The sequence below is a fragment of the Rhizobium sp. CG4 genome (genome assembly GCF_023701965.1).
GTDB lineage: Bacteria > Pseudomonadota > Alphaproteobacteria > Rhizobiales > Rhizobiaceae > Agrobacterium.
The window spans coordinates 1-56,819 of sequence record NZ_JABAEG010000010.1; the positions used below are offsets into that span (position 1 = coordinate 1).

The following is a 56,819-nucleotide window of genomic DNA, read 5'->3' on the forward strand; positions in this document are numbered from 1 at the left end:
GCGGCCCATTATGAGGACGGTCGATGAGACCAACTCCCGTTCGGGCGCACGACCGCATGCTCCTCGGGGTGGCCACCTCGGGGAGCATCCAACTTCTCAAGCATTAAAGCATAAATCGGACAGACAATTCCTGTGCCCGTCACAGGAATCCAGGCCAGCCCAAGTCCTTGGGCTGAAAGACCTTCTTCCGTCGCGCAGATTCATGAAAACCGGGCAGGGCGGGGCATGCCAAACAGCAAATAAAAACCCCGGCCAATCGACAAGGCCGGGGTTACACCTGCTCAAACATCACACCTAAAAACCTCTCACAATATACAGCGCGTCACTAGCATTTGTTATGGATGATAAACAACTACAGTTTTGCGAAGTGGTTAAACAACAAGGTTAAGTCGCCGAACCCAAAATTACGGTGATCAGATACATTCCGTCATTCCAAATTTAGAGCGCAACACAACGCAATGTGGCATGAATGATACTTACAGGAAATTTTCAAAAGCGTATTTTGTATAATGAATATTCGTCAGATATCTATGTGCTGCTAACAATTCAGCGGACATGAAGTAAACATCTCCGTTTCTACTGATTGGTCGCGTGAAGAATAGTGAATTTCTACATGCGAAAGCAGGAAATTTCGAGCATTGTTGCAGGTTGAACTGACGTAACCATCCTTGGCATTGGGAACTTTGAAATGGTGAAGCATCTCGTTACGGCATTTCTCTTCACAGGCACTGCTCTTTTCTCAATTGATATCGCGTACGCTGCAGACGGAAATGGTTACGACATCCTCCCCACGCTGGGAGGCAACGGTTCCGGCGCATTCTCGATCAGTTCCGACGGATCAGTTGTGGTTGGAAATTCAAATATCTCGGGCGGAGGTTACTTTGCCACGCGCTGGGATCTTAACGCAGGTACGCTACAAAACCTGGGGCCACTGAATGGTGGACCGTCTTCCTCTGCCACTGGTGTGAGTAGCGACGGCCAAGTGGTCGTTGGATTCGCGGGCAACGGAAGTGCAGGGGATATTACACAGGCCTTTCGGTGGACGAAGGCCACCAATACGATGGTTAGTCTTGGCGCTCTGCCCGGTGGCACCTTTTCAGTTGCCTATGGCGTAAATGCCGACGGATCAGTGGTGGTCGGCTATTCGGTTATCGCTGGTTTGGGCACGCGGCATGCGTTTCGTTGGACTGAAGATACTAACACGATGTTCGACCTTGGTGTGCTGAATAACGGATCGTCGTCTGTCGCTCACGCAGTAAGCGCCGACGGCTCTGTTATCGTTGGTGATGCTGAGGACGGTAACGCAGGCGGTAATGAGCGCGCTTTCCGCTGGGATTCGACTTCGGGTACAATGACGAGCCTTGGCACGCTAGTTGGTGACCAGCTGTCATATGCAAGAGGCGTAAACGCCGACGGTTCTGTTGTGGTGGGATGGTCGGTTGGCATCGACGCGCTAGAACGTGCCTACCGCTGGACACAGGCATCAAACATGATGGTCGATCTTAACCCGTTGAATCCGGGTCTAGCGTCAAGAGCTTTTGCTGTTAACGCGGACGGATCGGTGGTCGTCGGTGAAGCAGCAATAAGCAACGTTGGCACTCGTGCTTTTCGTTGGACTGAAGATACTGGACTGATCTCTATTGAAGACTGGTTGCGAGCCGCCGGCGTCCCAGTTGCCTCTGATTTCACATTAGTTGCTGAGGGGGTAAGCGCTGATGGCAATGTTGTGGTTGGGGTCACGCAAAACAATTCTGCCTTCATCGCCCGCGTATCCTCAGTCGGCTCCGGCGTCATTGACGTCAACGAGTTTTACGCCTCACTTGCCAACAAACCTTCCGCCAATGTCGGCCTCAACTATGCAGGCACCATTCTAAATGGCGCGCATGGCGAACCGATGCGCAACCTGCTGGAGGCCGGCCAGCAATCCCTCTGGGTCACCTCTGACATTGGTTATGACAATGGCTCCGCAAGTGATGGCGCATTTGGCGTGGCTGATTTCGGTTACGGCCTTGGTCTGGAAGGCGGCGGCACGGCACGTTTTGCCTTTGGCGGTCTTTACACCGATCAGGATATCGATGCCGGTGGCAACTTCATCAACAAGGGTTTTTATCTCGCGCCGGAACTCACGCTGCCGGTTGCAGGCAATCTCTACGCCACCATTGGCGGCTATTACGCGCCGGGCAAATTGACGGTTAACAGAGGTTATCTCAATGGCGGGGTCATGGATTATTCGATGGGCGAAGCCGACATTGATACATGGGCTGCCAAACTGCGCCTGGACTGGTTGAATGCTGCGACCATCAACGACTGGAACCTGACGCCCTATGCCAGCCTGACTTACGCCCATTCAAAGCTCGATGCCTACAGTGAGACCGGCGGTGGTTTCCCGGCCAGTTTTGATGCGGTGAAAGACCATAGCACCGTTATTCGTGCCGGTGTGGATGGCGTGCACAGGTTGGACAACAACATTCGCTTGCTGGCGCGGGCCGAAGCGGCCTACCGGTTTGAAGATGAAACTGCTGCCACCAGCGGCACCATCACCGGCCTGTCCGGCTTCAATTTCGCTGGCCAGAACACCAACCAGTTCTGGCTGCGTGGTGGTTTGGGCGCGGAAATGGATGTGGCCGGCGGCACAGCCTCGCTCAATGTCAATGTCACCACGCAGGGCGATGACCCAACCGTGTGGATACGCTCCGGCTGGAAAGTGACGTTCTGAACTTCGGGTCCTGCAGCAAGGCGGGTGATGTCGGCGCCAGTCCCTTGGAGCGAATAGCCGGCGGCGGCATTTTTGTGCCGATTGTAAACAGAATGGCGCTTGCAACGGCCATGCCGGCAAACAGCAGGAACATGGCCGGGCCACCCAGCATGCCTAGAAGCGCACCGCCCAGTGTTGGCCCGACAAAATTGCCGACAGTGGAAAAGGAATGCGCGCCGAAATAACTGCCTCTGTTGCGGTCGTTGGAAATGCCGTCCACCAGCATGTATTCCGATGGCACCACCAGAATTTCGCCAATCGTGAAGATGACGATCGAAATGGCAAAGGCCCAGAATTCACCCGATAGCAGATATCCGATTTCTCCGGCGCAAAAGAACATGCAGCCGATGACGAGTGCACGAAGCGCGCCGGTGCGTTCAATGAACCGGCGGGCAAAGGGATTACCAACAAGCACCACAACACCATTGATGGACAGCATATAGGCAAAGATCTCGACCCCGCCTTCAAAATTCGCCGCAAGATAGGGCGCTAGCGTTGCCGAAAACTGCCCGTAAACGGCAATCAGCAACGTGCCGCCACCAATAAAAAATGCCAGCCGCGGATCGCGCGCAGCAGTTTTTACCGTCTCGAACAGCGAGATCGATGCGGTCTGCTGATCGGTCCTTGACGCGGTCATGACAGGTGTCTTGTAGAGGTGCAGCGCCAGCGCAAACAGCGCATACATTGCCCCGGCAATTACGAACAGAAATGTCGAGGCTGCACCGGCGGCAATACCGATCAGCGGGCCAACCGCCCAGCCGACATTGGCGGCCGTGTACCGCCAGGAGAAATATTTCAGCCGTTGCGGCTCGGGGCAGGCATCGCTCATCATGGCGCGGGAAATCGGCTCATAAACCGCAACCGCAACAGCGCCGCCAATCTGCGCCACACAAAAGGCCAGCACCGTTTCTGCCGTGCCCATGCCCACCAGCGCCAGCGCCATTGAAATGAGGGTAATGGTCATGATGGTCTTGCGCCCGACCTTGTCGGACATTGCCCCGGCAAACGGTGCCGTCAATGCGCCAACCAACGGGCCGGCACCCAGAATGGCACCGATGACGGCCGGGCCAAGCCCAAAGGATTGTTGCAGCTTGATGGCGAGAAACGACAGCGTCATGGCGCGCGCCACCGCCACCAGACCGGAACCGGCAATCAGAAACAGAATATAGTTGCGTTGGTGGTTGCTCATCTGAAGCCCGGTCTTGCCCTGTATGTCCTGGATATCAGCAAGTTGAGGCGGCAGTCATTCGCCCCATTGCTGTTGGCGTCATGAATACAGGGTTTTGGCAAAGCCGCAATCGGTGCTTTTCGCCGCTCTGTCTGACATGAAAAACAACACGGACATGGGGTGAGATTGCTGCTACCTATGCCCCGCATGTTTCCCCAAAATGAGGCCCGTGATGACAATTCGAAACATCTGCGTTTACGGTGCAGGCGCGCTGGGTGGCGCGTTTGCCGCAACCATTGCCAACACAATCGGTGATCAGGTCAAGGTTACGGTCATTGCCCGTGGCGCGCAGCTTGCCGCGATAAAAGCCAAAGGCCTGACGATTGAAAAGGCTGGCGTCGAGACAGTCACGGCACGGGTTGATGCCACGGATAATCCCTTTGAATTGCCGCCGCAGGACCTTGTCATCACCGGCCTCAAGGGCCATCAACTGGCGGATGCCGCCAAGGGCATTGCAGCGCTGCTGCATGAAAAGACCCGCGTCATCAACATTCTGAACGGCATTCCATGGTGGTATTTCCATGGCGATGAGCACAGCCGCTTTGCAGAACGGCAACTGCCGGAACTGGACCCGGACGGGCAGTTGTGGAGCCTTGTTGGCCCGCAGCGGGTCATCGGTTGCGTGGCCTATCAGGGTGCGGAAGTCATTGAGCCCGGCACAACGCGGCTGTCCGGCAATGGCCGGTTTTTCCTTGGTGAACCATCCGGTGACATGTCTGCTGATCTGAATGATATTTCGGCCTTGCTGACATCGGCCGGTCTCAACATTCTGCCAACGGCAAGAATTCGCGATGAGATCTGGCTGAAGCTGACCAACAACGCCGCCTTTAACCCGATCAGCGCTTTGACCCGCTCGCGTATGGACGCCATCATGGCCAATCCACACACCGCAGCGCAGGTACGCAATGTCATGGGCGAAACCAAAAATGTGGGCGAAGCATTTGGCGCGACGTTTGCAAAAAGCCTTGATGAATTGGTCGACCGACCCGGCGGTTATGACCCGGTGCGCACATCGATGTTGCAGGATTGTCTGGCCGGAAAACAGCTGGAAATCATGCCGCTGACCGGCATGGTGGTGACGCTGGGCAAGCTGGCCGGTGTGCCAACACCGACCTGCGAAACCATTCTGGCGCTGACCTTGCAGCTAGATCAGGCAAACCGCGACGGGCAGGGCTGATCGCCCCTCGTTAGAACAAGACAAGAGCGGCCATCAGCGTGACGGATGCCGCTCTTGCGCCCTGTTTCAGACACATGCAGGCGTGTTGGTCCGCTCATCGCCTTCGCTGTTTTGAAGCTTTTTACCCCAGTCCCGCATGGTGATGAGAATGGGCGCAAGCGATACACCAAGCGGCGTCAGCTCATATTCCACCTTTGGCGGCACTTCGGGAAAGACCGTGCGCTTGATCACGCCATCGGCTTCCAGCTCTCGCAACTGCAACGTCAACATGCGCGGCGTGGCCGCGGACACAAGCCGGCATAGCGCGTTGAAGCGCAGCTTGCCCTCCAGCAGGTGAAACAGGATGACCGGTTTCCAGATGCCGCCGATAACGGACAGCGTGGCCTCGACAGCGCAGCCGGTGCGATCGGCCCGGCGACGTGTTCTTTTCAGGGGGGTACTATCATTCATGATACTACATGCTCAATTTGTACGTACTTCATGGATAGGATCTATATGCCTATGTTGAGGTCCTGAAAAGGAGATACCTCACATGCAACACTACATATTGACCGGAAACGAAACCCCACGCCTCAAGCTGACCTCGGGCGCACAACGCCAGCCTTTCAGAGGCGAGGTCGCCGTTGATCTGCGCGCCGCGTCGCTCAATTACCGTGACCTGATCGTTGCCAAAAATGCCAAGGACAATGTGCCGCTGTCGGATGGCGCCGGCGTTATTTCCGCCGTGGGTGAGGGCGTTGAGGGCTGGAAGGTCGGTGACCGTGTGGTGATTGGTTTCATGCCCGGTTGGGTGGATGGCCCGATCACTCCGGCCAAACAGGCAACCAGCCTTGGCGGCCAAAGCATGAATGGCGTGCTGACGGAGCAGATCGTGGTGCCGGCCGACAGCATTGTGCGCATTCCAGACACCATGACGTTTGAGGAAGCATCCACGCTGCCCTGCGCTGGCGTTACCGCATTTGCCGCGCTGTTTGAACGCCGGCCAATCCAGCCGGGTGAAACGGTGCTGTTGCTTGGCACCGGTGGCGTTTCGATCTTTGCGCTGCAACTGGCCAAACAGGCCGGTGCCCGCGTCATCATCACCTCCAGCTCCGATGAAAAGCTGGCGCGTGCCCGTGCGCTGGGTGCCGACGCGGTCATCAATTACAACACCACACCAGAGTGGCAGAACGAGGTCTTGAAACTGACCGATGGTATCGGCGCAGATCTGACGGTGGACGTGGGAGGCCCGGCGACACTGAACAAAACCCTTGCCGCCACCCGTTTTGACGGTCGCATTTCGCTCATGGGCGTGCTGACCGGCTTTGATGGCCACATTGATACGGCCGTCATCCTGTCAAAACGCATCACCTTGCAGGGCATTTATGTCGGCTCGGTTGCAATGCTGGCAGCGCTGGTCAAAACCGGCATCAAGCCGCAGGTTGATCAGGTCTTCCCGTTCAGCGAGGCGGAAGCCGCCTATGACGCGCTGCGTGACGCAGGCCACTTCGGCAAGCTGGTCATCAAGATCGGCTGAATTTTTTAAGGGTGCGGGGAGCAAGCTCTCCGCACCTTATTCTGATGACCGTCAGGTCAGCGGCGTCATCACGGCCTTCTGGTAGGCTGGCCGTGCGCAAAGGCGCTCATACCATGCCGCCAGATTTTTAAGGTCCGGCCGCTCGATGGGCAGCGAGAACCAGGCATAGGCCATACAGCCCAAGGGAATATCGCCAATGCCAAGGTGTTCACCGGAGAGATAAGGTGTCTCGCCAAGTGCCTTGTCGGCCACCGCCAGCAGCTGCGCGCACTGCTCCTGAGCGCGTTTCAGCTCGTCCTCGTTGCGCTGTTCCGGCGTGTAGCGCACCAGGTTCCAGAACAGGTCGCGAAACGGCGCGGCAAGGCTGAATGATGTCCAATCCATCCACTTGTCAGCGGCAGCCCAGCTGGCGGCATCAGCGGCCGCAAACGGCTCGCGGCCATATTGCCGGGCGAGATAACGCACAATGGCGTTGGATTCCCACAGCACCAGATCACCGTCTTCCAGGCACGGCACACGACCATTGGGGTTCATCGCCAGATACGCGGCATCATTGACCACGCCATATGCGCCACCGGCATTGATTTGTTCATAGCTTACGCCAACTTCCTCGGCGGCCCAAAGCACCTTGCGGACATTGGTTGAATTGATACGGCCCCAAATTTTCACGTCATCTACCTTCATTTCAAGCTGCAAAATCCCTTAAGGGATCGCACTGTTATTAGTCTGATTTGCGCGACATTCCACCATGGAAACGATGGCAAAACGCCAGATGTGTGTCGCACGACCGCGTGACAAGCAATTCTTCTCCGCTTATTTTCGAGGCGACGCGGAACGTATTGGCAGTAACGGAATTCAACTGTCGTTTCATCAATGGGAGCGCCCGTGAACAACGCAATTATCTATCTGATTGGCCACTACGGGGTCGGCAAATATACCATCGGCAAGGAAATCACCGCCGCAACCGGCGCAAAGCTGTTTGACAATCATCTCGCCAACAATGTGGTGTTTTCGCTGGTTGGCGTGGAGGGCGCCAAGACCATACCGGAGCGTATCTGGAACCTGATCGGCGTCATCCGCGAACAGGCTTTTCTGGCGATCGAGGAATTTACCGCACCCGATGCCAGCTTTGTGCTGACCAATTGTCTGATTGAGGGAAACCCGCGTGACAGGGCATATTTCGACCGGGCGCTGGCGTTGTCGCAAAAACGCGGCAGTGTGTTTGTGCCGGTGATACTGGCGGCCTCTGATGAGGTTCACGCAACCCGTGTTCCCTCACCAGACCGCGCCGAGCGGTTTAAAATGACCGATGTCGCAGCCGCCAACAAAAAGCGCATGGAATATCGCCTGCTGGATATCGACCACCCCAACCGCATTGATCTCGATACATCCTCCATCCCGTCGCGCGAGGCGGCACAGATCATTATCGATCACACGATAAGGCGCGCAGAAAGCGGCCGTTGAAGACATCAGGCAAACATGCATTGAAAGCTTGTTTTTCGGGCCCAGACGCACTACTCGCGCAGGTTCTTGATGCATGCAATATCACGCCCCCTGTAGAGAGCGCCCACCGGCATGCATGAAAACGGACAAAGGAATGTTGATGTCTTTCACGGTTGAAAAAACAATTCCCGCTGCGCGCATGCGCCAGTTCCATCAGATGGTTGAGCGCTGGCTTGCCGAAGGTCCGATCAAACTTGCGACCAATGCCACCATTTCAGCCATGGACAATGCCGGCCTGCCCAAGGAAGAACAGGCTGCGATCATCGAAGACCGCGACATCATCATGAAGCACAATATGCGCCTTGGTGTTATCAGCGAGGTCTTCGCGCCCGCCATCGAAAAAGTGGTGACGATGACCCGCTCCGGCACGCAAGCGCAGGATGAGATTGCGCGATTGATTGTAACCGCCATTGGCATCCGCCAGGCCGATGACAGTGAACTGATCACCTTCACCTTTGCCACGCAAGATGAGGCGGATGCCTTCGACAAATCCGTCTGAGGCATCGCAACCGCCGCACCTGTTTTAAGGCCGTTGCAGCCTTGTCTTGTCCGGTTATAGTGCCCCCGGTTTTGTGATTGCCAACAGAGCAATGACCGGGGGGACGTGATGAAAAAAAATATCCTTATTGTCGGCGGCAGTTCAGGTGTCGGGCTGGAACTGGCCCGGCATTATGTCAGCGAAGGGCATAATGTCTGCGTCACCGGCCGCACCGAACCTGACCTGCCGGATGCGCACTTTTTTCCGCTGCCGATCACCGCATCAGCGCCTGATCTGACTGAGGGCATCGACCGTCTGGTTGCGTCTTTTACTGGTATCAACACGCTTGTTTACGCTGCCGGTTTTCTGCAGCGCGGCGCCATCGACACGCTGGATGATGACGCGCTGCTGACCATGACCAATGTCGGCCTTGTCGCGCCGATGATGCTGGCCGCACGGCTAAAACCTCTGGCACCAACGCCGCTGAAACTGATGTTGATTACCTCAAGTTCCGGTTATACGCCCCGGCCACAGGAACCGGCTTACGCCGCAACCAAGGCCGGTTTGGCCATGCTTGGCGCCTCGCTGGTGCGCGATCCCGGCATTGGCAAGGTGCTGGTGGTGGCTCCCTTAGGCATCCAGACACCGTTCTGGAAGCATACCGGCGAAGACACCAGCACCATGCTGGAACCGCGCTGGACAGCGCAGCAGATCGTCGATCTCTCCGGCGGTGCCTTCAAATACAAATATGCAAAAATCCTGCGCAACCCGGCACGGGTTGAGGTGGTGGAAAAGCTCAACAATGATTTTAAATCAATGGATTGAAATGGCGATCACGTGACCAGTGGCATGATCTCGACCGCATCACCGGGAAAGACGGTGAGATGCGGATTGTCATGGAACAGTTGCGCCGCAGCCTCGGCGGTGTCAGCCTCCACAACCAGATAACCGCAGATCGTGTTGCTGGCCGGGGCAATACCATCACGGTCGATGCGGGTGGTTTTTCCGACCATGCCGCCGTGATCGACAATGGCGGCGGAGATTTTATCCTCCCACGGTCCCCATTGTTTAAGGCCTTCAGCATTGATGGCATCCTGCTCGGCCTGCGGCAGGTTTCGGAACGCCGCAAAGTCTTCGTGCTTCATGGTGTAGAGTGCAAGAAATCGGGGCATCATCGCCTCCCTGATGTCAGACGATCGCCAGCCTACATCTGGTGCGCGCAAAAGTATCTGGCAATTTTCGTGGAGAGGTCGGGGCAGGGCGTTTAACTACGCGCCAGCACCGCTCAGATCTTGCCGCCCATCCACAGGATGGTCATCACAAAACCGCCAATTGCCATGGTCGATGAAACAATCGTTGCCACGACAAGAAAGACGAGCCTGAGCGGCGGAATGTGGCGCGAGACTTCCAACTGGTAATTGCTGCGGATCGTGTCGGGATTATCGCAGGAAATGCTGATGTCACCGGGTGCTGCGCATTCGAAGGAACCGAGCGGCATGGCCTGTTTGCCGCTCATGTCGGTGCGTTTGACCTGAAAAAGTCCCCGTCGATAGGACCGGTAAGGCAGCAGCTTTCCCTCAGGCGATGTTGAAATGGTGAACCGGGCCGAGAAATGCGACGTGCCGGCAAAAAAGGTCAAAGGCGGTATCAAGACATTGATCACGTAACGCCCTTGCTTCGGTATGGTCAGCTGGAATGGTTCCGCACGTGCCGCAAACCGAACCCGGAAGCGGGGAAAGATAATCCGGCCGAGCATGATGATGCACCGCACCAGCAGATAGATGCCAAGAAGCATGGCCGCGGGGGCAAAAAGATAAGAAGACACAGCTGGCAAGGTGATGATCAATCCCTGAAAACATTCTCTGAAAACAATGATTTCACACATTAATTGACGGATCGCCTCTAATGCAATCACACCTATTGGCGGTTGGTAAAAAATCTGCTCATAATTGCGTGGCACCGGTTGCGACATTGTCTGAGGGGGGCGTTGATGAACCATGTCTGGATTGCCGTGATCATTTTCGGGTGTCTGTCGACAGCATCCATTGGTGCAATGCTGCTGTCTCCGAAGATGCACCAGCGGCATCGCGATGACGAAACCAGTGCGGTGGTGCGGCTCATCGCCAACATCTTCGTGGTCATGTCATCGCTCGTGTTCGGCCTGATGATAAACTCGGCCAAAAACACCTATGAGAGCATAGACGATAACCTGCATGCCTTCTCCACCAACGTCATTCTTCTCGACAGATCACTAAGAACCTACGGGTTGGCGGGCAAGGAAACGCGCGACAGGATCCGCGACTATCTGCAACACGCGATCAACAACCCAGCCAGGGCCGACATGGCCATGCCTGACAATGCAGGCCGTGCGCTTGACGCGGTTGGAGACGCGCTGCTTTCCATCGAACCCAAGGATCAATTCCATCAAACCCTGCTGCTGGACATCCGCCAGCAATATCGCCGGGTGGTTGAACAGCGTTGGGGCATCGTTGAAAATGCCGAGGGCGCCATTCCACGCCCGCTGATTGCGCTGGTCGCGGCATGGCTCACCCTTATCTTTGCCAGTTTCGGATACCGGGCACCCGCCAATGCGGTGGTGGTCACGTCATTTATTGTGGGCGCCGGCCTCATCGCCACCGCATTTCATCTGGTGCTGGATATGGACATTCCATTCCAGGGCGTCATCCAGATTTCGGACACACCGCTGCGCCGCGCCCTTGCGGAAGTGGGCAGTTGAGGCAAGGGGTTTGTTGCGCAATTTCTGAATCCGAAACTGTTGTCTTACTTCATGTTTTCGGGTCGTGCGAGTGACAGAAGGTGGTACAAATTTCGCATGTCGGATTCTTCAGTTACAACATTGAGAACATCGCGCCTTGGAGCCGCCTCTACATGCGAGGCTTGTGGTGCAAATTCGTTGCTGTCGTTCAACTGGCACCATGCCATTAAGCGGGGGACAGCAGATGGGCTGAACCACGTCGCGACGTTCAGAGAATGGCAGACATTACGGCGTGGACAACTCTTTCGCTGTGGCGTGTGCGAAGAGGTCTGGTATCTGGACGCAGGTCCAGGCAATCTGACGCATGTCCAACCCGAGCGGCTGCCACTTGTGCTGGCATGGAATGAGAATGCCATCACGCTGTCGGCTGCAAATTTGGCGATAGTGGACAGCATCGGGCCCACTCCACCAGATGTGTATGGCAACGGCCGCGAAAGACGCGTCACACCCTGTCAGGTCACAACGCATGCCGGCGAGCGCTTTGACAAGGCCATGATCTGTGTTCAGGCCGATGCGCCTGTGGCCAGCCACATTAATTTCCGTCTTGGCAGCGAGATTGCCGACGTGAAAGAAAGTCCCTTTGCGCTGCCGCGCCCGGTTCGCGAGGCCAGTAGCCGTGCGTACGAAATACGCATGGGCTATTCACCAACGCTTATCGAAATGCCCGACGGTACCAAATTCATCATGAACGGCATGACCAGTTTCATGGCATTACCTGGATACGAAGCCTCGCAAGCGCGCCTTGCAAGCGGCGGTGATATGTCGCTCGAAGCTGCGCCTCGGTTCGTGGAAACACCTGATGATGTCGTCTATTTCATCATGGATGGCAATCCGGACTGGAGCGCAGACATGCATTCTGACGGGCCAGTCACATCACAGCCACCCAAAACGGTCCCATCAGTCAGAAAGACGTGGTGGCAAAGGATAACAGGCTGCTTGGTGTGATACACCGCTGCGCCGCGCCCTTGCGGAAGTGGGCAGTTGAGGCAGAGCAGTTGCCAGGCACTGGCGGCACATGACCCGCCTTCATCAGACATTTTGGGTGAATGAGGATTGAGGCAAGGGGCCGGGTGATGCATTCCGCCTGACCAAACCAGCACGCAACGTTAATTGTTGTGGGCATATAAGGTGGCAGGAATGCCGGTTTTCTGGGGAAAATTGCGTCGCAGAGGCATCTCACTCACGCATTGAAATGTTTTGTAACCCAATATGAGTTTCCAATTCGCGCGAATTTGGGCATCACGTCACCAAGAAATGCAATCTGACGCCAAGACTCGAATCAAGAATGTTAGAAAAAATGAAAAATTCGTCCTCTCCCAGCCAGCTTCCTCACAACAAGCTCTTTAAAAGCGGCGACGTCTTCGTTCTTTTCGGAGAACTTTTTGGACGTGGTTACGCCACGGGATTGATTGATGAAGCCCGCAAGGCCGGCATGAAAATCGTTGGCATCACCGTTGGACGCCGCAACGAAGACAATTCGCTGCGCCCGCTGGATGCCGAAGAACTGGCCGCTGCCGAAGAAAGACTGGGCGGCAAGATTATCAACATCCCGCTGATGGCAGGTTTTGATCTCGATGCGCCCGAAGGTGGCAAGACCCCGACAGACCTTCTGTCCGGCATGACCATTGGCAGCTGGGAACAGGACAAGCTGGACTGGGATTATGTCAAGCAGTGTCATGAGGTTGGTACCAAGCGCTTCACCGATGCGCTGGAAAAGGTCATGGCCGAGCTGGATGGCATGATCGGGCAGGGGCAGAACGTGTTCTTTGCTCACACCATGGCCGGTGGCATTCCTAAGGCCAAGGTGTTCCTGGTTCTGGCAAACCGTATCTACAAGGGCACCGGTGCCCGTCACATGTCATCGCAGGCGCTGCTTGAGAGCGATCTCGGCAAGCTGATCCTGAAGAACTTCGATGCCGTGTCGGCCGATACATTTGGCCACCTGATCGAATTCAGCGCTGCCATTCGCCAGCGCGTTGAAGCTGCAGGCAACCAGGTTCGTTACACGGCCTATGGTTACCACGGCGCTGAAATCCTGATTGATGGTCAGTACCGCTGGCAGACCTACACCAACTATACGCAGGGTTATGCCAAGATGCGGCTGGAAGGCATTGCGGAAAAGGCATGGGACAACGGCATCAAGGCCACTGTCTATAACTGCCCGGAAATCCGCACCAATTCCTCTGACGTGTTCACCGGTATCGAACTGCCGTTGATCCCGCTGCTGTCTGCCTTGAAAAAAGAAGGCGGCGCAGAATGGGCAGACGAACAGTGGAACACCTGCCAGGCGCTGTTGGTGGACAATGTTACGCTGGATGACGTGATGGACAAGATCCACACCATGCAGGCCAGCGACGTGATGACGCCGTTCTACAATTTCTCTGCATGGCCAATGCCAAACAGCCAGGCACAGGCGGATCTGACCATCAGCACCTCGCATGAAATTTCGCAGATGCACCGCGATGGCAAGGCGCTGATCAGCGACCATCTCAGCACGCTGGTGGTGGAAGCAACCGGACAGTTGATTTTCCGCTCGTCCACCGCACCAACCGGTCCGGTGCAGTGGCTGAACCACGATATCGTGGCCAAGCAGCTGAACGCGACGCATGCGCGCGCTGAAAGCACGGCTGCACTGCGCCAGTCTGCTTGATAGAGCCTTCGGCTTGATCAGCCTTTATTGTCAGTAGATTTGCTGGCAGTTTTTTAAACCCCTGATGACCGCCGTAAATTGGCCGTCACAGGGGTTTTCTTTTGCGTGCTCACGCCAGCCTAAACGGTGGCGGGCATGTCAGCGAACACCGGCCGTTGCATCCGGCGCATCAAGCGGGTGTTCAGCCGCCACCAGCTGGGCGGCGCGGGCGTCGTTTTTCTTCTTCTGGTTTTGGTCGTGGTGCCAGTTGATGGAGTAGTACAGGCCAATGCCGACCACCCACCTCAATATTTCCAGGCCGTCACTTGCTGCATGACGGGGTGTCGGCGACAAAAAAACACGTCGCAGACAACAAACCCGTCGCAGATGATCACACGCGAAAAGGCTGTGGGGGTCAGCTCTCGCGCGCCTTCAGGCGTCGCCGGTCACGCTCAACAGTTTCCGCACCCATTTCGGTCAGGCGGAATTGTCGTTTCTGAAATTCCCCGCGAATTTCCACATAACCCTGCTCTTGCGCCTCATAAAGCGTCTTGAGGCTCGAACCTTTTGGGGGTGCCTGCCAACCCGTGCCAACAGCACTGTGCAGCAATACCATGATCTTCATCATGTCAGCTCTCCATTGTCGCGGCAGATCAGTCACCCGATCATCCGTTTTCTTGCATTTAAAGCTGCTGGTATCCGCTAGGCATCCGGCTGGTCAAGCTTTATGAATACACGCAAGGTATCGCTTGGGAGGTTCAATGGCTGTTCTGACAGATATCCTGATTGCCCCAACACAAGATGCACCGGCAATTATTGCCAACTGGCCCGGCGCGAAAAACTGGCCGGGCTTGCAAACCACAGGGCTAGACGCGCTGGTGCTGTCAGACCTTGCTGAAGCGCTCGGCCAATCGGCGCTGGCCATCGCCATTGAAGAGCTTGATCCGCATTCCTTTAAGGACGAGGCAAACGGACCATGGCTTTACGTGCTGCCCAACGACCTGCGCGACCACCTTGCCAACCTTAAAGCAGATGACCTCGGCCCCATCGCCAGAACCTGGTCTCAGCAGGAAGAGGCAATGGCGCGCGGCATGACGGAAGAAGACGCCGCACGCCTGCTGTTACAAATCCAGTCCCTTGCCACCACCGCCCGAGACGACCAGAAGCCAATGCTGCTTTGGGTTTCGTTGTAGAAACATTTCCAGCTGCTACTCTGCAAATTTTGGCTAATATCGTCTGTTGAGCGTCAGGATATCATCATCGATTACTTGACTGCACTCATTAGCCTACCTCAAATATGTGTTCCGCAAAGACCATTCACTTGGAGCCGAGAAATGCGTCAGATTGAAGTGGATCAGGATATGCGTGGTCTCGCTTTTGATTTTTTCTATTGGTTCTCCCGGTTTGAGTTTGCGTTGAAGGAAAGACGCTACCTAAAAAGCAAACGTATCGGTGCAGCTGCCGAGCCCGACTGGGGCACGTTCGTGAATGCGCATTATACCGCTTACATCGCATCGACGTCAGCGCTGGCTCTTATCGCGGAAAATCCGAAGCGCCAAGTTGTTGGTGACGCAGAGCTTTATTTCGAAGATTTGGATCTTCATAAAAAAGCTAGTGATCTCCACAAGGTTGTGCTTTGCGCTAAGACCGTGCGGAACAATCTTTTCCATGGCGGTAAACACGATTATGACCACTGGGACGATCCGGTGCGCACGCGTCGTTTGCTCGAACTGACGATCGTTGTGCTGGCTGAGTTGGCTGAACTGGGTGATTTCGGTGGTGATTATAACCGATTTTATTGAATGACGTTGAGGTGATGCGCACATCAAAGCTTCGAAAGCGGCCTACAACAGCATAAAATGAGACGCCTGACACAACGCGCAGTAACGTTCGACGGTACTGCGAAGTTGCTGGCCCTCCTTAACTAGGTCGCGCTCTTTCCTGTGGGGGCTTATCGACGATAGGTTACAACGATTTATTCTTCTGCTACCTGTGATTTACATACGGGGTTGAGGAACGCGTTCTATGAATGACGTGCATTTTTCGGTTAATACACGACTGACAAGACTTCTGGGAGAAACTTATCGATCGAGCGAAGCAGCCCTGAAGGAACTGGTCGATAACGCATGGGATGCCGACGCTAAAAATGTCTGGGTCACATTGCCGACACCTATGTCGTCTGATCCGATTATCGTTCGCGACGACGGTTCGGGAATGACTTCTCTGGAAATGAGAACCGAGTACCTGAATATCGCTAGCGATAAGCGGGCACGCACTGGCGAACGTACGCCTGAGCTCAAGCGCAAGGTCAAGGGGCGTAAGGGCATCGGCAAGTTCGCAGGTTTATCATTGGCAAGCCGAATGTATGTTTCAGCGGTCGCCCGAGGGAAGAAATGCAGCCTGACTATAGACAAGCTCGTCTTGGCCGAGAACGAGAATGACCTAGAAGCAGTGCCTCTACCGTTTATTGAGGAAGATGCAGGCGAATCTCGTGCGGGCACGACAATCAGTCTGTCCGACCTTGATAGCCGCCTGAACTTCCCTACGCCTGATCGTTTTCGCGAAATCCTCGTGCACGAATATGGCCGGGAGGATTCCTTCAAGGTATTTGTAAATGACGTGCAGTTGTCAGTTGAAGATGTGCCGGGAGTAATAAGGGAAGTCGAAAGCACGCTCACAGATATCGGCACAGTTCGTTTGAAGTTCACCGTTGCAGACGGCAAGAAAGCGCCGAAATCACCCGGCATCGTACTGAAGGTGGACGGGAAGGTCGTCGGGAAACCGATGATGTTTGGTCTCGACGATGACGAGGAAATTCCCGCCAAGCTTTTAAAACGGGTCTACGGAGAGGTAGAACTCGACGGTAACGACCATTTCGTAACCGCCGATTGGGGAGGCGTGATTGAGAACAGTAAGTCGTTCCAGGAAATTCAAGCGCATGTGAAATCTTTCGTCAAAGAAGGACTTAAGGAGAGTCACTCTCGCGACATGAGTCTTCAGTTAGCTCGATTGAAAAAGCAGTTGGATGCCAGGCTGAAAGACCTACCAGAACACCGCCGCCGTTACGCGGAGGAAGCCTTGCAAAGGATTCTGCAGCGGTTCTATCGAGAATCTGAAGAGCGCATCGCGACAATTGCAGAGGTTGCGCTCGACGCCATGGAGCATGACGCATATTGGGCCGTACTCGACAAGATAAAGGCCACCGATCGCAAAGATGTCAGCTCCTTTGCTTCGGCGCTTGAAGATTTTGGTCTGGTAGAGCTCTCTGTGATCGCAGATCAGGCGACCAGACGGATGAGTTTTCTGAACTACCTTGAAGAGCTTATCAACAACGAAGCGACCTTAGAGAAAGACGTTCACAAGGCCTTCGAGACGAATTTGTGGCTTCTTGGTCGCCAATACGCTCTGATGTCATCGAACTCCACACTGAGACGCCTCATCGCCAACCATAGTGATAAGAAATTTACGGGTGAGCGAGCATCGAAGCGGCCTGATCTTCTATTGTCTCAAGATTTAGCTGACAGCTATCTGTTGATTGAGTTCAAGCGCCCCAGCCATGCGATTTCACGAGAAGACATTGCTCAAGCCGAGCAATATCGCGATGACCTGTCAGGTACAATCACATCTAGCAGCCCATTGAAGATCTTGATGATCGGTAAAGGTTTTGCGCCTTCCATGGATAAAAGATATGGGACCGACCTGACGACTATCAGCTCCTACGCAAGCGTACTTTCTTCCGCTCGCACGGAGCTGGAATGGCTGATGTCATCCCTTTCACGTCATTAGATTCATCAACCCGCAACAACCCGGCTGGCCGGGGCCATTCCGGAGGGGTACGGCCAACACTGGCCGGGGCCATTCAGGCGTTTTGCTGGCCCCCAGGATGTTGTCTCCATGTCGTGACATAGATCGTCTGCCGTGTCGTTGATGGGGCTGCCGTGAAAGTCACGCACCCGCCATCAACCAATTGGACCACAGTTCACACGGTTGCATATGGCGCATCGCAACCCACAGGCCCGACCTATTCCGACGCGCACCACCGGTACTGCTCGTTGAAATCAAGACTTTCGTTTTCGCGTTTCAACAGGAATTCCTGTCTGTTTCGAATGTCCATTGTGGTCTTGTATTCCGTAACGGTCGTCGGAAGAATGCTCCACGCGCGGTGGTAATAGGAGCAGCTTTCGTTAAACTGATAGATGTTTCCGGAACTGGTCACGTTGCTGAAGGTACACGTGGTCTTGTTGCTCTTGGCGCTCGCCCCATCATAGATGAACAGCATGGTGCCTTTCGGGTCGTCGCAGGCATGGCTTGATTGCACGTAGCGTCCCTTGTCGATTGGCAGAAGGTCTTGAGCAAAAAGCGGGGTGGAAAAGGCGCCGACGAACATTGGCAGGGCGAGGGGCGATACCAGGTTCTTGAAATGCATTCTTTCAGTCTTTCGTGGGAATTGGGATCAACTGTTGCGTCGATGTGTGACCTTGTGCAGATCGGCGGCTGAACCCTGTTGATTTCAGGCTCCTTGTTGGCCTTTTCACGAGTGCCAGTGAAATCAAAGGCTTGAGTTAACCCGATTACGAAAATTTGCCAGATACATCAATGTTTGAATCCACAATCACACCATCTTGTGAGCAGTCTGGCGGGCTTGTCGTCTCCAAAGGCTGACCACATCAAAGCCCATCACCACCGCGCATCATCCACCCGCAGCAACCCGGCAGGCCGTGGCCATTTAGGCGGTTTGCCATCAACACTGGCCGGGAATTTCAGCCGTTTTGCTGGCCCCCAGGATGTTGTTTCCATGTCGTGACATAGGTCATCTGCCGTGTCGCTGATGGGGCTGCCGTGAAAATCACGCACCCCGCTATCCACCAACAGGCCCGCCGTCCGGGCAAGGGAAAGCCGGGCCGACAATCTGTCGCCCGTCAACTGGCAGTGGCGCAATGCGCGTAGAACGGCCGCTGCCATCAGATATCCTGTCGCGTGGTCCAGCGCCTGCACGGGCAGGGGCACCGGTTTTGTGTCCTTTGCCCGTCGCATGCCCTCATGTGAGATGCCGCAGCTCATCTGCACCAGACTGTCGAAGCCGCGCCGCTCTTTCCACGCGCCACCCCAGCCATAGGCATTCAGACTGACCTCAATCAGGCCGGGCGACAGGCGTTGCCGTGTCTCGGCGTCGTAACCAAGCCTGTCGAGCGCGCCGGGGCGGTAGCCGTGAACAAGCACATCGGCCTGCGCAATCAGCCTTTCAAAAATCTGGCGGTCGCTGACCACATGCAGGTCCAGACCGGCGCGGCGTTTGCCCAGCGTCACCTCGGGTTCCAGCGCCGGCTCATGCCAGTTGGGCGGATCAAGCCTCAAAACATCCGCACCAAAACCCGCCAGAAAACGTGTTGCCACAGGTCCCGCCAGGATGCGGGTGAGATCCAGCACGCGGCGGCCGCGCAGACCTGTCAGTTTGCGCCCGTAACCAGACTGATGCCAGGCAATCAGCGGTTCGCTGCGCACCTGTTGCCCCTGCGGGTGGTTTGCCCATTCGGCAAGACTGTGCATGGCGGCGGCTGCACCACCTTCATCGACAACCGCGTCTTCCAGATCGTCCTTTTTCCAGTCGGCTATCACCTTTGTCAGCCGTGCCTTGTCGGCATCGCAGTTCAGCACCCGCAACGCCGCCGCGCGGTGATGCTGGGCATTGGTATGCAGGCGTATCCAGCCGTCTGCGGTCTGGTAATCTCCCGCCAACGGGTCCCAGGCCGATGGCAGGCTCCAGCCTGATGGGCGAAGCGTCATGCCAAACCACAACAGGCATAAGCGGCGGTCGATTGAAATTTCCCGCGCGCCCAGCAAGGCGGCCAGCTCACGCGTTGCGGCCGTCACCGCCGCCTCGGCCATGTCAGACACCCGAAAGCAGGCGTAAAGCTCGCCGCTGCCGCGTTGCACGACCTTGATATCGTCGGCCAAATCCAGGCCCAGCGCTTCGTTGATTTGCCGGTTGAAATCATCAGCCATTTTGCATCTCCTTCACATGGTCAGCAGATGGTGCCGCGCAATTGACACGCCGTAAATCTTGATCAACATAATCAATATGAAAAAATCAGACTGGATCGACGCCGCAACAGCTTGCGACATGTTGGGGGTCAAACCGCAAACCCTCTATGCCTATGTCAGTCGTGGTCTTTTGCGCGCCGAGGCCGATGCGCAGGATGCCCGCCACAGTCTCTACAAACAGTCTGATGTCGAGGATCTGGCCCGGCTGCGCCGCAGGCCACGGGCGAGGGCCGAGATTGCTGAACATGCAATCCGCTGGGGAGAGCCGGTTCTCACGACCTCGCTGACGGAAGTGCGTGACGGCATGTTGTGGCTGCGGGGCAAATCAATTGCCGACTGTGCCGAACACCTGACAGTTGAAGGTGTCGCCGCCCATCTCTGGGCTGTTGAACCAACCGACTTCGTCAGCGGTTATGCGCCTGATCCGTCCGCTGGGCCTGATGCCGCGCTGGGCCCACTTGGCAGGGCGTTGCAAGCACTCGCTCATGAGGTGCCGCAAGCCGCTGATCTTGATGACAGTGCGGCCAACACCATTGCGCGTCATGGCGGCCGGTTGGTGTCCATCGTTACCAATGCGCTTTTGGGTGTTGAGGCCACCGGGCCGATCCATCACCGGCTGGGGCAGGCATGGGGTGTCGATGCAGCGGGGCTGGACAATCTGCGCTGCGCGCTGGTGTTGTTGAGTGATCATGAGCTGAACCCATCCACTTTCGCGGTGCGGGTTGCAGCCTCAACGGGAGCAAGCCTGCCCGCCGCTCTGCTTTGCGGCCTCGCAACCCTCAGTGGCCCGCGCCATGGCGGCGTCGCATCGCTGGCACGGCGTGCATTACAGGCCGCCTTGCGTGGCAAAACCCAGGACTTTCTGGCGCAACATGCCAACCAGCCACCCTACAGCTACGGCTTTGGGCATCCGCTTTATCCGGATGGTGATCCGCGGGCGCGGATCATTCTCAATCGCCTGGCGGAAAATGGCGCGGTGGTCAGCGCCATAACATCACTGTCGGATCAGTTGGGCCTGCCACCCAATATCGATGCGGCACTGGCGGCCTTAAGCGCGGCGCAGAACCTGCCCGACACGGCCGCCTTTACAATTTTTGCCACCGGCCGGTTGGTTGGCTGGGTTGCCCACGCCATGGAACAACAGGAAAGCGGCGAAATCATCCGCCCGCGTGCCCGCTACCGCGAAAAACCGTGACGATGACGAGTGTGCGGGTTGGTCGTTGTCTTAAACCGCATAAACATACCGATAGGCCGCCCAACCGGCCAAGGCCGACACTGCAAGCCAGATCAACACGATGGCGACAAGCCCCGCACGGCTGCTGGGCCTGTTTTGCTGTAACGCGGCGCGCTGCCTGAAATCCGTCATCAAATCGGGCGGTATCATGCGAATAGCCAACAGAATGCCAACTGGCACGATCAGCAGATCATCAAGATAACCGAGTACCGGAATAAAGTCTGGAATGAGATCAATGGGCGACAGCGCGTAAGCGGCAACCGCACCGGCAACCAGTTTCGCGGCCATTGGCGTTTTCGGGTCGCGCGCTGCGATCCAAAGCGCCATGACGTCACGCTTGATGGCGCGTGCCCATTGTTTCACAGAACCGATCCACCCGGCCATGGCCTCGTCTCCAACCTCAGCATTCGTCCGCGCATCGATAGGGTATAGATTGCTCTAAGCTTTTCAATTGATGAGAAAATCAGTTGACGGATGCGGCGCATTGACGATGTTTGTCTTGTTATCGCCCAGAGACATGTCGGAGCCATGGTGGAAACTCAACGTTTGATCTTACGCCCATCCCGCAGGGCAGACATTGCAGAACTGTTTGAATTTCTTGGAGACCCGGTGGCCATGCAACATACCCACAGCGATAAAACGCTGCGGGAGTGCCAGCGGCGCGTGATGGTTCACGAGTGGCGAAGACGCCGGGATGGCTGTGCGCCCTGGGTGGTGGTGCGCCGCGAAGATGGGCGCATCATCGGCTGGGGTGGCCTGTACGAAGATCCGTTCGACCCCGGCTGGAATTTCGAAGTGGGATATTACTTTCGCCCTGATGTTTGGGGCAAGGGTTATGCGTCCGAACTTGTCGGCGCAGCACTCGCCGTTGCCGATAAGCAGCTTGAACTTGCCGAGGTCTGGGCGATGGCCCATCCGGACAACGGCGGCTCGCAAAGGGTGTTGCAGAAGGCGGGTTTTGTGTTTGCGCGCCACCTTCCAGAACGCAACCGCCTTTTGTTCCGAAGACAGCGCCCAGTCTCCTGACGGTGACAATGAACGGGTGAGAGCAGGGTGCCGCTCCATCCGTGGTTTTATCGCCACTGCTGTTTATTCGCGACGCTCATCAATCCAGGCGCGGGTCTGCGCAAGAACCTCATCCGACAGTTCCGGGTCATTGACCGCTCTGGCCAGAATAACGGCACCCACCATTGCTGCCCAACTGCCAATCGCGGCGCGGCGGGTCTCGGTTGAACCAGCGGTTTTAAGCGCCTGCTCAATGCGCGTGATCTGGGCGCGCAAACCATCGGTCATCGCGGCCTGTGCCTCCGGTGTCTGGTGACGAATGGCGGCGGCCAAACCGGCTGTCGGGCATCCTCGTCCGGGGTTGTCGCGGTGACGTGGCGACAGATACGAACCAACGAAATCATTAAAGCCGCCGCCGGCAACACTGTCTGCACCCAGGGCGTGGCTGATCGTTTGGGCCACCAGATCATCCTTTGAACTGAAGTGGCCATAAAAACCGCCATGGGTCAGGCCAGCGGCCTTCATCACCTCGGCAACGCTGACCGCATCAAACCCCTTGTCCTTAAACAGCTGGTTGGCGACCTCAAGAATACGGCCTCTGTTTTGCGCCATCTGTTCCCGGCTGACCTTCATGTTCAAAATTCTCCGCAACGACAGTTGACTTTTACATGATGGTTATCATATTTAAATTCAATCATGACAACCATCATGAATATAAGATCGATGTGAGAAAAGAGCAATCCAATGAGCGAAATTCCTGCAGTTCTGATAACGGGTGCCTCAACCGGCATTGGCGCAACCTATGCCGAACGCTTCGCACGGCGCGGACATGATCTTGTGCTGGTGGCCAGAGACGTGGCCCGCATGGAGGCGCTATCAAGCCACCTGCGCCAGGAAACCGGCGTCAAGATTGATATCATCAAGGCCGATTTGACCCAGACGTCGGATCTGGCACAGGTCGAGACCAGATTGCGGGACGACGCGCGCATCGGCATTCTCGTCAACAATGCCGGCATGGCGGTCGGCGGTGCCTTTATCGAACAAAGCGCCGATGACCTGACCAGGCTGATGGCACTCAACACCACCGCACTGGTGCGGCTTGCCAACGCCATCGCACCGCGTCTTGCGCAGGCTGGTGAGGGGTCCATTATCAATATCGGCTCGGTGGTCGGCCTCGCACCAGAATTTAACATGACGGTTTATGGCGCGACCAAGGCTTTCGTGCTGTTCCTGTCGCAGGGGTTGCAGCAGGAACTTGGGCCCAAGGGTGTTTACGTTCAGGCCGTGCTTCCCGCCGCAACCCGCACGGAAATCTGGGACCATGTTGGCGCTGACGTCAACAGCATGAGCAATGTCATGGAAGTGGGCGATCTGGTGGATGCGGCTCTGGTTGGTTTTGACCGTCGCGAACCGGTAACAATCCCGCCGCTGCATGATTTGGGCCTGTGGGAGGCCCTTGATGGCGCACGCAAGGCGATGGTCCCCAACCTCGGAAACGCCGTTCCAGCCGAACGATATCGCCCCGTCGCCTAAATATCTCCAGTAAGTGACACCGCCCTCTCTCTGCAACGAGAAGAGGGCGGTTTTGTCCTTTATTGCCAGGACATTGAGACGGGTTTGCCATCTTTAAGGCTGATGACAACCGGGTCAGCTTGCCGTTGCCGTCAGTGGTTTTAAAGCTGACCACCCGGCCGTTGGAAGAAATGCAGATATTCGATGACTGGCCGGAATTGCCGACGCAGGTTGCGCCAAAACCTCCGCATCCTCTCGCCGCAGGTAGCTCTTGACAAATCTGAGGTACGTACCTCATTCTGCATCAAGTCTCTGGGAGGAGGGAACGATGCAACACGGTTCTGCCATCATAAGTGAAGAGCAATTGCGGGCACTCTATCCGCCGACACATGCGCTTGCGGTTCAAAAACTTCAGCCAGCGCTTGGTGTACACGCGCAGGAATTCATCCGCCGGTCACCATTTGTTTGTCTGGGCACGCAGAATTTGGATGGCCGGGCCGATGTCAGCCCCCGTGGCGACCCGGCTGGCTTCGTGAAAATCCTCGACAATCAAACATTGGCAATACCCGATCGTCCGGGAAACAATCGGTTGGACAGCCTGTCAAACATCATCGCCAACCCGGCCGTGGGGCTGCTGTTTATGATACCCGGCTTTGATGACACGCTGCGTGTCAACGGATTTGCCAGACTGGTCACGCAGCCCGAACTTCTCGAAACCATGTCGGTCAACAACCGCGTTCCCACACTCGCAATCGTGGTGCGGGTCAACGAAGTGTTTCTGCATTGCGCAAAGGCGCTCCGGCGTTCGCGCATCTGGGAACCAGAACACCGGCAGGACCGCCACCAAATGCCATCCTTGATCAAGATGATACTGGATGAAACCACGGGTTCACCGGGCGAGGATGAGATGCGCAAGATCGATGCAGGGTTGGAAGAAGATTACCAGAAGACCATGTATTAGAATACGCTGCGCGCCAGGCGGTGCGAAGTCAAAATCAGACTCCAAGTAATCGCAAAAGTTGCAACACAAGCCTGGCGCAGGGCGGGTGTGCCATCGTCAATCACTACTTTAAGTGGCTGAAATCCAGTTGACTTGAAGGCAGTGATCATCAACATCGCAAGTACTGATTTATTTAAAATCGATTCTACTTGAGGGTTTTCGGTCTTGGTGGACTGGAATGGGGAACCTGTTACTTTATGAATACTGTATATAATTTGAGCCACATCGGCACTCATCTGCGTGCAAACGTCTTGAAGACATCAACGGCACTCGCCCTACTTGCCAGCGGCTGCGGGCTTTTTGCGGCAGGCATTGCTCATGGGGCAGAGGGGCAGGCAGGCTATCTGGAATTCAAAACACTGCTGAACGGCCGTTATTCCGTTGCCAATGGCATCAGTGCCGATGGCAAAGTCATCGTCGGTTCGGCAACGCTGTACAGTGGCCAGGATGACCGTGCCTTTCGCTGGTCCAGCAGCAAAACTGGCATGGTCGATCTCGGAATCCTTCAAGGTGGGACTTTCGCCAGCGCACAGGCTGTCAATGCCAATGGTACAGTGGTCGTGGGCACGGCCGATGCTAACGACGGAGATCTCAGCGCCGTTGTCTGGAGAAATGGCGTTATCACCAACCTTGGCAGGCTTAATAATGGGCGAGAGTCGCGTGCGACAGGCGTAAGCGCCGATGGCGCCGTTATTGTCGGTTATGGTGACGATGGTGAATATAACGGCCCCAGCAAGATCCGCGCTCTGCGCTGGACGGGAAATGGCCAGATAGAAAGCCTTGGTAGCCTCGTTGACGGTGGTTTTTCCCGCGCCAACGGTATCAGCGGCGATGGCAAGGTTATCATCGGACAGGCATGGAATGAGAACATGAGCGACCGCGCCTTCCGCTGGACCGAGGTGGACCAGATGGTCAGCCTCGGCACAATAGCGTCTGCGGCCAGAGGCGTGAATTACGATGGGTCTGTCATTGTTGGTTATGTGATAGATAACGAGGTGGAACATGCCTTTCGCTGGACAGCAGAGTCCGGTTTGATGGACAGGATCGGCGAACTGAACAACGGCACTTATTCCTCCGCACAGGCGGTGAATGCCGATGGCACCGTGGTCGTTGGTTCTGCCGAAAATGGCATTGGAAACATTCAACGCGCCTTCCGCTGGACAAATGAAACAGGCATGATTTCGGTGGAGGACTGGTTGCGCAGCAATGGCGCGACCGTGGCCCAGGATTTCACAGATGTGGCGCGTGGCGTCAGCGCTGATGGCACCATCATTGTGGGGTCTACAACGCAGGACACCGCCTTTATTGCCCGCCTGTCGTCAGAAGGCACCGGCATTATCGAGGTGGAAGAATTTGCCAGCTCCTTGGCCGCCAAACCATCTGCCAGCGTTGCCCTCAGTTTCGCCGGCACCATTCTCAACGGCGCACATGGTGAGCCGATGCGCAACCTGCTAGATGCTGGCCAGCAATCCGTCTGGGTTACGTCGGATATCGGTTACGACAATGGCGCGGCCAGCGATGGCGGCTTTGGCCTTGGCGATTTCGGTTACGGCATTGGTCTGGAAGGCGGCGCCACGGCACGCATGACCTTCGGTGGTGTTTATTCCGATCAGGACATCGAAACCGGCGGAAATTACATCAGCAAGGGCCTGTATATCTCGCCGGAAGTCACGCTTCCGGTGGCCGGCAATGTCTATGCCACCATTGGCGCATTTTACGCGCCGGGCAAGTTGACCATCAACCGCGGGTACAACAATGGCGGCGTGATGGATTATTCCAGGGGTGAAACGGATGTGGAAAGCTGGGCGGCAAAACTGCGCCTGGACTGGCTGAATGCCGCCACCGTCAATGGCTGGAACCTGACCCCTTACGCCAGCCTGACACATGCCCGCTCCAAGCTGGATGCCTATACCGAAACCGGTGGTGGTTTCCCGGCCATGTTTGATGAAATGCGCGACCACAGCACGGTACTGCGCGCGGGTCTGGATGGCGTTCACACCCTGCACAATAACATCCGCCTTCTGGCCCGTGCCGAAGCCGCTTACCGCTTTGAAAATGAAACCGCCGCCACCAGCGGCACCATCATTGGCCTGTCAGACTTCAGTTTCGACGGACAGAAAACCCACCAGTTCTGGCTGCGCGGTGGTCTGGGCGCGGAAGTCGATGTCGCCGGTGGCACAGCCTCAATGAGCGTCAACGTCACGACGCAGGGCGACGACCCAACCGTGTGGCTGCGCTCCGGCTGGAAGGTCAAGTTCTGATTGGTTGATGAGGTAGGTGAGGCGACGTGGCGGTTTAGCAAAACCGCCCTTCGCTATTGCTACGCCGACATATTTCTCGGCCTGATTATTGCTCCAACGACCGCAAGGTATTTGCGGCCTCAACGAACAAGAGGCGTTCGACATGAAGTCGTCCTTTGAGTCATCTGTCCGATGATGAAAGTCGAGCCGTTCGGACGCTACGTCGCGGTGAAAATGAATGTCCGCAAAGATATACTCGTGCGGACAGGCCTTCGAGCCCTAGGTAATATGTCGAAGTTTAAAGAAGTGACACTCGCCCCCCTCCGGGGGAAGGCGATGCTTGAAACGAATCATGTACCCCTTCGCGAAATATTGTTGTTCATCGGATTTGACCCACTTTACGATTTACCTGATAAATGAAGAATAATCCAAACAGGGCACTCTGGCCCACCTTAATCGTCGTAGCAGCATGGTTTTATGTTCTCTATTTCTTTGTTGGCTGCTATCACACATTCTAAATTATTGAATATTCTGGGGAGATTGAATGTCTGCTGCACTTGAACAGTTCGAGCCTTGGGACCCGCTTGAAGAAAATGGCGGGCTAGACCCTGGTGTATTCATAAGCGCGCAGAAACGAGAAATCTCCAACATCCTTCGTAGCTATACCGGCTATTACGATCTATTTGCGGAACTTCTACAGAATGGCCTAGATGCGGTCGAGCGACAAGCTCTCGAGCAACCAAATCCCGAATATAAGGGAAAGCTTTGGGTTTTGATTGACTTGAAGACGCATTCCGTGAGCGTGACGGATAACGGCTGTGGCATGAGCTTTGATGAATTTAGGCAATTCCTTAGGCCTAACCTATCGTTCAAAACGGGAGCCGTAAGTCGCGGGAGCAAGGGCGTTGGGGCGACTTACCTTGGTTATGGCTTCAATCATCTTCGCGTCATCAGCACCAAGGGTGGGAAAGCTTATTCGGGCTTGATTGAGCATGGTCGCAGGTGGGTTGACGACAAATCAGGTACGGTGAGCAGACCTAAAATCGTGTCCAGTCCAGCAGATTATGGTCCTCTCGCTGGCCTTGAGCACGGAACCACGGTGAGTCTCCAGTTGTCCGGTGACCGGATACGACCAAGCGACTTAACTTGGTACCAGGCGACAACGGCTGAACAATGGCTCAGCTTGCTTCAAATCATGACACCGGTTGGAGGTATATACCTCGGAGCAGATAAAGCGCCTAATACTGAAGTCGAGGTTACTGTTATTGACGGTACAGGACAATCGACGATAGCCAACCTGTCTAGCCCTGAGTATCTGTACCCACATAAACTAGTTGGTAGGAGCGCAGACCTTAGGGAGTTTGTTACGTTTCAAGAACAAGCCGTGGCATCTGGACGAGACACAGCTAGAGTCCCGCCGAAGTTTCAGAAATTGAATGGTTTGTGGGGACAGTGGTCTACAGACGATTTGTTGAAAGAGAACGGTAAGTCATCGCCTATAAATCTGCGACTGGACAATGCAGAACGACAGCTTGCTAAAGATGCGGGTCTAAATATTTACGTCTATCTCGCATTCTCAACGGAACTCTGGGACAATTTAAATGACAATGTGCTCAGGCTCCGAAAGGGCACTCGCGCACTCCATGGCGGACTACAATTAGCTACACGCGGTATGCCGCAAGGCGTGCCGCTTACTATCCCCATGACAAACAACATTGGCTTTCAAAACCTAGCGCACGTCATATTACATTTTGATAATGCAGAACCGGACCTAGGCCGCAAAGGGTTCCAGCCGGAGATTGTGGCTCTAGCAGAAAAAATTGCAGTTTCTGCCGTCACGGCGTTTCGGCGTCGATATCATCTTCTACGCAAGCCTGGCATGGCAAAAATCTTTGACGATGAACTCAAGGTAGATCAATGGATCAAGGCACAAGAGGCGCATGAGCAAGATCACTCGCTCATTGTGAAAGGTGCTGGACTTTTCATGCCTACTGAGGAGCTTCCTATTCGCTCTGAACCACTAGTAGAACAAGACGTGGTCGCATTGTTTAATCAGATGCTTTCCTCTGGTCTTGTGCGAGGTATCCAGCTGATATCTAGCAGTCAATACAACCAATATGACGGATTGTACCGAGTGCGAATGGCGCCCCCATTCGACAAGTTTATACGCGGCGATAACAACCCCCTGGGGTTAGATCAAGAAATATTCCATGATGAACATGTGATGCAAACGAAAGTAAAAGTACTAGAATACAAATACAATATCGACGGACTTGTTGAGGAACTACAGTCTGGCGTTAAGGATACGAAAGACATAGGCCTCGCCGTGGCTTGGGAGTTGGGTGAAAAGTGGCGGGAAATGTTCGATGTTACCAGCCTTTTGGATGAAGATACAACTCACCATAGGCAGATACATGGTACGACTCATACATTCGCCCATTCCGTTTCTGGTGCACATGCATTCGAAGCCATAATTCTTCACGATCTGGTCCGGTTCCTAAATGATCCCATATCAGAGACGCAGCGACACCGGCATGTACTATCAAATGATTAGACAGCGTCCTTCAAAAGTCATGTCCAGCGGGTAAGCCGATAGCGACATGATTTGCCACTGAATATTTGAATTCTTATGCTCACTTACTTTAGGGCCGAAGCAACAAGATGGAACATCCTTCAATACTAGATAGCCTCCAACAGATACACATTGATGCCGCTTCCTTTTTTGAAAGTGCTGGTACGATGTTGAAATTGAACGGCTATTGGGACGAGACTGAAAAATCTCGGCACTGGGAATCTCCTACAGACTATTGGGCGCAACTGTCGTCAGGCGCCCAAACCGAGGCCAAGTCAATAGCTTCTCGATTGGCAATGCTAGCACAGCAAACTGCTCCCGCTATACGTCGATCTCCACTTTTATCCGAGGCAGATGAGCGAGAAGCTGGCCACGCGTTCAAAGGTATGCGTTCCGCGCTGCGGTTTCGACAATTTAAATTTGAGGATGTTCAAGTGCTGCACGACGAGGGCTCGGTACTTGGGATTCAGGCCGCACATGAAAGTGAACGTTTAGTCGATCCTTTCGAGGCGCACCTCAATTTTAGTTCATGGTGCGAATCGTTGGTCGGTAGGCTTGAACTTGCTGATTTGAGGCCCGCAGACGGGAAGGATATTTCTCGCCAAAATTCGCATCCAATCGCGGCTGGGTACCGTCCAGACACGGCATTCATTATGATGTGGATATCTAAAGACCATCCGGAGTTGGAGGACGCATGCAACAAGATCAAAGAATGTTTTAGGCGATTTGGCATCAAAGCTGTCCGTGCTGATGATATTGAGCATGAGGACGTGATCACTCAGCGCATACTTGATGAGATAAAAACCGCCGAGTTTCTTATCGCAGACATCACAGGTGAAAGACCAAGCGTTTATTATGAGATTGGTTACGCTCATGCGCTTGGTCGGCGAGTCACGATGTACCGAAAGGCAGAAACCACCATCCATTTTGATATCGCGGCCTACAACTGCCCCGAGTACGCTAACCTGACTGGGCTTGAGGCAATGTTGATGAAGCGGCTTGAAGCCCTTACAGGAGGTCCACCCAATCAAAACTGAGCGAATTCCATGAATCGTTCCATGTTGCGCTCTAAGGGGAGACGGGTTGTCACTCAAGCTGCCGGGTAGTGTGCATGACAATGCTCCCTATGCAAATTTAAGATAAAAGACGGAGTTATGGTGCGCGAGCGCTTTGGATCCAAAGCTCTGGTCGTAGGCTTGTGCGTCAGCGTTGACGACACGAAACAGAGGTTATACCTCCTACTGTCGCGTGCCTGCGCAGTGCAGTCTGGAGTTTCATCATGAGCGTTTCATCCACATTTCTGGGGCTTCCGAACAGTGCTGATGATGATGCGCTTGGTGGTGCGGTGCCGCGCATGGTGATGTTTGGGGCGGGGTTTGGCAGCGCCTATCCCGGCAGTGAAGATACTGGCCATGCGCTGGCGGCTGATGCCATCCGGGCTGCGTCCCAGGAAGACGCGCCGCTGATCGACCACTTCGATTTTGATCTTGGTGGACCGGTGTTTGATGGCAAGCCGGTGTCCTGCATCGACATTGGCAACATCAACACCACGCATAGCGACAATGCTGGCAACCGCGCGCGCATCGAAGCGCAGACCCGCCAGGTGCTGGACCAGAAGGCCGTGCCGATCCTTTTGGGCGGTGATTGCTCTGTCACTATTCCGTTCCTGGCGGCCTTTGCCGGACGAGGCCCAATCTGGGTGCTGCAGATCGACGCGCATATTGACTGGCGCGACGAGGTGAGGGGCGAGCGTTACGGCTATTCCAGCCCGATGCGCCGCGCCAGCGAAATGCCTGAGGTGGCTGGCATGGTGCAGGTTGGCCTGCGCAGTGTGGGCAGTGCGCGCCCAAGCGATGTCAACGACGCACTTGCCTATGGTAGCCGTTTTGTCACTGCGCGGGACATGCAGAGCCACGGCGTTGAAGCGGCGCTGAACCATATTCCTGATGGGGTAAACGTGGTCATTTCGCTGGATTGCGACAGCATCGATCCCGCCATCATGCCCGGTGTTGCGGCCCGCACGCCGGGCGGGTTGACCTATACGCACATCATCGACCTGATTTCAGGCGTCGGCAAAAAGGCGCGGATCGCCGGTTTTGACCTTGTCGAGTTTTACCCGCCAGCCGGTGTGGATGGCATCTCGGCGCTAACAGCGTCGCGCATTCTCGTCAACACCATAGGCACAATTGTTCGGCAGGACTGATACGCGGCAATCCTTGGCTTGCGCAACTATTGCATCTGGTGCCCTAGACTGAAGCTGGCTTCATTCCGGCAACAGTGCGGGAATAAAGGAAATTGGGGCGTCGCTTGCGCCTTTCCTCTACCCTTCTGGGAGAGGAAGAGAAATCATCGTCTCAGCTTACGAAGTGATAGATTTTTCGGGTGAGGGGTCCTGTTCTGCCTCAGCCATACCCACCGTCATACTTGGGCTTGTCCCAAGTATCTAACCCCATTTCGCCAAACGAAACGAATGTGGCTGGAGTGGTTGGATCCTCACTACTGCGGCTAGGATGACGTCGATACAGGTCGCAAGATCAGCGTTTCTTGCCGCCAGCAGTCGCAACACCCAGCCCTCATTGCTGTGCCTGACACAGATATCCAGTCGACGCACGTCTAAGCGACCAAAAAGCTCTTTCCGCTAAGAAATGGCCGTCACGAGGTCCTGCGACAGGCGGGGAAATTGGGTGTCGTCACAGTTTTCGAATCACTCCAACATGAACAGATTCGTTAACGCGAAATCTGAATATGAACGGGCAACATGCCAAATGTGGCAGCAAAAACGGCTTGAAACAGCCTCCGGAATATCGCAAATGCGAAATACTACGTGATGACAGAGCCGCGGCATGACCCTGGTGATGCTCGATGGAGGTCGACGCACAGACGTCGAAAAAACCAACGAAAACAGCTAGTCAGCCCCTAAATAACACTGCCCCGCTGCAACGCGAAATCAAGTTCCGCGTTATTACCGCGCTGCGGCTTTGTAACATACCGTTCACTTTTGCGTAAAAACCGTAAATTTTTAAGATTCTGAACGGAACATGAATGTAAGATAACAGTTCATTCATCTGACGTTCATCTTTGAATTGGAGCCACGCGATGTTTTTGAGCACTCTTCACGATACCAATGCCTTCAGCTTTGGCGCTGGCGGAAATCTCACAGCCCGTTGCGCCGCAATCGAGGAAGAACTGCACTATCTGCCAAACTTCTCCGGTACAAATATCGTTGTTACGGTTGAAGGCGGCTGCGTTGTATTGAGCGGAACGGTTGAAACCCGACAGGACCTTTACCGCGCTATCAACGTTGCAAGCGATATCGCCGGTGCAGGCAATGTCATCTTCCGCGTTCAGCACGAGCCAGTGCTGGTCTCGTAAGTCCCAGCACGCGGCCGCTAACAACGGCCAACATCACGATACCCCCGCCCGTCATATCACGGGGGCGGGGTAAAAATTCCGGTCGGCAAACACATCATTTGCAACCGCTCAGAATTATCGGAACCTTTTTACAGCCTGCGGGTTGTTCCGCCAGATCCCAAATTTCCCAGGGTATGGCAACCATGAAGTCGCTTATCTATGCAGCCCGTTCTAAGTCCAGATCATGGACCGCAACGGTTTTGCGCGACTGGGGCCCGGCGCTTGCCGCCTTCGCCATCATCCTGTCATCAGGCTTTTACGCCAACACGCTGATCAGCACGGCGCTGTCGCAGTCGCTACGCAGCTTCTGACAGGTCGTTATCCGGATATTCTTTGTTATCAAACGCCCTTAAAAGCAAAACCCCAGCCAAAAGGCCGGGGTGGACGCTGCTAAAAAAGCAATACCTGAAAACATCGTGCAATATACGACAGGTTTCTAGCAAAGGTTATTTGTGGAAATCAATATCCAATTTTAGGTAGAGTGGAATAATTCCACCACTCAACCGAAATTGTTGTGACCACGCCGGTAACCGCATGGTGATTACCGAGGGAAACATGCCAATTATGCTTTCATTGGATTCCAGGCTTGAGCTGTGTTAGACAGTGGCCAAACATCGTAGCGCGGCCTGTCCAGCGCTTTGGCACGACTTTGGAAAATAATGAAAAATCAGTATCTTAACCGCGAAAAAACCTTCGCCGTTGCACCTATGATCGATTGGACTGACAAATTTTGCAGATACCTGCACCGTCAGATGTCGCATCATGCGCTGCTGTATACGGAGATGATTGTTGCCGATGCCATCATCCATGGCCGGCAGGAAAAGCTGCTGAGGCATCATGATGCGGAAAATCCGGTTGCCTTGCAACTGGGCGGTTCTGCGCCGGAAAAATTGGCCGTAGCCACCAAAATTGCGCTGGAATACAACTACAACGAGATCAACCTCAACGTGGGCTGCCCATCAGACCGTGTCCAGTCCGGCACATTTGGCGCCTGCCTGATGCGTGAACCGGAAACCGTGCAGCGCTGCGTGGCGGCCATGAAAGCGGTGACGGACCTGCCTGTTACCGTAAAATGCCGCATTGGCGTCGATGATCAGATCCCTGAGTATGTGTTGCCGGATTTTATAGCCCGCATGATCGAGGCTGGTGCTGATGCCATCTGGATTCACGCCCGCAAGGCATGGCTGCAGGGCCTTTCACCGAAGGAAAACCGCGAAATTCCGCCGCTGGATTATGATCTGGTCTATGCCATGAAATCGGCAAATCCGACCACCTTCATCGGCATCAATGGCGGCATTTCCGATCTCGCTCAGGCCAGCAAACATCTTGAGCACGTCGATGGCGTGATGTTGGGTCGCGCGGCCTATCACAACACCAATATTCTCGGCGATGTCGATCATGTCATCTATGGCAAACCGGCTGTAGCACCGGACTGGCAGCAGATTTGCCAGACCATGATGACTTTTGCTGCCGACTATATCGCCACTGGCGGTCGTTTGAACCACGTCACCCGCCACATGGTTGGCCTGTTCCAGGGTTTTGCCGGCGCACGCCGCTTCCGCCAGATCCTGTCATCAGACGCCACCAAGCCAGGTGCGGGGCCAGAGGTTATCGAAGCCGCCTTCGCTGCAATCGACTTCGAAGCCACATCGCTGAAAGCTGCGGGTTGAGGTTGTGAGTAGTGGCGCCTTTCCTCTACCCTTGTGGGAGAGGAAGACGTTGAGACAGGTTGCAAGGTCAGCGTTTCTTTCTGCAAACATTCCCTCAGCCACCCTCATGCCTCGTCCTCGGGCCTGACCCGAGGATCAATCACAGGCATGCAGCCGTCACGCGTCGGCACGACATAAGAGTCTTTTCAGCCCAATCACTTGGGCTTGCCTGGATCCCTGTGACGAGCACAGGGAAGAGGGAAGTCGTGGGTACCCACCGAACGACAAACAACCGCGTCAGGGATTGGGGCGGTGCATCTTGCGCCCTTTCCTCTACCCTTGTGGGAGAGGAAGAAAAATCATCAGCTTAGTTTGCTAAGTCGTAGATTTTTCAGGTGAGGGGTTCATACCGCCGCTGAGGCATCACCCACTATCAACCATCAAACCTGCTTGGCCAGATATTGCGCTCCATTCGGTGCATTGACCTTGCCGCCGGTGATGAAGAAGGCAAAGACGTCACGCTTTTTCTGTTCCGGCTTGCGGTCTGGTGCCACCAGCGGCAGGTCATCGGGCACACCGCCCGCCGCATAGGTTTTCAAACGGCCGGCCCAGTCCTTGATGTCCTTTTCCGGATAACAGGTTGCGATATCGTCCTCGCCCTTTTGCAGGCGGCAATAGACGAAATCAGCGGTCACATCTGGCAGCAGCGGATAATCGTGATGGTCGGCGCAAACAACAGCGACCTTGTGTTTGGCCAGGAGCTCAATGAACTCCGGCACCATGAAGGTTTCGTTGCGCACTTCCACCACGTGCTGCAAAGTAAGTCCGTCCTGCTTTTGCGGCAGCAGTGCCAGAAACGCCGCAAAATCATCCGGCTCGAACTTCTTGGTTGGCGCAAACTGCCACAGGATTGGACCAAGATGGTCACCAAGCTCGGTCAGACCCTGCGTCAGGAACTTTTCCATGGAGTCACCGGCTTCCGCCAGCACCTTGCGGTTGGTGACATAACGGCTGGCTTTCAGCGAAAACACAAAACCGTCAGGCACTTCCGAGGCCCATTTGGCAAAGGTTGCCGGCTTCTGGCTGCCATAATAGGTGCCATTGACCTCAATGGCGCTCAACTGGCGGCTGGCATGTTCCAGCTGCCGTTTCTTGGCCAGTTTTTCCGGATAAAAAGTGCCTTCCCACGGGTCGAAGGTCCAGCCACCAATGCCGGTTCTGATCGTGCCAGATGAAGCCGTCATGACAATTCCCCTTATTCTGCCGCCACCCGGGTTTTGCCCGGTCTGCGTTCCAGAAGCTCCTTCAGGAAGTGGCCGGTATAGGAGCGCTCTTCCTTGACAATGGTTTCCGGCGTGCCGGTTGCAACCACTTCACCGCCTCCGGTACCGCCCTCAGGGCCGATGTCGATCACCCAGTCAGCGGTTTTGATGACCTCGAGATTGTGCTCGATAACCACCACGGAGTTGCCCTGATTGACCAGCTCATGCAGCATTTCCAGCAGCTTGGCGACGTCGTGGAAGTGCAGGCCGGTGGTCGGCTCGTCGAGAATATAAAGCGTGCGGCCGGTGGAGCGTTTCGACAGCTCCTTGGCCAGTTTCACGCGCTGCGCTTCACCGCCAGACAGCGTGTTGGCCTGCTGGCCGACCTTGATGTAACCAAGGCCCACATCAAACAGCGACTGCAGCTTGTCACGCACCGCCGGAACCGCCGAGAAGAACTCGACACCTTCCTCAACCGTCATGTCCAGCACGTCGGCAATCGACTTGCCCTTGAAGGTCACATCGAGCGTTTCGCGGTTATAACGTTTGCCGTGGCAGACGTCGCAGGTCACATAAACGTCGGGCAGGAAGTGCATTTCAATCTTGATGACGCCGTCGCCCTGGCAGGCCTCGCAGCGACCACCCTTGACGTTGAACGAAAAACGGCCCGGCTGGTAACCGCGCGCCTTGGCCTCCGGCAGACCGGCAAACCAGTCACGGATCGGCGTAAACGCACCGGTATAGGTGGCCGGGTTGGAGCGTGGTGTGCGGCCAATCGGCGACTGGTCGATATCGATCACCTTGTCGATGAATTCCAGGCCATCGATACGGTCATGTTCGGCCGGAATTTCGCGCGCACCCATCACGCGGCGTGCCGCAGACTTGTACAACGTCTCGATCAGGAAGGTGGACTTGCCACCGCCAGACACACCGGTGACCGCGGTAAACACGCCAAGCGGCACGGAGGCCGTGACGTTTTTCAGGTTGTTGCCGCGTGCGCCAACCACCTTGATTTCCTTGCCCTTTTTCGGCTTGCGGCGTTCCGCCGGCACCGGCACGCCCATTTCGCCAGACAGATATTTACCGGTCAGTGAATTGGGATTGTTCATCACGGCTTCAGGGCTGCCCTGGGCAATGACCTCACCACCGTGAATACCGGCGGCCGGGCCAATATCGACCACATAATCAGCGGTCATGATGGCATCTTCATCATGCTCCACCACAATCACCGTGTTGCCGATGTCGCGCAGGTGCTGCAACGTGTCCAGCAGGCGGGCATTGTCGCGCTGGTGCAGACCAATCGATGGCTCATCCAGCACGTAAAGCACACCCGTCAGGCCCGAACCGATCTGCGAGGCCAGGCGAATACGCTGGCTTTCACCTCCCGATAGCGTGCCGGAATTGCGCGAAAGGCTGAGGTAATCCAAGCCCACATCATTGAGGAAGCGCAGACGTTCGCGGATTTCCTTGAGAATGCGCACGGCAATTTCATTCTGCTTGGCGCTCAGCGTCTCAGGCAGAACGTCAAACCAGTCGCGCGCCGTGCGGATCGACATCTGCGTGACTTCGCCAATATGCAGCTTGTTGATTTTCACCGCCAGCGCTTCCGGCTTCAGGCGGTAACCGGCGCAGGCCGGGCAGGGCGCAGCCGACATGTAACGCTCGATATCCTCACGCGCCCATGCGCTGTCGGTTTCCTTCCAGCGGCGCTCGAGGTTCGGCACGATGCCTTCGAAATTCTTCACGGTCTTGTAGGAGCGTGCGCCATCTTCATACTGGAATTCGATCTTGTCTTCGGTGCCCTGCAAAATGGCGCCCTTGGCCGCCGACGACAGGTCCGACCAGCGGCTGGACAGCTTGAAACCGAAGGCTTTGCCCAGCGCTTCCAGCGTCTGGTTATAATAAGGTGAGGTCGATTTTGCCCAAGGGGCAATCGCGCCGTCTTTGAGCGTGCGGTTTGGTTCCGGCACGATCAGGTTTTCATCCACCTTCTGCTGCGAACCAAGGCCGTCGCAGGTTGGGCAGGCACCAAACGGGTTGTTGAAGGAAAACAGCCGCGGCTCGATTTCCGGAATGGTAAAACCGGAGACAGGGCAGGCAAATTTTTCCGAAAACAGCACCCGCTCATGGGTCTCGTTCAGGGATTTGTTGGCAGAACCACCGGCCGATGTTTCCTCAGCTGGCAGCGGCTTGTCGGCAAATTCGGCAATCGCCAAACCATCGGCCAGCCGCAGACATGTCTCAAGGCTGTCTGCCAGACGGCTTGCCATATCGGCGCGCACCACCGCACGATCCACCACCACGTCAATGTCGTGTTTGTATTTCTTGTCCAGCGCCGGCACGTCGGCAATTTCATAGAACTGGCCATCGACCTTGACGCGCTGAAAACCCTTTTTCTGCAGCTCGGCCATTTCCTTTTTATATTCGCCTTTACGGCCGCGCACGATTGGCGCCAGAATATAAAGACGGGTGCCTTCCTCAAACGCCAGAATACGGTCCACCATCTGGCTCACCGTCTGGCTTTCAATCGGCAGGCCGGTGGCCGGCGAATAGGGCACGCCCACACGCGCAAACAGCAGGCGCATATAGTCGTAGATTTCAGTTACGGTGCCCACCGTCGAGCGCGGGTTGCGCGAGGTGGTTTTCTGCTCGATGGAAATGGCCGGCGACAGACCCTCGATCTGGTCGACATCCGGTTTCTGCATCATTTCCAGAAACTGGCGCGCATAGGCCGACAGGCTTTCCACGTAGCGGCGCTGCCCCTCGGCATAGATGGTGTCGAATGCCAGCGATGATTTTCCGGAGCCGGACAGTCCCGTCATCACGATCAGCTTGTTGCGCGGCAGGTCGAGATCAATCCCTTTCAGGTTATGTTCTCGTGCACCACGGATGGAAATCGTCTTCAATTCGCTCATGACAAGGCTCGGAATATATGTTGGCGGGCAGGGTCGGGCACTTATGTAGTGCGGCCAAGCCCGGTGTCGAGTTTAATCGTATGGAATAGCTGCTTTTCGATTCTGTTCCGCTGGATAATAGAGATTTATTGGAACAAAGAAAGAACAAACTTGACGTGAAAGCAATCCCGGTGAATTGTATGCAAACATTCCTTGTGGATTGTGTGGCGGTAAAGGTGCCCATTGGCCACCTCTATGGTCTATGATCTCACCAGTTTTAGAAAAGAAAGTTTTCCGGGCAAAATGCACGGAGCAAGGATAACGAGATGGCAGGCAGTGTAAACAAGGTAATTTTGATCGGTAATGTTGGGGCGGACCCGGAAATTCGCCGCACCCAGGACGGACGCCCAATTGCCAATCTTCGTATTGCCACCTCCGAAACCTGGCGTGACCGCAACAGCGGCGAGCGCAAAGAAAAGACCGAATGGCACACGGTTGTCGTATTCAACGAAGGTCTTTGCAAGGTTATTGAACAATACGTCAAGAAGGGCGCCAAGCTCTACATCGAAGGCGCGCTGCAGACCCGCAAGTGGCAGGACCAGACGGGCAATGACCGTTACTCCACTGAAGTAGTGCTGCAGGGCTTCGGCTCCACGCTGACCATGCTGGATGGTCGCGGTGAAGGCGGTGGCGGCGGCAGCCGTGGCGGCGACTTTGGCGGCGGCGGCAATGATTACGGCGGCGGCTCCTCCGGTGGCGGTTATGGCGGTGGTTACGACCAGCAGCCAGCACGCAGCGGCGGCGGTGGTGGTGCACGCGGCGGCCAGCCTGCGGGCGGCTTCTCCAACGACATGGACGACGATATCCCGTTCTGATCGACCAATTAATCCCTATAAAAAAGCCCGGCCAGCAAACGCTTCCGGGCTTTTTTATTGCCTGAACAGCCTGTGCAACCTCAGCTTTCAGGCTTGGCCACAAACTCAAATGTCGGCTCGCAGGTCACCGGAAAATTCACCGATCGGGCGATGAAACACACCTCGTGAATGCGGTGGTGAATGGCAGTCGCGACCTCGATATCGGTACCATCAAGCACGGTAATGCGGGGCCGCAAAATGGCTGCAGTAAAACGCCCGGCACCGCTTTTTTCCACTTCACCAGTGCCAACAGGGCTGTCCTCATAGGCCGTCACCACCACTTTGGCCTCGGAGGCGTAGTGCAGGTACCACAACATGTGGCAGGCCGATAATGCCGAAAGCAGCAGGTCTTCCGGGTTCATCTTGGTGGGGTCGCCACCCAGCAACGGATCATTGGAACAATGAATGACCGCCTTGCCAGGCACAGCCACATCCCAGGTGCGGTCATAGGCGCGATAACTGCTGGTGCCATTGCCGCGATTGCCGGTCCAGATGATGGTGGATGTATAGTCATGTGCCATGGGGCGATCCTTTTTCTTCAAATTCGTATACATGTATACACATTGAAAAAGGCCATGCAAATGCTGCTGACAAGTAGTGTGCCTAGCGTGGTCGGTGACTTATGGGATTGTGGCACCTTGCAGTGACAAGGATAAATCGGTGTGAAAACTCTCAGGAAACGCCCATTGGCACCCATATGGCCGAAGTGCCGTCGCCGTATGGTTTGGCGGTTCCGTCTAGCACACAGGTACCGACCCAGGCACAAACAACGGCCACGTGGCCGATCTCTTCGACGTACTACCGGAGTTCAAGAAACTGGCCGGGGCTCGGATACTACCCGTGCGGGCGGTAGGACGTCACGCGCTCCGCACGTGTACTACTAGATTGCGACTAATCCCTTACTGAGCCATCCAGGACGTCCAGCGCTTGATTGCCGAGCCGTGACGCTCGCACGACCCCGTAGACCAGTTCAGGCCGTAGAGATCGGCAATGATGGCGCCGAGCTCGCTGGCTGGAAGGCCGGGATATTCTATTTCGGCCAGACTGCTTTTAAAGGGCTCGATTTGCACGAGGGCCTGCCGCACAAGCATTGACGTCGGCATGTCGTCCTTCACATGATCTGCGATGCTTATCTCGCCATTCTGCTGAACGATCAGTCCAAGGGTGCTTGCAGCGAAGACCGCGTTGCGAAGACCTTGGCTCTCCGCTTCCTTCTTGGTTTTGCAGACACCGCCCCTGACCTGATCAACAAGTTCGATCACGCGCTCCGGCGGTGCAGCCGCCCGGAAAATATCGACTTCGCTGATGTTCGCCACTCGCTCGGCGGATTCCATGATGTCGAAAACGGGGACGCCGAGAACGAAATGCATCCCGTTTTTCGACAGGAGACCGAAGTGCCAGCAATACGCCAGGATACGGCGATTGTACTGCTGCAACGTCTGCTCATCGATGGAAAGGAAGGCGTACTCCGGTGCGGACGCCGTGCAGATTTCCGCGAAGGTTGCCCCTCCCTGCGCGGCAATGAGCTCTCGGGCCTTGATGAAGATGCAATTGCTCAGCAGGAATTCGATGATCTTGGCCGTCGCCGCCGCCGAGTTCTCAAAAGCTCTTTCGAAATATTGCTCCAGACGGTTCGATTTGACGATACCCATGTTGACCAGGTCGCGGACGGCGTTGTCGGTCGTCGTGAGACTGAGATTCAAGCTTGCAGCGAAGTGCTCGTAGTCGAGCCGGTCCGCTCCGAGCACAGTTTTAAGAATGCCCCTAATTCGACGGACCGAGATCGTCGGGATGTATGTGTTCGGAAGCTGAGGCACCTCGTTATAGAGAATGTAGTCCCGGAAAATGTCCCAGTAGAGGTTTAGCTTGCCACCTGTATTGATGACGAGCCGCTGGTTCACAAGCGACGCGACGTTGTCAGCACCGTACTTGTCCGCCGTAGCTCCGTATTCGACAGGAGAGTTCTGGGCAATGAAACGGATAGCCCGGGTCTGGGCCTGCGACAGTTCCTGGAGATCGTTGTTGAAGAGCGTCTCAAGGCTCGGGAGCGATCCCAACGGTCCCGGATCACGGCCGGCCTTGGCATCTTCGATATAATGGCGCACCAACTTTTTTAGGAGCCACGGGTAGCCCGCGTAGTTTTCGACGATGAACTTCGAAATGTTGTATTTCAGGGCCTGCTTCGACTCGCGTTGTGCAAGTACGATAAAGCCATCCGCATCCTCACGTGCGAACCTGTCGACCACGAAATCCTTTCGACGATCCGACAGCGAGTGCCACAGGTGATATCCGGGATAATCGGAGCCGACGGTACCATCCGTTTTCCAGGAAAAGCCGATAGCGAAAGGCGCTCGCGCTTCATCCGCTGCCAGTGCCAAGTCCCGCATACGGCTGAATGCCGCGCTGAGCTCGGAGCGATGGATGATTTCCTCGAACTGATCGAAGATCAGGCAGACTACCGCGTTCTGCGACTGGGCCTGCGCCAGAAGTTCCTGCACTGCCGGATCGTTGAACGGGTTCGTCTCGATCTTCGGAGTGCTGCGGAACAGCGGCCCGGGCGATATATACTGCTCGGCGGCCTGCAATGCCCGCAACATTGCCAGATCGGCGTAGTACGAAGTCTTCGCAGCTCGGCAATCGACCGGGAGAATAAAAATCTTATCCTTCCGTAGTTCGTCGGCAAGCTTCAGCGCGAGGCTGCTCTTTCCCCAACCAGACTGCCCCTTGATGCCGAAAAGCCTCGACGAGGTCTTACCTTTCCGGATGCGATCAAAGAAATCCCGTATCTCGTAGATCAGTCCCTCTCGACCCACGAAGTCTACAGGTCGCGATGGGCGATAATCGCTCCATTCTTCGCCGGGGATAACTTCGACGACGGGCTGTACATCTTTGCTTGGAGGTCCTTCCACGTGCTTGTGGTCTAGCCAGATCGCCTCGGGATACGGAAAATCCGTGTTGGCTAGTTCCGGCAAGTCTCTTGGTTTCATCGGAGACCCGTCACTAGCGCCCCAAGCCAGAAGACCCTTGAGTTCCCTGTTAGGTGTCCACATCGGGACAGCCCAAATCTCTCGTCCCTCCAACAAGCAAAGGAAAACCTCGGTGGCCCCATTGCTGCCCGGCAACGCCGGAAGTTCGAAACCCTTGGCGTCGACTAGAAGTGTCACCAGTTCATGCGGCGGGAAGAATTTGAAAACGTTCTTCCCAGCTTTTGCGTTGAATTTGTCCAGTCTCGCCTGAGCTTCCTTCCCGATTTCGGATATCGAAAAAATCCAGCCATGGTCGGCATCTTCAAGACTGACATCACTGTGGAGCTTGTTAACCGCGTCGGTTTGGACAGTTTCCGTGCGCGCCTTGCATTCGACAATCGCGTTGTCGCCAGAAAGCCGGTTAAGGCATTTGAGGTCTATTTCGCTACCCACATCACGAACACGCTCTTTGACAACGTAGCTCTGATAGGTGAGGAAACGCCCGACAAGCGATTCAAGAAGACGGCCTTTGACTTCCCGAAAGTCGGAGCGGCTCTTGTCTAGCGGGATGGCTATTTTGAACTTCGAATCGTGGTCCATGCTGCAACTGGAGAGGAGCGAATCCAAATGACGGAGTCTTGACTTACCACTTCCAAGCGAAAATAGACAGCTAACGTCTCGTTTTACTACTCTCAAAAGTATCTATCCGAAAGTTTCGACAGAAATACTCGACGGACCGGGGACGGGCAGACGGTAACTGATCCACCCGACCTTGTGACTTTCTACCGATGATGGTGGCGTCGGTCGCGGCATGAAGCTCCTCTTTGGAGACCCAATCTGCAAGTTCGACCAACCGTAGGCCACCTTCAACAACATCCAGCACGCCCAGATTCGCGATTATCCGTGTTACGAAGGTGATTTCCGCCAAGGCACAATGACCGCAGTTGGCGCGAAGCAGCCGAAGTGGCTTGACACAGGTTGGAACACCAGTCGGCCCGGCACCAGTCTGCGGCCGCAAGGCGCGCAACCGCGAGATCTACGGCCGCCATCTACGTGGCATTTGGAATACTCGACCCGGGAACCGTCTGTTTCAGTGACTGCCGCGGGATATCCGCGAGGGCTGATTTTCCACCCTTGAAACGCCATCTGATAATCCGGGTCTTCCACCATCGCCATAAAGGCGGCGCGGCCAAGATATTGCACCAGCCAAAGCACGCCAGAGCAGGCGCTACTCCTCAGTGGAAACCTTGATGTCGCGCGCAGCAAGCGCCTTCAGCAGCTTTGGGGTGGGCTTGCTGTTTTCCAGCCCACTGATCGATTTCAGGTTTGGCAAAAGCTCAAGGTCAGTAATCGCCTTGTTGCTGACGGGAATGGCTTCATCGCCACTACCGGGGTCCCAGAAGGGGTAGAGGTGATAGATAAACTCGGAACCACCGTCCAATCCGCTGGATTGATGCAGCGTTACGACCTTGGCCAGCAGCTCGTCCGATATGGGCAGATTTTTGAAGTAGGTCTCGACCTCCGGGATGATCTCGTATCCGTCGATCTCGACGGAAATCTCCCGCTTCTCATATTCCTTGGCAAACAGGTGGATATCGAATTGCGGCTGGAGCACTTTCTGCCGGTACATCAGTTCTTCGATGACCAACAGCTTCAAGCCAAAGTCCTTGAACCGATTGTCCGATGGCTTGTGAGGGGGATAGAGTTTCGGCCGGCTTGAATAGTCCGCAGCCTCTTTGAGAAGCGCGCCGATGCGTGCGGCATAAGGGGCAGGGAGCTTCGTTTTGGCAACCTTGAACGCCTTGCGGGTTGTTGCGGAAACGGCGAGCCGTTGCACTGCCTTGTCGCGACGTTTCCTGTTCCAGGCGTCGAAATCACTCTGGATCAAAGTCAGGGTTGCGCGATGCGCCTGAAGGGTTTTTTCGTCGCGTTCGCGGTAGGTTTGGGCTGACGTGCCGAGATGGCTTTCATATTTATTTTTCCGCAGCAGACGTTCGTAATTGGCGATGTTCGATTGCTGGAGAGCTTCAGCCTCTTGGCGAGAATATGTCTGGATATCCAGAGGCGTGAGGATGACCTCCTCCAGGAACTGTTTGAGCTGTTGCTCCGTCCAGGACGATGCGTCGCTGAGAGCGTGCTGCAGGATTGCCGAGGATTGGGCGTGGGCCGGCTTGCGTTTGTCGCTGTGGAACCCGAACATATCGTAAGCAAGGTCCACCAGCAGAGGCGCTTCCTGCTGGCCTTTTTCCAGGATGTAGAACCGGATCAACTCACCCGCCTCGCGGACTGCATCTGGGTGCAGCATCAGATGGTCGGGCAGCAGAAAACTCTTATGGTGCGGGTACGCCCGGTAGATCGCGGGCACCAGCATGGCTGCTTCGCTTCGCAACGTTTCGTCGTGGTTGCTGTAAGGCTTGTGCCAATAATAAAGGTCGAGCATCGATGTCACGATATCCGCCCAGGTTCCCGTTCGTGTCCGGCTGAATTTCTCGCTGACCACACTATTGGGTCGTTCGATCGCGCGCTTGAGAAGGTCGAGATGTTGGGTGTGCCGCGCGCTCAAAATGCGCCACGCTTCTTCCTTGCCGCCATGGCTGGCGACAGTTGTCGTGCCGGAAAATGCAAGAATGAAATTATAGGCTTTCACACCGCTAAGGGCCAAAGCGTCCTTTTCACCGAGGAACGCTTTGATCGTCGCAAAGTAGATATCGTACAGTCGTTCAACGTTGCCACGATCTTCGCCGATCAGTGATTTCCAGTTTTCCTGGGCAGTTTTTAGCGATCGGAAATCGTCTGGCTCATAGGTTTCTAGAAAATCGAGGCTTTCTTCAAACGTCATATCTACTCACAATCGATTTCGAACGGATTTGAAAGACGTGGCGCTGCGTCAGGCAGTTTCCCACACAATAAGCGGTCCTATTGGACGCAAACCTATCCTGAAGCGCTTTGAGCCATCAAGGGTAAAAAATCTGCGATATCAAGGGTGGGCAGGCGCAGATCGGTCGCCACGATCTGCGCGGCACCCCTCGAACTGCTTTCAGCCAGGAATCTCGGTCTGCTTCAGCGGCTGCAGCACGATGTCTGCAAGGGCTGATTTGCCAACCTGAAACGCCACCTGATAGTCCGGGTCTTCCACCATCGCCATGAAGGCGGCACGGCTTGGATATTGCACCAGCAACACCGCATCCCACATTTTTACGTCGCCATCGGTCAGCACCGGCAGGCCATCACCACGAAACAATATCTTGGCGCCAAAGCGCGCCAGAATGGGTGCTGCCATCTCAAGATATTCGAAATGCCGCTGCCGTCCGCCATTGGGCTCAAAGCGCAGAAGGTTCAACATGACGATGGGGGTATCATCCTTGGCGGAGAGAAAGTCGGTGAGGGCGGTTTGATTGATCGTAACCATGGCTATTCCTTTGATGTGACACCGTGCGTGGGTTCAACATCAGGTTTACCGTGGCTGTTTGTCAGAAACTGTCAGCAGCGAGCGCCAATCGCGATCCTGCTCGCGCCAGCGTTTTATCAGCACGGGACGGCGCTCCGGGTACCGTTCGTTCAACACAGACGCGGCGCTAACCCGGTCCACGCGGAAGTGGCGAAAGCCGGCGCGATGTTCGCACCAGGCAGCCAGAATGCGCACATCATCAAAATAAACCAGCGCAATTGGCCAGATGGTTCGCTGCGTGACACTGCCCTCAGCATCCCTGTAATCAATGCACATCTTCATCTGCCGGCGGATCGCGTCACGCATTGCCGCAACATGGGTCGGGTCCGTGCGCTCGGAAGCGGTCGCCGGTATCATCAACGGCACTGCTGTGGCGCTTGATGCCGCCTTGTCACTGCGCGCCGACAATATCTTGGCCATGGCGCTTTCGCCACTTTGCACAAGGGCAGGGTCGGCGCGTTGCTGCACCCATTCCAGCCCCAGCCGTATGGCGTCCAGCTCGTCGGCTGAAAACGCAAAATGCGGAAGAAAGAAACCGTCCTTCAGCAGAAAACCAACGCCAGCCTGCCCATCCAAGGGCGCACCCAGCAGCCGCAAGGTTTCAATGTCGCGGTAAACACTGCGCTGCGAAACACCAAGCTCGTCTGCCAGGTCCTGCGCAGTCACCGGCGTGCGTTTGGCGCGCAGAACGCTGAGCATTTCAAACAGGCGGCTGGTTCGCGACATGATCAACTCTTTCCACGAAAGCCTGTCCCTGCGCAACGGCGATGATGATGATGATGAGCAGAGCAATATCCAGACATCATTCGCTTGATCCATTTTTTGCACATTTGTATACATGTGTACGCATTATAAGAAGCCACGCTGACACCGCTGGCAAAGGAACCTGCAATGAACCTGACAGACCGCATCCGCGCCGATATCCTCAGCGGAAAATTTGAGGCCGGCGCTGTGCTGTCGCAGGTTGAACTGGCGGCACGTTATGGCGTCAGCCGCATTCCGGTGCGCGATGCGCTGCAAATGCTGGCAGGCGAAAAGATCGTTGAAGTCCTGCCCGGCAAAAGTGCACGCGTCGTCAGCCTGTCACGCCACAGCCTGGATGAAATCTTCGATCTGCGGGTGATGCTCGAATGTGATCTTCTGGCCCGTGCCATCAAACAGGCCACAGCGGCAGACCTTGTCGAGATAGACTACGCGCTGAAAAAATCGTCGCTGGAGGCCGGACGTCCCGGCTGGCAGGCCGGTGACTGGCTGTTTCACCAGACATTATATGCCCCAGCCGGACGCCACCGCCAGCTGGCACTCATAGAGGAGCTGCGCACCAGCTGCATTCTCCACGCCACAGGTTATCAGCAACTGGCAACGGAAACCGCCCGCTGGCTGGATGACCATGAGCGGCTGGTTGCCGCCTATCGTGCTGGCGATAGCGATACCGCCTGCGCCATTTTGCGCGACCATATTCTGGCCGCGCAGACGCAACTTCGCTAAACGCACAGCGAAGGGGCGGGCAGATCAGGCTGAGCGCCAAATGACACCCTAACGAGCGAAGTCCGCTATCGGCCGAAAGCAGTCATCACACCTCATGCCAAATGTCTTGGCATAGATGAAAATCCTGACGTTCAGTTCGGCGATAAACCAGCTCTCGGCACTGAATGAACATCCGTTAAAGCAAATGAAGATCCACTTGACAGACGAACCATTGAAGAGCATTGTACCGATCAGTAAAGATATTACTCATAGGTACAATCTGTTGTCTTGGAAAGGACTTTGTCATGTCTCGCCCTCCACTTCCCCCATTCACTCTTGAAAGTGCTATCGAAAAAGTTCGCCTGGCCGAAGACGGTTGGAACACCCGCGATGCCGCCAAAGTCGCTCTGGCGTATACGCTCGACACACGCTGGCGCAACCGCGTTGAATTCGCGACAAATCGGCAAGAAGCTCAGGAATTTCTGACACGCAAGTGGAACAAGGAGCACGAGTACCGCCTCATCAAGGAGCTCTGGGCGTTCACTGGCAACCGCATTGCAGTTCGCTACGCTTATGAATATCGTAACGACAGTGGGCGTTGGTTCCGCGCTTACGGTAACGAAAACTGGGAATTTGCAGAGGACGGTCTGATGGCGCACAGGCATGCAAGCATCAACGAAATGCCAATCGCGGAAGGCGATCGTTTGTTCCGTTGGCCTCTTGGCCGTCGACCGGACGACCACGCTAGCCTCAGCGATTTGGGCCTTTAACAATGGCACGAATGGTCGCGGAAAGGTCCGACACCATAGCCCCATTGGCCGAAGTGTTCCGCGAACATGGCTATGAAGGAGCAAGCCTTGCTTTGATCAGCAAGGCTACCGGTCTCGGCAAGGGCAGCCTCTATCACTTTTTTCCACTCGGAAAGGAAGAGATGGTTCAGGCTGTACTCGCCGAAATCGAGAGATGGTTCGAGGATGCCGTATATTCCCCTCTGCGCAACGGGAGCGATGCCAATGCGGCTATCGGTGAAATGCTCGATTCCACGGACAGATATTTCAAATCCGGTGAGCGCGTGTGCCTCGTCGGTGCTTTGGCGGTCTCCAACACTCGTGACCTCTTCGCCAAAGCTATCAGAGGTTATTTCGCAACTTGGATAGACGCATTGCAGTCAGCGCTTGTTCGGCGGGGCATGGAGGCTGAGCAATCACGCATCCTTGCGGAGGAGGCCGTTCTTTCAATCCAAGGTGCAATTGTTCTATCCAGGGCGATGGATGATCCAACCGTCTTTCAACGCGCTATCAATCAGCTTCGGGGGCGATTAATCGCGTATTAGGGGATGGCGCGTCTGGCGCCAAACGGCCGCTCACGCCAGATTGAAGGCTGACTTGATGCCATCCACCACGAACTGCACGGAAAGGGCGGCCAGAATAACGCCGAGCAGGCGGGTCAGAATGGCGCGGCCGGTATTGCCAAGGAAACGGTCCATGCGGTCGGCAATGGCCAGCTGATGATGGTGGAAAAACTGCGCGCCAGCTGCATTCTTTATGCGCCGGATTATCAGGGACTTTACCGCGCTTATCTCACCCGCAATACGGACGAGGCCGTCACCATTTTGCGCCAGCACATTCAGGCCGCGCAGGCGGAGGTGCCGGCAGATCAGGCTGAGCGCCAAATGACGCCGTAACGAGCGACGTCCGCTATCGGGTGAAAGCGGACGCCAAGATGCACCTGACTTTAGCATCAGCCAAGCTATTGAGATGGCACGGTGCAAAAGCTGTGCAGAAATCGATGCACCACGCATATAGATACATGACTGGCTGTGTGCCCGCGAACGCGTTCCGAGGGTGAGGGTGCGGCGAACAGTCAGCGCCTAGCTGGCAGCCGTCATCGTCATTGAATTCGGGTGCGCATAATCGCGCCAAGCGGCAATGCGATCACCTTCGATTTCAAAGATGCCCATGAGGGTCACCCTGCCGATCTCGCTGCCGTCAGCGCGTTCGAAAATGTCCAGCCGCTCGGTAAGCACGCGGTCGCCGTCTGCCGCAATCGCGAGCATTTCAATGTGAACCGTAGCGATGCCCATGGACGTCTCAAGTTCTTCGATGAACGCAATCGCGTCATCCATGCCCGTGGTGGACGCAATGCCTACGTTATTCCAAACAGTGTTTGGGGTGAACCAGCGCTTGATTGCGGTTCTGCCGTGATCCGTCGTGAAGACATTGCAAAATTCAGAGACAAGTTCGATGGGAGTGGTCATGTCGATTTCCTTTTTTGTCGTGATAAGAAACTGGGCCATTCGCAGGACGTTCGCCATGCCTGATGATCTCGAATAATTGCCTGATCCCGTCGGGGTATTGATCTTTTCAGGCAAAGGCGCCCATGATGAAACATGGACAAACTCGATGAAATCCGCGCTCTGGCGCTACGCCATGCTGGCGTGAAATACTCCGGCATGCCACGGCTCAGCATCCTCAGTGTCACCCAACCAACTGAGTTGAGCGCATTGGTTTATGACCCGATGGCGTCCATTGTGCTGCAAGGTACCAAGAGAACAATCATTGGTGATCAGGTGTTCGATTACGGCCCCGGACAGACCATGGTCGTAGCCGCCGAAATCACCGCCATGGGCCAAATTATAGAGGCATCACCGGAAAAGCCGTTTCTGACGATCAATCTCAATCTTGATCCCGCCGTGATTATGAATGTGGTGCTCTACCTTTCGTTGACACCCGAACTGCAAATGCAGCCGGGCTTCGCATTCAGCATGGCCAATGCAGAACTGATCGGCGCTTGGCAAAGGCTGCTAGAAGTTTGCGAGCGCCCAAAGGAAATCCCTGTAATGGCCCTGCATTTAGAGCATGAATTGATGTTTCGGCTGATGCTAAGCCCGCATGCGGAGATGTTGCGCCAGATAGCCGGTGTCGACTCCCGTTTGTCCCACATTCGGCGAGCGATGGGTTGGATTCGCCAGCATTACACTGAGCAACTCAGCATTGAGGATATGGCGGCGGTTGCTGGCATGAGCGAGTCCGTTTTCCACCGGCGCTTCAAGGCCGTTACCGCTCTTAGCCCGCTTCAATACCAAAAGCATATCCGATTACAGGAAGCCCGCCGCCGGATGGTTTCGAAAGAGGCCGACGCAGCATCTGTCTCGTTCGCTGTGGGCTACAAGAGTACGTCGCAATTTAGCAGAGAATATAAACGCCTTTTCGGGGAGCCGCCGCGTCGTGATGCCGACATGGTGCAAACGATGGTCGAAACTCGCTTGCAACGAGCATAACCAAATAACAGCCCCATAATGGCCGTTATCCAGGTATGTCCGCTTCTGGCGCAAAGCGGCCGTTCACGCCAGATTGAAGGCTGACTTGATGCCATCCACCACGAACTGCACAGAGAGGGCGGCGAGAATAACACCGAGCAGGCGGGTCAGGATGGCGCGGCCGGTATTGCCAAGGAAACGGTCCATGCGGTCGGCAATGGCCAGCGCCAGATAGACTACCAGCAGTGTAAAGGCGAGCACGGCCAAGAGAATGGCCTTGTCGAGATAGGTCTGCATGGAACCGGCAATCAGCACGGTTGCGGAAATGGCACCGGGCCCGGCAATCAGCGGAATGGCCAGCGGAAACACCGCCAGATTATGAATGTGGTCCTTGGTGATGGCGATGGTCGAGGTCTTTTCTTTACGCTCCTGGCGTTTTTCAAAAATCATCTCAAACGCGATCCAGAACAGCAGCAGACCACCGGCAATGCGGAAGGCACCAAGCGAGATGCCAAGCAGCTGCAACACAGCGGCACCAAACAACGCAAACACCGCCAGAATGGCAAAGGCAATCAGCGTGCCCCGCAGCGCCACCTGAGAGCGCTGGGCGCGCGTCATGCCAGCCGTCAAACCAAGGAAAACCGGCGCCAGACCTGGCGGGTCCAGCGTAACGAGAAGGGTGGTCAAGGCATTGAGCAATGTTTCTCCGCTAACCATTTTGTGTCCCTTTCGTTACGTCATGCCATTAATTTCGCCCCGAAAACTGCCTGACTCTCGCCTTCTTGTCGCGCATTTTCTCAACCAGAGGCCACAAAAGCGTTTTCACCTTGCAAATGCCGCAAAAGGTTGTTCAAAACTCTCCGTGAAATTGGCGCTATGCGGCTCTTTCCGCTATAAAAATCCATCCGATTCTTAAAATAGAATGTGATCTGATTTGACTGAGCATAGCCCTACTGGCGGAGGAAAACTTCCTCCCGGAATCGAACCGATTTCGATTATGGAAGAAATGCAGCGGTCGTATCTCGATTACGCGATGAGCGTTATCGTTAGCCGTGCTCTTCCTGATGTGCGTGACGGCCTCAAACCCGTGCATCGCCGCATCCTTTTCGGCATGTCGGAACTCGGCATCGACTGGAACAAGAAATACGTAAAATGCGCCCGTGTAACCGGTGACGTGATGGGTAAATTCCATCCGCACGGCAACTCGGCCATTTACGATGCGCTGGCCCGTATGGCGCAGGACTGGTCCTTGCGCCTGCCACTGATCGACGGTCAGGGTAACTTCGGCTCGATCGACGGTGACCCGCCGGCGGCTGAACGTTACACCGAGTGCCGCCTGGAGAAGTCGGCGCACGCGCTGCTGGATGACCTCGATAAGGAAACGGTTGATTTTCGCGAGAACTATGACGGCACGCTGAAAGAGCCTGTTGTCGTTCCCGCCAAGTTCCCGAACCTTCTGGTCAACGGCGCCGGTGGTATCGCGGTGGGTATGGCCACCAACATTCCGCCGCACAACCTGTCGGAAGTGATCGACGGCTGTATTGCCCTGATGGACAATCCGGCCATTGATCTGTTGGACCTGATGCAGATCATCCCCGGTCCGGACTTCCCGACTGGTGCGCTCATTCTCGGCCGTGCCGGCATTCGCTCCGCTTATGAAACCGGCCGTGGTTCGGTTATCATGCGTGGCCGTGCCACCATCGAGCCGATGCGCGGCGACCGCGAACAGATCATCATCACCGAAGTTCCCTACCAGGTGAACAAGGCAACGATGATTGAAAAGATGGCCGAACTGGTCAAGGACAAGCGCATTGAAGGCATTTCCGACCTTCGTGACGAGTCCGACCGTCAGGGCTACCGCGTGGTTGTCGAGCTGAAGCGCGACGCCAATGCCGAGGTTATCCTCAACCAGCTTTACCGCTACACGCCGCTGCAGACCTCGTTTGGCTGCAACATGGTGGCGCTGAATGGCGGCAAGCCGGAGCAGTTGACACTTCTTGATATGCTGCGTGCCTTCGTGGCCTTCCGCGAAGACGTCGTCAGCCGCCGCACCAAGTACCTGCTGCGCAAGGCCCGTGACCGCGCCCACGTCCTGGTTGGTATGGCCATTGCCGTTGCCAACATCGACGAGGTTATCCGCGTTATCCGCAGTGCGCCAGATCCGGCATCTGCCCGTGAAGAGCTGATGACCCGCCGCTGGCCGGCCGCAGATGTGGAAAGCCTGATCCGTCTGATCGACGATCCGCGCCACCGCATCAATGACGACAAGACCTATAACCTGTCGGAAGAACAGGCCCGCGCCATTCTCGAATTGCGCCTGGCCCGTTTGACGGCTCTTGGTCGTGACGAAATCGGCGACGAGCTGAACAAGATCGGCGACGAAATCCGCGATTATCTGGAAATCCTGTCATCGCGGGTTCGCATCCAGCAGATCGTCAAGGACGAGATGATCGCCATCCGTGACGAATTCGGCACCCCACGTCGCAGTGAGATTGTCGAAGGCGGTCCTGACATGGACGATGAAGACCTCATCGCCCGTGAAGAAATGGTCGTGACCGTATCGCACCTTGGTTACATCAAGCGTGTGCCGCTCACCACCTACCGTGCGCAGCGTCGCGGCGGCAAGGGTCGTTCCGGCATGGCAACGCGCGATGCAGACTTCGTCAACCGTCTGTTCGTGGCCAACACCCATACCCCTGTTCTGTTCTTCTCCTCACGTGGCATCGTCTATAAGGAAAAGGTCTGGCGCCTGCCAGTCGGCACGCCACAGTCCAAGGGCAAGGCACTCATTAATATGTTGCCGCTGCAGCCGGGCGAACGCATCACCACCATCATGCCGCTTCCAGAGGATGAAACCACCTGGGAAACGCTGGATGTGATGTTCTCCACCACACGCGGAACGGTACGCCGTAACAAGCTTTCCGACTTCGTGCAGGTGAACCGCAACGGCAAGATCGCCATGAAGCTGGAAGAGGACGGTGATGAAATCCTGTCTGTTGAAACCTGCCGTGGCTCCGATCCGGTCGTCAACCAGCCGGGCGATGACGTCCTGTTGACCACGGCGCTTGGCCAGTGCATTCGCTTCCCGGTCGATGACGTCCGCGTGTTTGCCGGCCGTAACTCGGTTGGTGTGCGTGGCATTTCGCTGGGTGCAGAAGACCGCATCATCTCCATGACCATTGTTGGCCATGTGGATGCCGAGCCTTGGGAACGTGCCGCTTACCTCAAGCGATCCGCGACTGAGCGCCGTGCAGCCGGTGTCGATGAAGACGATATTGCGCTGGTGGGTGAAGAAGTTACCGAAGAAGGTCAGCTCAGCGATGAGCGTTACGAATACCTGAAGAACCACGAACAGTTCGTGCTGACGGTATCTGTAAAGGGCTTCGGCAAGCGTTCTTCCTCCTACGACTTCCGCACATCCGGTCGTGGCGGCAAGGGTATCCGTGCGACGGATACCTCCAAGACCACGGAAATCGGTGAGCTGGTTGCAGCCTTCCCGGTTGAAGACGGCGACCAGATCATGCTCGTCTCCGATGGTGGCCAGCTGATCCGCGTGCCGGTCAACGGCATCCGTATCGCCAGCCGCGCCACCAAGGGTGTCACGATCTTCTCAACCGCCAAGGATGAAAAGGTTGTGTCCGTGGAGCGCATCAGCGAGCCGGAAGGTGAAGATGACGTCGAATCGGAAATTGATGCCGATGCAGTTGTCGACGGTACCGACACCCAGACGGAAGCATCGGACGAATAAGGTCTGAACCCATGTTTTGCTAAACAAACACCCCGTTTATCCCCCAGGATAGACGGGGTGTTTTTGTATCAGACATAGCCGCGAGATATCGCCGCAAGACATCGCCGCGAGACATCGCTGCCTGTTTTGGGGAAAACCGAGGCGCAGCAGATTTTAAGTCTGACGCCCCTCAAAATGGCCACAGACGTCACGGTAAGACAGGCAGCGAAGGGCGAGGGGAGATTGGATGCCGGAAAAACAGAAGCTGGTTTCAGGACTGTTTCTTGTGAAGTCCGTCGTCTTTCTTGCCGTGCTGGCCGGTGCCGCCACAGTCGCCAATCTGGCGGTTGGCTGGTACGGGCAAAGCGCCAAGGCGGTGGGCCACACCACATCAACAGACAATTTTGATATTTCCATCGGTCAGGACCGCTTGAAACTGGCGGCCAATACGATTCGATTCGATACCCAGCGCAAATCTGGCAAGACTGAACGGGTCGATATGTACCTGACCTGGCCACAATTGGCCGGTTACACGCAAGAAAACCAGGACTTGTTTGATGCGAAAGCCGACAGCACCGGGGTTATTTTCCTGCAACTGTCGCAAAGCACCATGTCGCGCGACATGTCCGGCCGGTTTGAGGCCATCTATTCGCATCTGGTGCAGGGTGAGCCGCAGGACATCAAGTTTGGGCTGAAACTGTACCGCTTCAAACCGGACGCCGGTTATGGCGACGAGGTGCTTTTGACCGCAAAACGTGACGGTTTGCCGGATTATGTGGTGCGTTGCCTGATGCCAACGCCGCAGCGCCCGTCCACCAGTGGTGACTGCCAGCGCGACGTGCGGTTAGGCCAGGACCTCACCGTACTCTACCGTTTCCCGGTCAGTCTTCTTAACCAATGGCAGGCATTGGACGACGGCATCGTTAACTATCTGCAGCAGCGCATTCAAAGCGAAAAACCTGAATCGAATTAACGGTTTCGGCGAATTTTAGCTTCATTTTACCGATCAAAGATACGTTTCATAAACCAGTTGGTAACGCAGTGGCACTAAAGTCACAAAAATTGAACGGTCGGGCGGGGGATGTGTCCGGGCGGAACATCAAGATGCAAATAGTGAGTTTAGCTGTGCCAAAAACGGTTAGAGTATTGTCCGAAAAAGGCTCCTCGATGTCTTTCCTTAAGGTTTTCATGTTTGTGCTGGCCTCGGTCTTTGCGACCTCGTGCTCTGTGCAACAGGCGTCTGCAAATCCCAAATATGCTGGCATCGTCATTGATGCGAAAACCGGCAAGGTTTTATACAGCGATGATCCGGATGGCCTGCGTTATCCCGCATCGCTGACCAAGATGATGACGTTGTACCTGACGTTTGAAGCGTTGAGTGCAGGTCGCATCTCTCTCGATAGCAAAGTGCCGGTTTCGGCCAATGCATCCAAGGAACCCCCATCCAAACTAGGCGTTCGTGCCGGTGGCACCGTCACCGTCGAACAGGCCATCAAGGCACTGGTCACACGTTCTGCAAACGACATGGCAACGGCTCTCGGTGAGTTCATTGGCGGTTCGGAAGATCGTTTTGCCCGCATGATGACCAACAAGGCACGCGCCCTTGGCATGACCCGCACGACATACCGCAACGCCCACGGTCTGCCAAACACAGCACAGATGACGACAGCCCGTGACCAGGCTCGCCTTGGCATTGCGCTTCGTCAGCATTACCCACAATATTACCATTACTTTTCAACGCGTTCCTTCCAGTTCGGCAAGCAGACAATCGGTAACCACAACCGCCTGCTTGGCAACGTTGCTGGCGTTGATGGCATCAAGACCGGTTACATCCGTGCAGCTGGCTTCAACCTCGTAACCTCGGTACAGATTGATGGTCGTTCGATCGTTGGTGTTGTCATCGGCGGTACATCGGGTGCAAGCCGTGATGCACAGATGCGCAAGCTGGTTGCGACCTACCTGCCAAAGGCATCACGTGGCGCCAACAGCAACCTCATTGCCAACACACCATCTGCTGATGTTGGTAACACCGCTGTAGCATCCGCTTCGGCTGCATCCGCCGCATCGCGTATGGATCTGCCAAATGCCGGCCCGCTGCCACAGGCCCGTTACGAAAACGAAGTTGCCAGTGCCTTCGCACCGACATCGTCCCGTG

The 56,819-nt window shown here is 55.6% G+C and carries 52 protein-coding genes and 1 pseudogene (1 of these 53 running past the window's edge); 31 read left to right on the top strand and 22 right to left on the bottom strand.

Annotated features, from left to right (window positions below):
- Positions 1–688 precede the first annotated feature (688 nt).
- Positions 689–2,716: an autotransporter domain-containing protein gene (locus HGO37_RS22725; protein ID WP_250985364.1), complete on the top strand. Its 2,028-nt coding sequence runs from the start codon at positions 689–691 to the stop codon at positions 2,714–2,716.
- Here the strand turns inward: HGO37_RS22725 and HGO37_RS22730 are convergent.
- Positions 2,655–3,944 (bottom strand): MFS transporter, encoded by a 1,290-nt coding sequence (locus tag HGO37_RS22730; protein WP_250985365.1) that lies wholly within the window; start codon positions 3,942–3,944, stop codon positions 2,655–2,657. The genes HGO37_RS22725 and HGO37_RS22730 overlap by 62 nt on opposite strands.
- 211 nt (positions 3,945–4,155) lie before the next feature.
- On the opposite strand from HGO37_RS22730, the gene HGO37_RS22735 reads away from it, so the two are divergent.
- Positions 4,156–5,160, top strand: coding sequence for a ketopantoate reductase family protein (locus HGO37_RS22735; protein ID WP_250985366.1), 1,005 nt, complete (start codon positions 4,156–4,158; stop codon positions 5,158–5,160).
- A gap of 66 nt (positions 5,161–5,226) precedes the next feature.
- On the opposite strand, the gene HGO37_RS22740 is transcribed toward HGO37_RS22735, so the two are convergent.
- A complete protein-coding gene (locus HGO37_RS22740) occupies positions 5,227–5,610 on the bottom strand; it encodes a winged helix-turn-helix transcriptional regulator (RefSeq protein ID WP_250985367.1) in 384 nt (127 codons plus the stop codon).
- Between the two features lie 82 nt (positions 5,611–5,692).
- On the opposite strand from HGO37_RS22740, the gene HGO37_RS22745 reads away from it, so the two are divergent.
- Positions 5,693–6,676: a zinc-dependent alcohol dehydrogenase family protein gene (locus HGO37_RS22745; protein ID WP_250985368.1), complete on the top strand. Its 984-nt coding sequence runs from the start codon at positions 5,693–5,695 to the stop codon at positions 6,674–6,676.
- 51 nt (positions 6,677–6,727) lie between these two features.
- Here HGO37_RS22745 and HGO37_RS22750 read toward each other — a convergent pair whose 3' ends face one another.
- Entirely contained in the window at positions 6,728–7,360 is a 633-nt protein-coding gene (locus tag HGO37_RS22750; RefSeq protein WP_250985369.1) for a glutathione S-transferase family protein, read from the bottom strand.
- A gap of 201 nt (positions 7,361–7,561) precedes the next feature.
- On the opposite strand from HGO37_RS22750, the gene HGO37_RS22755 reads away from it, so the two are divergent.
- The 3 genes from HGO37_RS22755 to HGO37_RS22765 all read left to right on the top strand — a co-directional run bounded on the left by HGO37_RS22755 (position 7,562) and on the right by HGO37_RS22765 (position 9,482).
- Positions 7,562–8,140: a hypothetical protein gene (locus HGO37_RS22755; protein WP_250985370.1), complete on the top strand. Its 579-nt coding sequence runs from the start codon at positions 7,562–7,564 to the stop codon at positions 8,138–8,140.
- A 139-nt stretch (positions 8,141–8,279) separates the two neighbouring features.
- Entirely contained in the window at positions 8,280–8,678 is a 399-nt protein-coding gene (locus HGO37_RS22760) for a hypothetical protein (RefSeq protein WP_192491175.1), read from the top strand.
- 108 nt (positions 8,679–8,786) lie between these two features.
- The gene (locus tag HGO37_RS22765; RefSeq protein ID WP_250985371.1) at positions 8,787–9,482 is read left to right on the top strand and encodes an SDR family NAD(P)-dependent oxidoreductase; all 696 of its coding nucleotides are present in this window, start codon (positions 8,787–8,789) and stop codon (positions 9,480–9,482) included.
- Positions 9,483–9,490: 8 nt separating this feature from the next.
- Here HGO37_RS22765 and HGO37_RS22770 read toward each other — a convergent pair whose 3' ends face one another.
- Positions 9,491–9,829 carry a hypothetical protein gene (locus HGO37_RS22770; RefSeq protein WP_250985372.1) on the bottom strand — a complete coding sequence of 113 codons (339 nt, stop codon included), beginning with the start codon at positions 9,827–9,829 and terminating at the stop codon, positions 9,491–9,493.
- A gap of 113 nt (positions 9,830–9,942) precedes the next feature.
- A complete protein-coding gene (locus tag HGO37_RS22775; RefSeq protein WP_250985373.1) occupies positions 9,943–10,542 on the bottom strand; it encodes a hypothetical protein in 600 nt (199 codons plus the stop codon).
- A 105-nt stretch (positions 10,543–10,647) separates the two neighbouring features.
- On the opposite strand from HGO37_RS22775, the gene HGO37_RS22780 reads away from it, so the two are divergent.
- The 3 genes from HGO37_RS22780 to HGO37_RS22790 all read left to right on the top strand — a co-directional run bounded on the left by HGO37_RS22780 (position 10,648) and on the right by HGO37_RS22790 (position 14,083).
- Entirely contained in the window at positions 10,648–11,394 is a 747-nt protein-coding gene (locus HGO37_RS22780) for a bestrophin-like domain (protein ID WP_250985374.1), read from the top strand.
- A 96-nt stretch (positions 11,395–11,490) separates the two neighbouring features.
- Positions 11,491–12,378 (top strand): hypothetical protein, encoded by an 888-nt coding sequence (locus HGO37_RS22785; protein WP_250985375.1) that lies wholly within the window; start codon positions 11,491–11,493, stop codon positions 12,376–12,378.
- Positions 12,379–12,730: 352 nt separating this feature from the next.
- A complete protein-coding gene (locus HGO37_RS22790) occupies positions 12,731–14,083 on the top strand; it encodes an enoyl ACP reductase FabMG family protein (protein ID WP_250985376.1) in 1,353 nt (450 codons plus the stop codon).
- 138 nt (positions 14,084–14,221) lie between these two features.
- Here HGO37_RS22790 and HGO37_RS22795 read toward each other — a convergent pair whose 3' ends face one another.
- Positions 14,222–14,416: a hypothetical protein gene (locus HGO37_RS22795; protein WP_250985377.1), complete on the bottom strand. Its 195-nt coding sequence runs from the start codon at positions 14,414–14,416 to the stop codon at positions 14,222–14,224.
- A gap of 61 nt (positions 14,417–14,477) precedes the next feature.
- Positions 14,478–14,678 (bottom strand): hypothetical protein, encoded by a 201-nt coding sequence (locus HGO37_RS22800; protein WP_192491211.1) that lies wholly within the window; start codon positions 14,676–14,678, stop codon positions 14,478–14,480.
- A gap of 145 nt (positions 14,679–14,823) precedes the next feature.
- On the opposite strand from HGO37_RS22800, the gene HGO37_RS22805 reads away from it, so the two are divergent.
- The 3 genes from HGO37_RS22805 (at position 14,824) to HGO37_RS22815 (ending at position 17,848) form a co-directional block, all read left to right on the top strand.
- Positions 14,824–15,255 carry a hypothetical protein gene (locus tag HGO37_RS22805; RefSeq protein ID WP_250985378.1) on the top strand — a complete coding sequence of 144 codons (432 nt, stop codon included), beginning with the start codon at positions 14,824–14,826 and terminating at the stop codon, positions 15,253–15,255.
- Positions 15,256–15,396: 141 nt separating this feature from the next.
- Positions 15,397–15,864 (top strand): hypothetical protein, encoded by a 468-nt coding sequence (locus HGO37_RS22810; RefSeq protein WP_250985379.1) that lies wholly within the window; start codon positions 15,397–15,399, stop codon positions 15,862–15,864.
- A gap of 223 nt (positions 15,865–16,087) precedes the next feature.
- Complete coding sequence (locus HGO37_RS22815) at positions 16,088–17,848, top strand: ATP-binding protein (protein ID WP_250985380.1); 1,761 nt, start codon at positions 16,088–16,090, stop codon at positions 17,846–17,848.
- 235 nt (positions 17,849–18,083) lie between these two features.
- Here HGO37_RS22815 and HGO37_RS22820 read toward each other — a convergent pair whose 3' ends face one another.
- Both HGO37_RS22820 and HGO37_RS22825 read right to left on the bottom strand, forming a co-directional pair.
- Positions 18,084–18,488 (bottom strand): hypothetical protein, encoded by a 405-nt coding sequence (locus HGO37_RS22820; RefSeq protein ID WP_250985381.1) that lies wholly within the window; start codon positions 18,486–18,488, stop codon positions 18,084–18,086.
- 251 nt (positions 18,489–18,739) lie between these two features.
- The gene (locus HGO37_RS22825) at positions 18,740–20,065 is read right to left on the bottom strand and encodes a CoA transferase (RefSeq protein WP_250985382.1); all 1,326 of its coding nucleotides are present in this window, start codon (positions 20,063–20,065) and stop codon (positions 18,740–18,742) included.
- A 76-nt stretch (positions 20,066–20,141) separates the two neighbouring features.
- Here HGO37_RS22825 and HGO37_RS22830 point away from each other — a divergent pair, with 76 nt between their 5' ends.
- The gene (locus HGO37_RS22830) at positions 20,142–21,299 is read left to right on the top strand and encodes a citrate synthase family protein (protein ID WP_250985383.1); all 1,158 of its coding nucleotides are present in this window, start codon (positions 20,142–20,144) and stop codon (positions 21,297–21,299) included.
- A 30-nt stretch (positions 21,300–21,329) separates the two neighbouring features.
- Here the strand turns inward: HGO37_RS22830 and HGO37_RS22835 are convergent, their stop codons facing one another.
- A complete protein-coding gene (locus HGO37_RS22835; protein ID WP_250985384.1) occupies positions 21,330–21,722 on the bottom strand; it encodes a YkvA family protein in 393 nt (130 codons plus the stop codon).
- Between the two features lie 144 nt (positions 21,723–21,866).
- Between HGO37_RS22835 and HGO37_RS22840 the strand changes: the two genes are divergently transcribed.
- Complete coding sequence (locus HGO37_RS22840) at positions 21,867–22,364, top strand: GNAT family N-acetyltransferase (RefSeq protein WP_250985506.1); 498 nt, start codon at positions 21,867–21,869, stop codon at positions 22,362–22,364.
- A 63-nt stretch (positions 22,365–22,427) separates the two neighbouring features.
- Here the strand turns inward: HGO37_RS22840 and HGO37_RS22845 are convergent, their stop codons facing one another.
- Entirely contained in the window at positions 22,428–22,976 is a 549-nt protein-coding gene (locus tag HGO37_RS22845; protein WP_250985385.1) for a TetR/AcrR family transcriptional regulator, read from the bottom strand.
- 111 nt (positions 22,977–23,087) lie between these two features.
- Between HGO37_RS22845 and HGO37_RS22850 the strand changes: the two genes are divergently transcribed.
- Both HGO37_RS22850 and HGO37_RS22855 read left to right on the top strand, forming a co-directional pair.
- Positions 23,088–23,876 (top strand): SDR family NAD(P)-dependent oxidoreductase, encoded by a 789-nt coding sequence (locus tag HGO37_RS22850; protein WP_250985386.1) that lies wholly within the window; start codon positions 23,088–23,090, stop codon positions 23,874–23,876.
- A 307-nt stretch (positions 23,877–24,183) separates the two neighbouring features.
- Complete coding sequence (locus tag HGO37_RS22855; RefSeq protein WP_250985387.1) at positions 24,184–24,816, top strand: pyridoxamine 5'-phosphate oxidase family protein; 633 nt, start codon at positions 24,184–24,186, stop codon at positions 24,814–24,816.
- On the opposite strand, the gene HGO37_RS22860 is transcribed toward HGO37_RS22855, so the two are convergent.
- The gene (locus HGO37_RS22860; RefSeq protein ID WP_250985388.1) at positions 24,813–25,079 is read right to left on the bottom strand and encodes a hypothetical protein; all 267 of its coding nucleotides are present in this window, start codon (positions 25,077–25,079) and stop codon (positions 24,813–24,815) included. The two genes, HGO37_RS22855 and HGO37_RS22860, sit on opposite strands and share 4 nt — an antisense overlap.
- Here HGO37_RS22860 and HGO37_RS22865 point away from each other — a divergent pair.
- The 7 genes from HGO37_RS22865 (at position 25,053) to dusA (ending at position 34,748) form a co-directional block, all read left to right on the top strand.
- Positions 25,053–27,116, top strand: a complete 2,064-nt coding sequence (locus HGO37_RS22865) for an autotransporter domain-containing protein (RefSeq protein WP_250985389.1) — start codon at positions 25,053–25,055, stop codon at positions 27,114–27,116. The two genes, HGO37_RS22860 and HGO37_RS22865, sit on opposite strands and share 27 nt — an antisense overlap.
- 523 nt (positions 27,117–27,639) lie before the next feature.
- Positions 27,640–29,649: an HSP90 family protein gene (locus HGO37_RS22870; protein WP_250985390.1), complete on the top strand. Its 2,010-nt coding sequence runs from the start codon at positions 27,640–27,642 to the stop codon at positions 29,647–29,649.
- Positions 29,650–29,756: 107 nt separating this feature from the next.
- Entirely contained in the window at positions 29,757–30,704 is a 948-nt protein-coding gene (locus tag HGO37_RS22875) for a TIR domain-containing protein (RefSeq protein ID WP_250985391.1), read from the top strand.
- A 242-nt stretch (positions 30,705–30,946) separates the two neighbouring features.
- Positions 30,947–31,870, top strand: coding sequence for an agmatinase (locus tag HGO37_RS22880; protein ID WP_250985392.1), 924 nt, complete (start codon positions 30,947–30,949; stop codon positions 31,868–31,870).
- 893 nt (positions 31,871–32,763) lie between these two features.
- Positions 32,764–33,039, top strand: coding sequence for a BON domain-containing protein (locus HGO37_RS22885; RefSeq protein ID WP_192491157.1), 276 nt, complete (start codon positions 32,764–32,766; stop codon positions 33,037–33,039).
- A 182-nt stretch (positions 33,040–33,221) separates the two neighbouring features.
- Complete coding sequence (locus tag HGO37_RS22890) at positions 33,222–33,389, top strand: hypothetical protein (protein WP_250985393.1); 168 nt, start codon at positions 33,222–33,224, stop codon at positions 33,387–33,389.
- 348 nt (positions 33,390–33,737) lie between these two features.
- Entirely contained in the window at positions 33,738–34,748 is a 1,011-nt protein-coding gene (gene dusA, locus HGO37_RS22895) for a tRNA dihydrouridine(20/20a) synthase DusA (RefSeq protein ID WP_250985394.1), read from the top strand.
- 419 nt (positions 34,749–35,167) lie between these two features.
- Here the strand turns inward: dusA and HGO37_RS22900 are convergent, their stop codons facing one another.
- Complete coding sequence (locus HGO37_RS22900; protein ID WP_250985395.1) at positions 35,168–35,971, bottom strand: DUF72 domain-containing protein; 804 nt, start codon at positions 35,969–35,971, stop codon at positions 35,168–35,170.
- Positions 35,972–35,982: 11 nt separating this feature from the next.
- On the bottom strand, positions 35,983–38,904 hold the full coding sequence (gene uvrA, locus HGO37_RS22905) for an excinuclease ABC subunit UvrA (protein ID WP_250985396.1): 2,922 nt from the start codon (positions 38,902–38,904) through the stop codon (positions 35,983–35,985).
- 305 nt (positions 38,905–39,209) lie between these two features.
- Between uvrA and HGO37_RS22910 the strand changes: the two genes are divergently transcribed.
- Positions 39,210–39,758 (top strand): single-stranded DNA-binding protein, encoded by a 549-nt coding sequence (locus tag HGO37_RS22910; protein WP_192491087.1) that lies wholly within the window; start codon positions 39,210–39,212, stop codon positions 39,756–39,758.
- Between the two features lie 80 nt (positions 39,759–39,838).
- Here HGO37_RS22910 and HGO37_RS22915 read toward each other — a convergent pair whose 3' ends face one another.
- The 5 genes from HGO37_RS22915 to HGO37_RS22935 all read right to left on the bottom strand — a co-directional run bounded on the left by HGO37_RS22915 (position 39,839) and on the right by HGO37_RS22935 (position 46,937).
- Positions 39,839–40,318: an OsmC family protein gene (locus tag HGO37_RS22915; RefSeq protein ID WP_250985397.1), complete on the bottom strand. Its 480-nt coding sequence runs from the start codon at positions 40,316–40,318 to the stop codon at positions 39,839–39,841.
- A 378-nt stretch (positions 40,319–40,696) separates the two neighbouring features.
- Positions 40,697–43,363 (bottom strand): ATP-binding protein, encoded by a 2,667-nt coding sequence (locus HGO37_RS22920; RefSeq protein ID WP_250985398.1) that lies wholly within the window; start codon positions 43,361–43,363, stop codon positions 40,697–40,699.
- Between the two features lie 628 nt (positions 43,364–43,991).
- On the bottom strand, positions 43,992–45,602 hold the full coding sequence (locus HGO37_RS22925; protein WP_250985399.1) for a DUF6892 domain-containing protein: 1,611 nt from the start codon (positions 45,600–45,602) through the stop codon (positions 43,992–43,994).
- A 198-nt stretch (positions 45,603–45,800) separates the two neighbouring features.
- On the bottom strand, positions 45,801–46,172 hold the full coding sequence (locus HGO37_RS22930; protein WP_250985400.1) for a DUF1330 domain-containing protein: 372 nt from the start codon (positions 46,170–46,172) through the stop codon (positions 45,801–45,803).
- A gap of 45 nt (positions 46,173–46,217) precedes the next feature.
- Entirely contained in the window at positions 46,218–46,937 is a 720-nt protein-coding gene (locus HGO37_RS22935; RefSeq protein WP_250985401.1) for a helix-turn-helix transcriptional regulator, read from the bottom strand.
- A 165-nt stretch (positions 46,938–47,102) separates the two neighbouring features.
- Here HGO37_RS22935 and HGO37_RS22940 point away from each other — a divergent pair, with 165 nt between their 5' ends.
- From HGO37_RS22940 to HGO37_RS22950, 3 genes are all read left to right on the top strand, one after another.
- Positions 47,103–47,699, top strand: coding sequence for a GntR family transcriptional regulator (locus HGO37_RS22940; protein ID WP_250985402.1), 597 nt, complete (start codon positions 47,103–47,105; stop codon positions 47,697–47,699).
- Between the two features lie 284 nt (positions 47,700–47,983).
- The gene (locus tag HGO37_RS22945) at positions 47,984–48,448 is read left to right on the top strand and encodes a nuclear transport factor 2 family protein (RefSeq protein WP_250985403.1); all 465 of its coding nucleotides are present in this window, start codon (positions 47,984–47,986) and stop codon (positions 48,446–48,448) included.
- 2 nt (positions 48,449–48,450) lie between these two features.
- A complete protein-coding gene (locus HGO37_RS22950) occupies positions 48,451–49,011 on the top strand; it encodes a TetR/AcrR family transcriptional regulator (RefSeq protein ID WP_250985404.1) in 561 nt (186 codons plus the stop codon).
- Between the two features lie 30 nt (positions 49,012–49,041).
- Here the strand turns inward: HGO37_RS22950 and HGO37_RS22955 are convergent.
- Both HGO37_RS22955 and HGO37_RS22960 read right to left on the bottom strand, forming a co-directional pair.
- Positions 49,042–49,182: pseudogene (locus HGO37_RS22955) on the bottom strand (MarC family protein); the annotation flags it as partial.
- A gap of 366 nt (positions 49,183–49,548) precedes the next feature.
- Positions 49,549–49,935: a limonene-1,2-epoxide hydrolase family protein gene (locus tag HGO37_RS22960; protein ID WP_250985405.1), complete on the bottom strand. Its 387-nt coding sequence runs from the start codon at positions 49,933–49,935 to the stop codon at positions 49,549–49,551.
- A 132-nt stretch (positions 49,936–50,067) separates the two neighbouring features.
- Here HGO37_RS22960 and HGO37_RS22965 point away from each other — a divergent pair, with 132 nt between their 5' ends.
- On the top strand, positions 50,068–50,958 hold the full coding sequence (locus HGO37_RS22965; protein ID WP_250985406.1) for an AraC family transcriptional regulator: 891 nt from the start codon (positions 50,068–50,070) through the stop codon (positions 50,956–50,958).
- Between the two features lie 63 nt (positions 50,959–51,021).
- Here HGO37_RS22965 and HGO37_RS22970 read toward each other — a convergent pair whose 3' ends face one another.
- Positions 51,022–51,654, bottom strand: coding sequence for a MarC family protein (locus HGO37_RS22970; protein WP_192491077.1), 633 nt, complete (start codon positions 51,652–51,654; stop codon positions 51,022–51,024).
- A 217-nt stretch (positions 51,655–51,871) separates the two neighbouring features.
- Between HGO37_RS22970 and gyrA the strand changes: the two genes are divergently transcribed.
- The 3 genes from gyrA to HGO37_RS22985 form a co-directional block, all read left to right on the top strand.
- Complete coding sequence (gene gyrA, locus HGO37_RS22975; protein WP_250985407.1) at positions 51,872–54,685, top strand: DNA gyrase subunit A; 2,814 nt, start codon at positions 51,872–51,874, stop codon at positions 54,683–54,685.
- A gap of 226 nt (positions 54,686–54,911) precedes the next feature.
- A complete protein-coding gene (locus tag HGO37_RS22980; RefSeq protein WP_250985408.1) occupies positions 54,912–55,637 on the top strand; it encodes a hypothetical protein in 726 nt (241 codons plus the stop codon).
- A gap of 194 nt (positions 55,638–55,831) precedes the next feature.
- Positions 55,832–56,819 carry the 5' portion of an SPOR domain-containing protein gene (locus HGO37_RS22985; protein WP_409515531.1) on the top strand. 389 nt of this gene lie beyond the right edge of the window, so only the first 988 of its 1,377 coding nucleotides appear in the window; the start codon lies at positions 55,832–55,834; its stop codon lies beyond the right edge, outside the window.

What these genes read in the sequence shown, in the direction of transcription:
- HGO37_RS22725 (WP_250985364.1), top strand. Translation starts at nt 689, where the DNA reads ATGGTGAAGCATCTCGTTACGGCATTTCTCTTCACAGGCACTGCTCTT.
- HGO37_RS22730 (WP_250985365.1), bottom strand. Translation starts at nt 3,944, where the DNA reads ATGAGCAACCACCAACGCAACTATATTCTGTTTCTGATTGCCGGTTCC.
- HGO37_RS22735 (WP_250985366.1), top strand. Translation starts at nt 4,156, where the DNA reads ATGACAATTCGAAACATCTGCGTTTACGGTGCAGGCGCGCTGGGTGGC.
- HGO37_RS22740 (WP_250985367.1), bottom strand. Translation starts at nt 5,610, where the DNA reads ATGAATGATAGTACCCCCCTGAAAAGAACACGTCGCCGGGCCGATCGC.
- HGO37_RS22745 (WP_250985368.1), top strand. Translation starts at nt 5,693, where the DNA reads ATGCAACACTACATATTGACCGGAAACGAAACCCCACGCCTCAAGCTG.
- HGO37_RS22750 (WP_250985369.1), bottom strand. Translation starts at nt 7,360, where the DNA reads ATGAAGGTAGATGACGTGAAAATTTGGGGCCGTATCAATTCAACCAAT.
- HGO37_RS22760 (WP_192491175.1), top strand. Translation starts at nt 8,280, where the DNA reads ATGTCTTTCACGGTTGAAAAAACAATTCCCGCTGCGCGCATGCGCCAG.
- HGO37_RS22765 (WP_250985371.1), top strand. Translation starts at nt 8,787, where the DNA reads ATGAAAAAAAATATCCTTATTGTCGGCGGCAGTTCAGGTGTCGGGCTG.
- HGO37_RS22770 (WP_250985372.1), bottom strand. Translation starts at nt 9,829, where the DNA reads ATGCCCCGATTTCTTGCACTCTACACCATGAAGCACGAAGACTTTGCG.
- HGO37_RS22775 (WP_250985373.1), bottom strand. Translation starts at nt 10,542, where the DNA reads ATGTGTGAAATCATTGTTTTCAGAGAATGTTTTCAGGGATTGATCATC.
- HGO37_RS22780 (WP_250985374.1), top strand. Translation starts at nt 10,648, where the DNA reads ATGAACCATGTCTGGATTGCCGTGATCATTTTCGGGTGTCTGTCGACA.
- HGO37_RS22785 (WP_250985375.1), top strand. Translation starts at nt 11,491, where the DNA reads ATGTCGGATTCTTCAGTTACAACATTGAGAACATCGCGCCTTGGAGCC.
- HGO37_RS22790 (WP_250985376.1), top strand. Translation starts at nt 12,731, where the DNA reads ATGAAAAATTCGTCCTCTCCCAGCCAGCTTCCTCACAACAAGCTCTTT.
- HGO37_RS22800 (WP_192491211.1), bottom strand. Translation starts at nt 14,678, where the DNA reads ATGGTATTGCTGCACAGTGCTGTTGGCACGGGTTGGCAGGCACCCCCA.
- HGO37_RS22805 (WP_250985378.1), top strand. Translation starts at nt 14,824, where the DNA reads ATGGCTGTTCTGACAGATATCCTGATTGCCCCAACACAAGATGCACCG.
- HGO37_RS22810 (WP_250985379.1), top strand. Translation starts at nt 15,397, where the DNA reads ATGCGTCAGATTGAAGTGGATCAGGATATGCGTGGTCTCGCTTTTGAT.
- HGO37_RS22815 (WP_250985380.1), top strand. Translation starts at nt 16,088, where the DNA reads ATGAATGACGTGCATTTTTCGGTTAATACACGACTGACAAGACTTCTG.
- HGO37_RS22820 (WP_250985381.1), bottom strand. Translation starts at nt 18,488, where the DNA reads ATGCATTTCAAGAACCTGGTATCGCCCCTCGCCCTGCCAATGTTCGTC.
- HGO37_RS22825 (WP_250985382.1), bottom strand. Translation starts at nt 20,065, where the DNA reads ATGGCTGATGATTTCAACCGGCAAATCAACGAAGCGCTGGGCCTGGAT.
- HGO37_RS22830 (WP_250985383.1), top strand. Translation starts at nt 20,142, where the DNA reads ATGAAAAAATCAGACTGGATCGACGCCGCAACAGCTTGCGACATGTTG.
- HGO37_RS22835 (WP_250985384.1), bottom strand. Translation starts at nt 21,722, where the DNA reads ATGGCCGGGTGGATCGGTTCTGTGAAACAATGGGCACGCGCCATCAAG.
- HGO37_RS22840 (WP_250985506.1), top strand. Translation starts at nt 21,867, where the DNA reads ATGGTGGAAACTCAACGTTTGATCTTACGCCCATCCCGCAGGGCAGAC.
- HGO37_RS22845 (WP_250985385.1), bottom strand. Translation starts at nt 22,976, where the DNA reads ATGAAGGTCAGCCGGGAACAGATGGCGCAAAACAGAGGCCGTATTCTT.
- HGO37_RS22850 (WP_250985386.1), top strand. Translation starts at nt 23,088, where the DNA reads ATGAGCGAAATTCCTGCAGTTCTGATAACGGGTGCCTCAACCGGCATT.
- HGO37_RS22855 (WP_250985387.1), top strand. Translation starts at nt 24,184, where the DNA reads ATGCAACACGGTTCTGCCATCATAAGTGAAGAGCAATTGCGGGCACTC.
- HGO37_RS22865 (WP_250985389.1), top strand. Translation starts at nt 25,053, where the DNA reads ATGAATACTGTATATAATTTGAGCCACATCGGCACTCATCTGCGTGCA.
- HGO37_RS22870 (WP_250985390.1), top strand. Translation starts at nt 27,640, where the DNA reads ATGTCTGCTGCACTTGAACAGTTCGAGCCTTGGGACCCGCTTGAAGAA.
- HGO37_RS22875 (WP_250985391.1), top strand. Translation starts at nt 29,757, where the DNA reads ATGGAACATCCTTCAATACTAGATAGCCTCCAACAGATACACATTGAT.
- HGO37_RS22880 (WP_250985392.1), top strand. Translation starts at nt 30,947, where the DNA reads ATGAGCGTTTCATCCACATTTCTGGGGCTTCCGAACAGTGCTGATGAT.
- HGO37_RS22885 (WP_192491157.1), top strand. Translation starts at nt 32,764, where the DNA reads ATGTTTTTGAGCACTCTTCACGATACCAATGCCTTCAGCTTTGGCGCT.
- HGO37_RS22890 (WP_250985393.1), top strand. Translation starts at nt 33,222, where the DNA reads ATGAAGTCGCTTATCTATGCAGCCCGTTCTAAGTCCAGATCATGGACC.
- dusA (WP_250985394.1), top strand. Translation starts at nt 33,738, where the DNA reads ATGAAAAATCAGTATCTTAACCGCGAAAAAACCTTCGCCGTTGCACCT.
- HGO37_RS22900 (WP_250985395.1), bottom strand. Translation starts at nt 35,971, where the DNA reads ATGACGGCTTCATCTGGCACGATCAGAACCGGCATTGGTGGCTGGACC.
- uvrA (WP_250985396.1), bottom strand. Translation starts at nt 38,904, where the DNA reads ATGAGCGAATTGAAGACGATTTCCATCCGTGGTGCACGAGAACATAAC.
- HGO37_RS22910 (WP_192491087.1), top strand. Translation starts at nt 39,210, where the DNA reads ATGGCAGGCAGTGTAAACAAGGTAATTTTGATCGGTAATGTTGGGGCG.
- HGO37_RS22915 (WP_250985397.1), bottom strand. Translation starts at nt 40,318, where the DNA reads ATGGCACATGACTATACATCCACCATCATCTGGACCGGCAATCGCGGC.
- HGO37_RS22920 (WP_250985398.1), bottom strand. Translation starts at nt 43,363, where the DNA reads ATGGACCACGATTCGAAGTTCAAAATAGCCATCCCGCTAGACAAGAGC.
- HGO37_RS22925 (WP_250985399.1), bottom strand. Translation starts at nt 45,602, where the DNA reads ATGACGTTTGAAGAAAGCCTCGATTTTCTAGAAACCTATGAGCCAGAC.
- HGO37_RS22930 (WP_250985400.1), bottom strand. Translation starts at nt 46,172, where the DNA reads ATGGTTACGATCAATCAAACCGCCCTCACCGACTTTCTCTCCGCCAAG.
- HGO37_RS22935 (WP_250985401.1), bottom strand. Translation starts at nt 46,937, where the DNA reads ATGTCGCGAACCAGCCGCCTGTTTGAAATGCTCAGCGTTCTGCGCGCC.
- HGO37_RS22940 (WP_250985402.1), top strand. Translation starts at nt 47,103, where the DNA reads ATGAACCTGACAGACCGCATCCGCGCCGATATCCTCAGCGGAAAATTT.
- HGO37_RS22945 (WP_250985403.1), top strand. Translation starts at nt 47,984, where the DNA reads ATGTCTCGCCCTCCACTTCCCCCATTCACTCTTGAAAGTGCTATCGAA.
- HGO37_RS22950 (WP_250985404.1), top strand. Translation starts at nt 48,451, where the DNA reads ATGGCACGAATGGTCGCGGAAAGGTCCGACACCATAGCCCCATTGGCC.
- HGO37_RS22960 (WP_250985405.1), bottom strand. Translation starts at nt 49,935, where the DNA reads ATGACCACTCCCATCGAACTTGTCTCTGAATTTTGCAATGTCTTCACG.
- HGO37_RS22965 (WP_250985406.1), top strand. Translation starts at nt 50,068, where the DNA reads ATGGACAAACTCGATGAAATCCGCGCTCTGGCGCTACGCCATGCTGGC.
- HGO37_RS22970 (WP_192491077.1), bottom strand. Translation starts at nt 51,654, where the DNA reads ATGGTTAGCGGAGAAACATTGCTCAATGCCTTGACCACCCTTCTCGTT.
- HGO37_RS22980 (WP_250985408.1), top strand. Translation starts at nt 54,912, where the DNA reads ATGCCGGAAAAACAGAAGCTGGTTTCAGGACTGTTTCTTGTGAAGTCC.